The 55722-nt window shown below is 67.4% G+C and carries 51 protein-coding genes and 1 pseudogene (2 of these 52 cut by a window edge); 15 read left to right on the top strand and 37 right to left on the bottom strand.

What is annotated here, in order from left to right; genetic code table 11:
• The 7 genes from BO996_RS06700 to BO996_RS06670 all read right to left on the bottom strand — a co-directional run.
• Positions 1 to 605, bottom strand: partial view of a general secretion pathway protein GspJ gene (locus BO996_RS06700; RefSeq protein ID WP_232240473.1) — the 5' portion only. 31 nt of this gene lie to the left of the window's left edge; only the first 605 of its 636 coding nucleotides appear in the window; its start codon is at positions 603 to 605; its stop codon lies off the left edge, out of view.
• Between the two features lie 44 nt (positions 606 to 649).
• Positions 650 to 1015: a prepilin-type N-terminal cleavage/methylation domain-containing protein gene (locus BO996_RS06695; RefSeq protein ID WP_172642970.1), complete on the bottom strand. Its 366-nt coding sequence runs from the start codon at positions 1013 to 1015 to the stop codon at positions 650 to 652.
• Between the two features lie 38 nt (positions 1016 to 1053).
• Positions 1054 to 1500: a GspH/FimT family pseudopilin gene (locus tag BO996_RS06690; RefSeq protein ID WP_065345374.1), complete on the bottom strand. Its 447-nt coding sequence runs from the start codon at positions 1498 to 1500 to the stop codon at positions 1054 to 1056.
• A 58-nt stretch (positions 1501 to 1558) separates the two neighbouring features.
• The gene (gene gspG / locus BO996_RS06685; RefSeq protein ID WP_016446465.1) at positions 1559 to 1999 is read right to left on the bottom strand and encodes a type II secretion system major pseudopilin GspG; all 441 of its coding nucleotides are present in this window, start codon (positions 1997 to 1999) and stop codon (positions 1559 to 1561) included.
• A gap of 32 nt (positions 2000 to 2031) precedes the next feature.
• A complete protein-coding gene (locus tag BO996_RS06680) occupies positions 2032 to 3249 on the bottom strand; it encodes a type II secretion system F family protein (RefSeq protein ID WP_071954331.1) in 1218 nt (405 codons plus the stop codon).
• Entirely contained in the window at positions 3242 to 4948 is a 1707-nt protein-coding gene (gene gspE / locus BO996_RS06675; protein ID WP_071957044.1) for a type II secretion system ATPase GspE, read from the bottom strand. The genes BO996_RS06680 and gspE overlap by 8 nt, the downstream gene beginning before the upstream one ends.
• A gap of 171 nt (positions 4949 to 5119) precedes the next feature.
• A complete protein-coding gene (locus BO996_RS06670) occupies positions 5120 to 5932 on the bottom strand; it encodes a type III pantothenate kinase (RefSeq protein ID WP_034390266.1) in 813 nt (270 codons plus the stop codon).
• Between the two features lie 185 nt (positions 5933 to 6117).
• Between BO996_RS06670 and lysM the strand changes: the two genes are divergently transcribed.
• The gene (lysM, locus tag BO996_RS06665; RefSeq protein WP_012203227.1) at positions 6118 to 6588 is read left to right on the top strand and encodes a peptidoglycan-binding protein LysM; all 471 of its coding nucleotides are present in this window, start codon (positions 6118 to 6120) and stop codon (positions 6586 to 6588) included.
• A gap of 168 nt (positions 6589 to 6756) precedes the next feature.
• On the opposite strand, the gene BO996_RS06660 is transcribed toward lysM, so the two are convergent.
• Together BO996_RS06660 and BO996_RS06655 are read right to left on the bottom strand one after the other, a co-directional pair.
• Positions 6757 to 7515: a maleate cis-trans isomerase family protein gene (locus BO996_RS06660; RefSeq protein ID WP_071954330.1), complete on the bottom strand. Its 759-nt coding sequence runs from the start codon at positions 7513 to 7515 to the stop codon at positions 6757 to 6759.
• Position 7516: 1 nt separating this feature from the next.
• Positions 7517 to 8491, bottom strand: coding sequence for a Bug family tripartite tricarboxylate transporter substrate binding protein (locus BO996_RS06655; RefSeq protein WP_071954329.1), 975 nt, complete (start codon positions 8489 to 8491; stop codon positions 7517 to 7519).
• Positions 8492 to 8596: 105 nt separating this feature from the next.
• Between BO996_RS06655 and BO996_RS06650 the strand changes: the two genes are divergently transcribed.
• A complete protein-coding gene (locus BO996_RS06650; RefSeq protein WP_063327302.1) occupies positions 8597 to 9532 on the top strand; it encodes a LysR family transcriptional regulator in 936 nt (311 codons plus the stop codon).
• Between the two features lie 22 nt (positions 9533 to 9554).
• On the opposite strand, the gene BO996_RS06645 is transcribed toward BO996_RS06650, so the two are convergent.
• The 6 genes from BO996_RS06645 to glyQ form a co-directional block, all read right to left on the bottom strand.
• Positions 9555 to 9995, bottom strand: coding sequence for a rhodanese-like domain-containing protein (locus BO996_RS06645; protein ID WP_063327303.1), 441 nt, complete (start codon positions 9993 to 9995; stop codon positions 9555 to 9557).
• 90 nt (positions 9996 to 10085) lie between these two features.
• Positions 10086 to 11030, bottom strand: coding sequence for a M48 family metallopeptidase (locus BO996_RS06640; RefSeq protein ID WP_063327304.1), 945 nt, complete (start codon positions 11028 to 11030; stop codon positions 10086 to 10088).
• A gap of 16 nt (positions 11031 to 11046) precedes the next feature.
• Positions 11047 to 11787, bottom strand: coding sequence for a lysophospholipid acyltransferase family protein (locus BO996_RS06635; protein ID WP_013804242.1), 741 nt, complete (start codon positions 11785 to 11787; stop codon positions 11047 to 11049).
• A 150-nt stretch (positions 11788 to 11937) separates the two neighbouring features.
• A complete protein-coding gene (locus BO996_RS06630; protein ID WP_071954328.1) occupies positions 11938 to 12507 on the bottom strand; it encodes a D-glycero-alpha-D-manno-heptose-1,7-bisphosphate 7-phosphatase in 570 nt (189 codons plus the stop codon).
• Positions 12508 to 12658: 151 nt separating this feature from the next.
• Complete coding sequence (gene glyS / locus BO996_RS06625) at positions 12659 to 14770, bottom strand: glycine--tRNA ligase subunit beta (protein WP_065345368.1); 2112 nt, start codon at positions 14768 to 14770, stop codon at positions 12659 to 12661.
• A 34-nt stretch (positions 14771 to 14804) separates the two neighbouring features.
• Complete coding sequence (glyQ, locus tag BO996_RS06620) at positions 14805 to 15743, bottom strand: glycine--tRNA ligase subunit alpha (RefSeq protein WP_012203218.1); 939 nt, start codon at positions 15741 to 15743, stop codon at positions 14805 to 14807.
• Positions 15744 to 16101: 358 nt separating this feature from the next.
• Between glyQ and BO996_RS06615 the strand changes: the two genes are divergently transcribed.
• A complete protein-coding gene (locus BO996_RS06615) occupies positions 16102 to 17217 on the top strand; it encodes an SPFH and helix-turn-helix domain-containing protein (RefSeq protein ID WP_071957043.1) in 1116 nt (371 codons plus the stop codon).
• 73 nt (positions 17218 to 17290) lie between these two features.
• The gene (locus BO996_RS06610; RefSeq protein WP_071954327.1) at positions 17291 to 18466 is read left to right on the top strand and encodes a zinc ribbon domain-containing protein; all 1176 of its coding nucleotides are present in this window, start codon (positions 17291 to 17293) and stop codon (positions 18464 to 18466) included.
• 12 nt (positions 18467 to 18478) lie between these two features.
• Here BO996_RS06610 and BO996_RS06605 read toward each other — a convergent pair whose 3' ends face one another.
• The 6 genes from BO996_RS06605 to BO996_RS06580 form a co-directional block, all read right to left on the bottom strand.
• Entirely contained in the window at positions 18479 to 19594 is a 1116-nt protein-coding gene (locus BO996_RS06605; protein ID WP_071954326.1) for a TIGR03364 family FAD-dependent oxidoreductase, read from the bottom strand.
• Between the two features lie 32 nt (positions 19595 to 19626).
• Positions 19627 to 21399: a putative 2-aminoethylphosphonate ABC transporter permease subunit gene (locus BO996_RS06600; RefSeq protein ID WP_071954325.1), complete on the bottom strand. Its 1773-nt coding sequence runs from the start codon at positions 21397 to 21399 to the stop codon at positions 19627 to 19629.
• Positions 21396 to 22469 (bottom strand): ABC transporter ATP-binding protein, encoded by a 1074-nt coding sequence (locus BO996_RS06595; protein ID WP_071954324.1) that lies wholly within the window; start codon positions 22467 to 22469, stop codon positions 21396 to 21398. The genes BO996_RS06600 and BO996_RS06595 overlap by 4 nt, the downstream gene beginning before the upstream one ends.
• A 14-nt stretch (positions 22470 to 22483) precedes the next feature.
• On the bottom strand, positions 22484 to 23527 hold the full coding sequence (locus tag BO996_RS06590; RefSeq protein ID WP_071954323.1) for a putative 2-aminoethylphosphonate ABC transporter substrate-binding protein: 1044 nt from the start codon (positions 23525 to 23527) through the stop codon (positions 22484 to 22486).
• Positions 23528 to 23689: 162 nt separating this feature from the next.
• Complete coding sequence (locus BO996_RS06585; RefSeq protein ID WP_071954322.1) at positions 23690 to 24430, bottom strand: GntR family transcriptional regulator; 741 nt, start codon at positions 24428 to 24430, stop codon at positions 23690 to 23692.
• Between the two features lie 10 nt (positions 24431 to 24440).
• Complete coding sequence (locus BO996_RS06580; protein WP_071954321.1) at positions 24441 to 25892, bottom strand: NCS1 family nucleobase:cation symporter-1; 1452 nt, start codon at positions 25890 to 25892, stop codon at positions 24441 to 24443.
• A gap of 210 nt (positions 25893 to 26102) precedes the next feature.
• Between BO996_RS06580 and BO996_RS06575 the strand changes: the two genes are divergently transcribed.
• Positions 26103 to 26984 carry a LysR substrate-binding domain-containing protein gene (locus tag BO996_RS06575; protein ID WP_071954320.1) on the top strand — a complete coding sequence of 294 codons (882 nt, stop codon included), beginning with the start codon at positions 26103 to 26105 and terminating at the stop codon, positions 26982 to 26984.
• Positions 26985 to 26990: 6 nt separating this feature from the next.
• On the opposite strand, the gene rfbC is transcribed toward BO996_RS06575, so the two are convergent.
• From rfbC to BO996_RS06525, 10 genes are all read right to left on the bottom strand, one after another.
• The gene (rfbC, locus tag BO996_RS06570; RefSeq protein ID WP_065345362.1) at positions 26991 to 27539 is read right to left on the bottom strand and encodes a dTDP-4-dehydrorhamnose 3,5-epimerase; all 549 of its coding nucleotides are present in this window, start codon (positions 27537 to 27539) and stop codon (positions 26991 to 26993) included.
• A complete protein-coding gene (rfbA, locus tag BO996_RS06565; RefSeq protein ID WP_071954319.1) occupies positions 27536 to 28426 on the bottom strand; it encodes a glucose-1-phosphate thymidylyltransferase RfbA in 891 nt (296 codons plus the stop codon). Before rfbA ends, rfbC begins: the two co-directional genes overlap by 4 nt.
• A 41-nt stretch (positions 28427 to 28467) precedes the next feature.
• Entirely contained in the window at positions 28468 to 29370 is a 903-nt protein-coding gene (gene rfbD, locus BO996_RS06560; RefSeq protein WP_071954318.1) for a dTDP-4-dehydrorhamnose reductase, read from the bottom strand.
• Positions 29367 to 30437 (bottom strand): dTDP-glucose 4,6-dehydratase, encoded by a 1071-nt coding sequence (gene rfbB / locus BO996_RS06555; RefSeq protein ID WP_071954317.1) that lies wholly within the window; start codon positions 30435 to 30437, stop codon positions 29367 to 29369. The genes rfbD and rfbB overlap by 4 nt, the downstream gene beginning before the upstream one ends.
• Positions 30438 to 30601: 164 nt before the next feature.
• Positions 30602 to 31825, bottom strand: coding sequence for a beta-ketoacyl-ACP synthase I (fabB, locus tag BO996_RS06550; RefSeq protein ID WP_071954316.1), 1224 nt, complete (start codon positions 31823 to 31825; stop codon positions 30602 to 30604).
• Positions 31822 to 32346, bottom strand: a complete 525-nt coding sequence (gene fabA / locus BO996_RS06545; RefSeq protein WP_012203203.1) for a bifunctional 3-hydroxydecanoyl-ACP dehydratase/trans-2-decenoyl-ACP isomerase — start codon at positions 32344 to 32346, stop codon at positions 31822 to 31824. The genes fabB and fabA overlap by 4 nt, the downstream gene beginning before the upstream one ends.
• Before the next feature lie 178 nt (positions 32347 to 32524).
• Positions 32525 to 34165: an apolipoprotein N-acyltransferase gene (lnt, locus tag BO996_RS06540; RefSeq protein ID WP_083571123.1), complete on the bottom strand. Its 1641-nt coding sequence runs from the start codon at positions 34163 to 34165 to the stop codon at positions 32525 to 32527.
• 73 nt (positions 34166 to 34238) lie between these two features.
• Positions 34239 to 35120: an HlyC/CorC family transporter gene (locus BO996_RS06535; protein ID WP_013804259.1), complete on the bottom strand. Its 882-nt coding sequence runs from the start codon at positions 35118 to 35120 to the stop codon at positions 34239 to 34241.
• A gap of 105 nt (positions 35121 to 35225) precedes the next feature.
• On the bottom strand, positions 35226 to 35951 hold the full coding sequence (locus BO996_RS06530; protein ID WP_013804260.1) for a GNAT family N-acetyltransferase: 726 nt from the start codon (positions 35949 to 35951) through the stop codon (positions 35226 to 35228).
• 137 nt (positions 35952 to 36088) lie between these two features.
• Positions 36089 to 36571 (bottom strand): Lrp/AsnC family transcriptional regulator, encoded by a 483-nt coding sequence (locus BO996_RS06525; protein WP_012203199.1) that lies wholly within the window; start codon positions 36569 to 36571, stop codon positions 36089 to 36091.
• Between the two features lie 375 nt (positions 36572 to 36946).
• Between BO996_RS06525 and BO996_RS06520 the strand changes: the two genes are divergently transcribed.
• Both BO996_RS06520 and phhA read left to right on the top strand, forming a co-directional pair.
• Positions 36947 to 38029, top strand: a complete 1083-nt coding sequence (locus BO996_RS06520) for a Bug family tripartite tricarboxylate transporter substrate binding protein (RefSeq protein WP_083571122.1) — start codon at positions 36947 to 36949, stop codon at positions 38027 to 38029.
• A 64-nt stretch (positions 38030 to 38093) separates the two neighbouring features.
• Positions 38094 to 38990: a phenylalanine 4-monooxygenase gene (phhA, locus tag BO996_RS06515; protein WP_071957042.1), complete on the top strand. Its 897-nt coding sequence runs from the start codon at positions 38094 to 38096 to the stop codon at positions 38988 to 38990.
• On the opposite strand, the gene BO996_RS06510 is transcribed toward phhA, so the two are convergent.
• Positions 38939 to 39937 (bottom strand): esterase/lipase family protein, encoded by a 999-nt coding sequence (locus tag BO996_RS06510; protein ID WP_071954313.1) that lies wholly within the window; start codon positions 39935 to 39937, stop codon positions 38939 to 38941. The two genes, phhA and BO996_RS06510, sit on opposite strands and share 52 nt — an antisense overlap.
• A gap of 170 nt (positions 39938 to 40107) precedes the next feature.
• Here BO996_RS06510 and BO996_RS06505 point away from each other — a divergent pair, with 170 nt between their 5' ends.
• From BO996_RS06505 to BO996_RS06490, 5 genes are all read left to right on the top strand, one after another.
• Positions 40108 to 41808, top strand: a complete 1701-nt coding sequence (locus BO996_RS06505; protein ID WP_034390222.1) for an AMP-binding protein — start codon at positions 40108 to 40110, stop codon at positions 41806 to 41808.
• A gap of 85 nt (positions 41809 to 41893) precedes the next feature.
• Positions 41894 to 42865: an MBL fold metallo-hydrolase gene (locus tag BO996_RS06500; RefSeq protein WP_071954312.1), complete on the top strand. Its 972-nt coding sequence runs from the start codon at positions 41894 to 41896 to the stop codon at positions 42863 to 42865.
• Positions 42866 to 43178: 313 nt separating this feature from the next.
• Positions 43179 to 43310 carry a hypothetical protein gene (locus BO996_RS29930; protein ID WP_269112180.1) on the top strand — a complete coding sequence of 44 codons (132 nt, stop codon included), beginning with the start codon at positions 43179 to 43181 and terminating at the stop codon, positions 43308 to 43310.
• Between the two features lie 206 nt (positions 43311 to 43516).
• Positions 43517 to 45817 (top strand): catecholate siderophore receptor Fiu, encoded by a 2301-nt coding sequence (locus tag BO996_RS06495; RefSeq protein ID WP_071957041.1) that lies wholly within the window; start codon positions 43517 to 43519, stop codon positions 45815 to 45817.
• A gap of 110 nt (positions 45818 to 45927) precedes the next feature.
• Positions 45928 to 46608 (top strand): Fe2+-dependent dioxygenase, encoded by a 681-nt coding sequence (locus BO996_RS06490; protein ID WP_071954311.1) that lies wholly within the window; start codon positions 45928 to 45930, stop codon positions 46606 to 46608.
• A gap of 14 nt (positions 46609 to 46622) precedes the next feature.
• On the opposite strand, the gene BO996_RS06485 is transcribed toward BO996_RS06490, so the two are convergent.
• Together BO996_RS06485 and BO996_RS06480 are read right to left on the bottom strand one after the other, a co-directional pair.
• Positions 46623 to 47186, bottom strand: coding sequence for a DUF4124 domain-containing protein (locus tag BO996_RS06485; protein WP_065345354.1), 564 nt, complete (start codon positions 47184 to 47186; stop codon positions 46623 to 46625).
• 107 nt (positions 47187 to 47293) lie between these two features.
• Complete coding sequence (locus tag BO996_RS06480; protein ID WP_043825689.1) at positions 47294 to 49273, bottom strand: lytic transglycosylase domain-containing protein; 1980 nt, start codon at positions 49271 to 49273, stop codon at positions 47294 to 47296.
• A gap of 15 nt (positions 49274 to 49288) precedes the next feature.
• On the opposite strand from BO996_RS06480, the gene BO996_RS06475 reads away from it, so the two are divergent.
• Complete coding sequence (locus BO996_RS06475; RefSeq protein ID WP_012203191.1) at positions 49289 to 49861, top strand: 5-formyltetrahydrofolate cyclo-ligase; 573 nt, start codon at positions 49289 to 49291, stop codon at positions 49859 to 49861.
• Positions 49862 to 50002: 141 nt separating this feature from the next.
• On the opposite strand, the gene queC is transcribed toward BO996_RS06475, so the two are convergent.
• Positions 50003 to 50752, bottom strand: coding sequence for a 7-cyano-7-deazaguanine synthase QueC (queC, locus tag BO996_RS06470; protein ID WP_170962089.1), 750 nt, complete (start codon positions 50750 to 50752; stop codon positions 50003 to 50005).
• Positions 50753 to 50849: 97 nt separating this feature from the next.
• On the opposite strand from queC, the gene BO996_RS06465 reads away from it, so the two are divergent.
• Entirely contained in the window at positions 50850 to 51539 is a 690-nt protein-coding gene (locus tag BO996_RS06465) for a glutathione S-transferase family protein (protein ID WP_013804272.1), read from the top strand.
• Between the two features lie 33 nt (positions 51540 to 51572).
• On the opposite strand, the gene BO996_RS06460 is transcribed toward BO996_RS06465, so the two are convergent.
• Positions 51573 to 53114, bottom strand: a complete 1542-nt coding sequence (locus tag BO996_RS06460; RefSeq protein ID WP_071954310.1) for a M20/M25/M40 family metallo-hydrolase — start codon at positions 53112 to 53114, stop codon at positions 51573 to 51575.
• Positions 53115 to 53208: 94 nt separating this feature from the next.
• Between BO996_RS06460 and BO996_RS06455 the strand changes: the two are divergent.
• Positions 53209 to 54461, top strand: a pseudogene (locus tag BO996_RS06455) (multifunctional CCA addition/repair protein).
• A gap of 25 nt (positions 54462 to 54486) precedes the next feature.
• Here BO996_RS06455 and BO996_RS06450 read toward each other — a convergent pair.
• A protein-coding gene (locus BO996_RS06450; RefSeq protein ID WP_071954309.1) for a sensor histidine kinase crosses the window boundary here: on the bottom strand, positions 54487 to 55722 show its 3' portion. 717 nt of this gene lie beyond the right edge of the window; only the last 1236 of its 1953 coding nucleotides appear in the window; its start codon lies off the right edge, out of view; the stop codon is at positions 54487 to 54489.

Here is a 55722-nt window from a genome sequence, read left to right as displayed (position 1 = left end):
CGAACGGTGCTTGCGGGATTCGAACCTGCAGGCGTGTTCATCGCGATGATCATCAACGGCCACGCCCCAGAAGCCGACTGCAACTCGATCTGCACGGCAGACGGCAGTTCCTTTTCGTTGTCCTTTTCGGGTCCCCATTGCGGCTGCCAATGTGCCACGCCCAGCTTGGCATTCTGGTAACGCAAGGCAAAAGCCGTGACACCGCGATCAATTACGTAGGACTGGCTCTGTCCCCAGTCGGGCATGACATCGGGACCCTGCCAGGGCGCGAAGCGCAGCACCAGCGCATCGCCTTCGACGGAAAGCTGGAAGTGGGTACGGCCGCCCATGCCGAAGCGGGCAGGCATGATGCCCAGCCAGCGCATGCCTTGCGGGCCGCCTTCGAAGAACAATTCGCTCTCGCCCTGCTTGCGCAAACCGGCCTGGCGCCGCACGGCGGACACCTGTCCCAGGATAGAACGAAGAAAACCAATCGAGACACGCTGGTGGTCCATGCGGTCCAGCCGCGCATCCACACGCTCCTGCGTCTGCGAGACCGTGGACATGGCCGACGCCAGCCCCAGCATGAGCAGCGACAGAAGGGCCATGACCACCAGCAGCTCCACCAACGTGAAGCCCTTTTGCCTGCCAGAAGATGGAGCGCGCCCGGTCATCGCGTCACCTCGCCTTGCTGCAAAGGGCGCTGCGGGCGCAGGGTCTCGAAGACCCAACTGCGGTTTTCAACGGAGATCGTGATGCGCAAGGCATGCAGGGGAACCGCGGTTTCGGGCAGGCCGCCCACGGAGAAAGGCGCGGAAGCCACCTGCCAAGCGTAGACACCATCCTGCCCTGAGGCCTGGGTGCCTCCAGGATCGACCATGGGAAAGGCGTCCATCAGCGAATCGGCCAGCAGGGCAACGCCCTGGTTCTGCTCCAGTTTGGAAACACCGCGCGCGGAACCACCAACGGCCCGATAAATGAGCGCCAGCGAGATAGCCATGATGGACAGCGCCACCAACAGCTCCAGCAAGGTCATGCCCCGCACCCTGGGGCGGGAAGCGGCGCGCCGACGCATTACAGGGCCTCTTTGGTGACTTGGCCGGACAGCCAGTCCACACGCAGACGCACGCCACCGCCGCTTTGCGCGCGGGCGAGCGAAATGCTGCCCCCCGTGGCGCCGCCTTCGGGCAGAAAGACGATGGTCTGGCTGCCATCGGCAAGCGCCATGCCGGCTGCCGTGGTCAGTTGCACCGTCAGGCTGTCGGGCAGCTTGGCCGTGGCCTGTCCGGCGATGCCGTACTGCCGGCTATTCGTATTGACCGCGAATGCCACAGGCATGCCCTGCAGCGTGGCCTGCTGGCGCGCCTTGCGCAGCAGGGCCGTCACGTCCTGCACCGTCTGCCGATAGTCCACGGCATCGCGCAGCTTGCCCATGGCAGGCGGCACGATGCCGATGATGGCGCCAAGAATGGCGAACACCACCAGCAGCTCGATCAGCGTGAAACCCTGGGCGCGCTTCAAGACTCATCCTTGGCAAAACGGTGCGGCAACGGTGGCTACAGCAGTGTTCAAGAGCACCTTACTTGGTGTTGCGAACGTCGGCTGCTTCACCTTCGCCGCCCGGGGCACCGTCAGCACCCAGCGAGAGGATTTCGAGGTCGCCATTGGCAGCTGGGTAGGTGTAGCGGTAAGGGTTGTTCCAAGGATCATTGGGCACGCCGCCCTTGAGGTAGGGGCCTGCCCAGCCGGCAACGCCGGCAGGCTGCTTGACCAGCGCGTCCAGGCCCTGCTGCGAGGTGGGGTAGCGGCCCACGTCGAGCTTGTACAGCTCCAGCGCCTTTTCGATGTCGGCGATCTGCACGCCGGCCGTCTTGGTCTTTGCTCCACCCAACTGGTTCAGCACCTTGGGGCCGACCAGGCCGGCCAGCAGGGTCAGGATGGCCAGCACGACCAGCAGTTCGATCAGCGTGAAGCCACGCTTGCGGGCGCGGGAGGACAGTTGCTTTTGCATGCGCATCATCTTCTACATACCTTTCAGACAATTCAGATTCATCAGACGGCCAGATCGTTGACGGACAGGATTCCGAGCAGGATCGACACGATGATGGAGGCGATAAGGATACCGAGGACCAGGATCAGCGCCGGCTCCAGCATGGTCAGGAGGCGTTTGATCGCGTTTTCGACCTCGCGGTTCAATATGTTGGACAGCTCCAGCATCATGTCGCCCAGGCGGCCGGTTTCCTCGCCGACCCGCACCAGATTCAAGGCCAGGGGCTCGAATTCTCCGGTTTTCTGGGCGGCATGGGCCATGCGATGGCCTTCCTTGACCATGGGGCCCATTTTTTCCAGGCGCTCGCGGATGGCGACGTTGGAGACCGTGTCGCTGGCAATGCGCAGTGCGGTCAGCAGCGTGACGCCGTTGCCCAGCAGCGTGCCCAGCGAGCGGCTGAACAGGGTGAGCTGGTACTTGCGCACCACGCCACCCAGGCCCGGCAGGCCCAGCAGCCACGATTGCCAGGTCTGGCGGCCCTTGGGGCTCTTGGCCCAGCGGGCTAAGACCCAGCCCAGCGCGCCCATCACGATGAACACCGCCCAGCCGTAGCTGCGAAACGCATGGCCCAGTCCCATCACGAATTGCGTGGGAAGGGGCAGCGCGTCGCCCATGTCGTTGAAGAGCTGCTCGAACTGCGGGACCACGAAGCCCAGCATGGCCACCAGGGACAGCACGGCCACGCCCAGCAGGATGGCCGGATAGATGGTGGCCGAGACCACGCTGTCGCGCAGGGCACGCTGGCGCGCCATGTGTTCCACCAGCCGGTTGAGCACGCCCGACATCTGGCCGCTGGCTTCGCCCGAGCGCACCATGTTGATATAGAAGTCGCCGAACAGGTGGTGGTGCTTGCCCAGTGCCTGGCTCAGCGGCATGCCGGCCTTGACGCTGTCGAGCACGGACTGGAGCATGGCCTGCATCTGCACCTTGTGGCTCATCTCGACCAGGACCTTGAGCGCGTTGTCCAGCGACAGGCCGGCACGCATCATGATGGCCAGCTCGGTGGTCATGCCCTGGATGTCGTCGGCCTTGATGCGGCCCTTCTTGAGCGCACGCGCCGCCAGCGGCACATTGCCCAGGCTTGCGGCTTCCTCGACCTTGATGGGCGACAGCCGGCTCTTGCGCAGGTGCACCACCACCTCGGCCACGGCCGCAGCGGAAAAAGTGCCCTTGACCATCTGACCGCGGCTGTCCACGGCCTCCCAGCTGTAATCAGGCATCGCTTTGGTCCTGGGTCACGCGCAGCACTTCGTCGAGCGTGGTGGCGCCCGAGGCCACCTTGCGCAGGCCGTCGTCGTAGAGGCTCAGCATGCCGCTCTTGGCCGCCATGGCATGCAGGGCGTTGGCGTCCTGGCCTTCGATGATGGCGCGGCGCAGCGGCTCGTCGATGACCATGAGTTCATGAATGCCGGTACGGCCCTTGTAGCCCGTGCCCCGGCAATGCTCGCAGCCGACGGCGCGGTAGATGGGCGAGCCCTCGCGCAAAAAACGCTTGAGGCCGCTGCCCTCGACGGCGGCGGTCGGCAGCGTGTCGGGCTGCTTGCAGTGCGAGCACAGCGTGCGCACCAAGCGCTGGGCCAGCACGCCGTTGACCGAGGACGTGATCAGGTAGCTCTCCACCCCCATGTCGCGCATGCGGGTGACGGCGCCTGCGGCCGTGTTGGTGTGCAGCGTGGACAGCACCAGGTGACCTGTCAGCGCGGACTGCACGGCGATCTGCGCGGTTTCTCCGTCACGCATTTCGCCGATCATGATGATGTCCGGGTCCTGGCGCAGGATGGAGCGCAGGGCGTTGGCAAAGGTGAGGTCGATCTGCGGATGGACCTGGATCTGGTTGATGCCGTCGAGCTGGTACTCGACCGGGTCCTCGACGGTGATGATCTTGTTGGAAACCGCGTCGATCTTGGACAGGGCCGCGTACAGCGTGGTGGTCTTGCCCGAGCCCGTGGGCCCCGTGACCAGCACGATGCCGTGCGGCTTGGCCAGCAAGGTGTTGAAGCGCTCCAGCGTATCGACCTCGAAGCCCATGCTTTCCAGGCGCAGGCGCACGTTGGCGCGGTCCAGCACCCGCATGACGATGCTCTCGCCATGCACCGTGGGTGCGGTGGAGACACGCAGGTCCAGTTCGCGGCCCTTGGCGCGGGTCTTGATGCGGCCGTCCTGCGGCAGGCGCCGCTCGGCAATGTCCAGATGGGCCAGCAACTTGACGCGCGAGCCCACGGCGGCGCTCAGCCGGGGCGGCACGAGTTCGGCCGCATGGATCACGCCGTCCATGCGGTAGCGCACCTGCAGGCCGGCCTCGAAGGGCTCCAGGTGGATGTCGGAGGCGTGCAGCTCGATGGCGCGGGAAATGATGCCCGTGACCAGGCGGATGACCGGCGCCTCGCTGGCCAGGTCCTTCAGATGCTCGACGAAGTCGCCACCCGTGGCGTCCGACTCCCAGTCCTGGCCTTCTTCGCCTTCGGGTTCCTGGCCGGCTTCGGACAGGGCCTTGCGGATGTCGGCTTCCAGCGCCAGCACGGGCTTGATCTGCAACCCGGTGGCCAGGCGCAGCGCCTTGGTGATGAAGGGATCCTGCGGCACGGACATGGCCACTTCCAGCACGCCGTCCTGCAGCGAAATGGGGCAGACGCACTGCGCATCCAGAAAGCTGGCCAGCAGGCCCGGTACATCGGGCAGCAGGTCAGGAAACTCTTCCGCGCGCAGCCAGCGCATGTGCAGCTGCTCGGACAGCGCCTGGGCCACGTCGGTTTCCGCCACCACGCCCAGCTGGACCAGCACCTGGCCCAAATAGCCGCCCAATTCCTGCTGCGCCTGCAGGGCGTTTTGCAGATCGCGCTCGTTCAGCTTGCCGGCGGAAAGCAGGCGTTCGCCCAGCCGCCCCTTGATCGGGGCTTCGACACCGGCAATCGGTTCCATGACGTGATTGGTGGAAGACATTGCCGCGGATTATCCACTGTCGCCGCATCCCCCGCGAAAGGCTCCGGATGCGGGGTCCACGGCCGCCCCTGCACCCGGCACCAGCGCTGTCATCAACTGTTACGCAACGGATATAACGGCGCGATGCTGCGCCGCACGATCAAAGTGGCTTCAGGCCGCTTTGACCGCGTCGGCAGGCAGGCCGCTGGCATCGCCCCAGCGGCGCTGCGCCATGACCAGCAGGCCTTCGAAGATGAGGTTGTCCACCAGCTCGAAGGGCCGCGTCATGCTGGGCACCATCTTCCAGCCTGCACCGCCGGCCATGACGCAGGCGGGCTCCATGCTGCAGTGCATGTACAGATGCTGGTACATGCGCTCCACGGCCCCGGCGATGGCGTAGGTGCCGCCACTGGTCAGCGCGTCGCTGGTGTTGGTGGGGAATGGCGTGACTGCACCCGTGGGTACGTGCAGGCCGGCCGTGCCGCTTTCCAGGGCGCGCAGCATGATGCCGTGCCCCGGCAGGATCAGACCGCCCATGAAGTGGCCGTGCTGGTCCAGCGCATCCACGGTGACGGCGGTGCCGATCATGACCACGATCAGGGGCCGCTCTGGCCCACGCTGCAGGATGTGCTGGCGCGCGCCGATCATGGCCACCCAGCGGTCCGCCCCCAGGCGCGAGGGGAAGTCGTAGCCGTTGGTGACTCCGGCCTCGGCCGCGCCGGGCACGGCCCACTGCGGCTCGAAATCCCAGCCCAGCATCATGTCGATCTGGTCGTGCACGCGCCGGCGCGCCGTGTCGCCGGCGACCACGCAGCCCAGCATGCGCGTAGGCGTGGGCAGGTCGCTCCACGGCCCTTCGGCCAGGTGCTCGATGTGCTCCAGGAACTCCGCGCCGTGCGCCAGCAAAGCGGCGCCAGGCCGATGCGCGTCGTACATCGCCCATTTCAAGCGGGTGTTGCCGATGTCTATGGCCAAAAAAGTCATGGGCGCGATTATCGGAGTTTTCCGGAGGATAGCGTCAGCCATGGACGACAACTGAGTGAGGACGTGAACGCAAGAATGGCGCAAATGTCAAAAATCCGGGAGCGCTCCTGCCCGGCAGCGCGCGCTGCCACTGTTAGGCGTTACATTGGCCTTTCCGTTTTTCCACCCACCAACAGGAGTCACCCATGGGACTTTTCAGTTTCATCAAGGAAGCCGGCGAAAAGCTGTTCGGCGGCAGCGCCGCACAGGCAGCCGAGCCTGCGCAAGACCTGAATGCCAAGGCCGCCAAGGCCATCGAGACCTATATCGGCACGCAGAACCTGGGCGTCAGCGACGTGAAGGTGCAGTTCGATGGCTCGCAGGGCAAGGTCACGGTGCTGGGCACGGCCCCCACCCAGGCGGTCAAGGAAAAGGTGACGCTGTGCTGCGGCAACGTCTCCAGCGTGCAGTCGGTGGACAACCAGATGACGGTGACCAACCCCGAGCCCGAAGCCCAGTACCACGACGTGGTGCGCGGCGACACGCTGTCGGCCATTGCCAAGAAGTTCTATGGCGATGCCAACAAGTACCCCGTGATCTTCGAGGCCAACAAGCCCATGCTGAGCCACCCCGACAAGATCTACCCCGGCCAGAAGCTGCGCATTCCGGCAATCTAAGCCCCCCTGAGCGGCGTCGCCGCTTCCCCCCGAGGGGGACGACACCCTCGCGGCGGGGCGGCCCTTGCTCGGTGTCTCTGACCTGGCTCATGCCAATTCTGGATGCCGCGAATTAGACCTACCCCGCTCCGAGAAAGGCCGCAATAGCGGCCTTTCTCAAGGAAAGATTCAGTATTTACCGCTCAACAGCGCACCGAACCCCGGAACGGCTGTAGGCAAGCCCAGGCGCTTGAGCATCATGAACGTCGTGGCCACCGAGGAAGACAGTACCGGCAGGCCCACGCGGTCCTCGATGGGCTGCACCGAGGCCAGCGAGGGCATCTGCACGCAGGCCGAGGCGATGACCGCGTCGGCGTTGGCCGTGTTCAGGCGCCGCGTGATCTCGATGGGTGCGCGCGCATCCTGGGCACCCACCAGCAGGTTGTCGGCAATCTCCAGCGAGATGCTGTCCACCACTTCGATGCCCTCGTTCTCTATGTAGTCGATGACCAGCTGCGTCAGCGGCTTCATGTAGGGCGCCAGCAGCGCCACCTTCTTCGCGCCGATGGCGTGCAGGCCATCGACCAGGGCACCGGCGCTGGTAACCACGGGCGCGGGACCGCCGTTGTCCACGGTGCGCTGGTGCAGGCGCGCTTGCGAGACACGGTGGTAGCCGCGCCCCATGCTCATGATGGCCACCAGGCAGGCATAGCCGAGCACATCGACCCGCGCATCCGACAGTTCCAGCGCGCAGCGGTCGCTGTCGCCGTCCATGGCGGCCAGCTCCTCCTTGGTCACATGCTTCATGCGCATGCGGCTGGAGTGGAAGGTGAAACGCTCGGGCGCCAGGGCCTCGCGGGCGCGCAGGATGGCGGGGATCTCGGTCTCCATCGTGGTGTTGGAGCTGGGCACGATCTGCCCGATGCGGAAATGGGTTTTGGCTGTCATGTCAATCCATCGTGATGTGGTTGGCCTTGATGACCTTGCCCCAGTGGTCCGTCTCGCGCTGGACCAGGGCGCCCAGCGCCTGCGGGCCGAGGAATCGCGGCTCCACGCCCTGCAGGGCCGCACGCTTTTGCACGTCGGGCGACTCCAGGGAGGTCTTGAGCGCGTCCGACAGCCTGGCGATGGCCTCGGGCGGCGTTCCCGCAGGTGCGAACAGGCCGACCCAGGCTTCCAGCTCAAAGCCCGGCAGGCCCGCTTCGGCCGTGGTGGGCACATTGGGCAGCATGGGATGGCGCGTCTTGCTGGTCACGGCCAGGGCCCTGAGCTTGCCCGTCTGCACATGGCCCAGCACCGAAGGCGGCGTGGTGATGAACATCTGCACCTGGCCGCCCAGCACGTCCTGGATGGCCGGGCCGGACCCCTTGTAGGGCACATGCGTGATCTGGGTCTGGGTCACCTGGGCGAACACGGCCGTGCCCACATGGGACAGCGAGCCATTGCCCTGCGACGCGTAATTGACTTTGCCTGGGTTCTTGCGCAGATAGGCAATGAACTCCTGCAGATTGTTCGCCGGAACGGAAGGATGAACGGCGATCACATTGGTGGCGGCGACGATCAGCCCCACGGGTGCCAGCTCGGACTGCGCCCAGGGCAGCTTGGGGAACAGTGCCGGATTGCCCACGTGGTAGGCCGAATACGAGGCCAGCAGCGTGTAGCCGTCCTTGGGTGCCCTGGCCACCATCTGGTAGGCGATGTTGCCGCTGGCGCCGCCCCGGTTGTCCACCACCACCGACTGTCCCAGCAGGCGCGACAGCGGGTCGGACGCCAGACGTGCCGCCGTGTCCACCACGCCGCCGGGCGGATTGGGGACCACGAGGGTGATGGACTTGGTTGGAAAGGCCTGGGCCTGGACGGTTCCTGCGCCCAGCAGGGCGGCCGCTGCCAGGCCGGCGGCCTGCAGCACAATGCGTCGATTCATGCTTGTCTCCATGTTCTCTTTGTACCGGCGCATTCTTGCGGGCCTGCGCGCGGCCGAACAGCCGTATCTCGTTGATTCATCCTTCGTCTGCGGTGGAGGATGGGAATGATCAACCTGCACCGCTTCGATTTGCTGACGCTGCGCCTGTATGTGGCCGTGGTCGATGCCGGCAGCCTGACGGCCGGCTCGCGCACGCTGGGGCTGTCGTTGGCAGCCGCCAGCAAGCGCGTGGCCGAGCTGGAGCAGCACTGCGGCGTGACCCTGCTGGTGCGCAGCAAGCGCGGCGTCACGCCCACGCCCGCCGGTCAGAGCATGTACCACCATGCCGTGGACGTGGTGGCCCGGCTGGAACATCTGGCCCTGGCCATGGACGACTTTCGCAGCGGCGCCACGGGCCAGTTGCGCCTGTGGGCCAACAACTCCGCATTTGCAGGCTTTCTGCCCCGGCTGCTGGCCGACTTCATGGCCGCCCACCCGGGTGTCTCGGTGGACCTAGAAGACGCGCTCAGCGAGGAATCCGTGCGCGCCGTGCTCAGCGGCGTGGCCGAGCTGGCCATCATCGGGGAGAACACGCCCCTGGAAGGGCTGAGCACCCAGGTCTGCGATGTGGACGAGCTGGTGCTGGTCATGCCGCGCGGCCATGCGCTGGACACGGACGACGCCTCCCCCGTGCCCCTGGCCACCGTGCTGGACCACGACTTCGTGAGCCTAGCCCGCTCCACCTCGCTGATGCGGCGCATTGCGGCCGAGGCCGAATCCATCAACCGGCCCGTGCGGATCCGCATCCAGGTGCGCAGCTTCGACGCCATGTGCCACATGGTCTCGGTGGGTCTGGGGCTCGCCATCCTGCCGCGCGCGGCCACCGCGCCGCACCTGGCCGCGCGGGCACTGCGGCTGCGCCCGCTGGGGGCGCTCAACACCCGGCGCCGGCTGCTGCTGGCCATGCGCTCGCAGGCCACGCTGTCAGGACCGGCCCAGGCCCTGGTGGACATGGTGGCCGCCCGGGCGGTGGCGCTGGGATTCGCGGAGCCGCCGCTCTGAACGACGCCAGGTCCGCGCCGGCTTACTGGCGCCAGGGCAGGCCGCGCAGGCGCCAGCCGCCGACATGGCCGCGCTGGCCGTTGGCGTCCACATCGCCCTCGAAGCCTTCGAGGATGTTGTAGGCCTCGATGCCCAGTTGCGCCGCGCGCTGGGCAGCGGCCACCGAGCGCACGCCGCTGCGGCACAGCAGGACCACCTTGCCGCCTTCAGGCACGGCGGCGCGCAGCTGGCTGTCGAAATCGGGGTTCATCGCCATGGACGGCCACTGCTTCCAGGCCACGGCCACGGCACCCGGTACGCGGCCCACCCAGTCGCGCTCTGCATCGGTGCGCACATCGACGAGCACGGCTTCGCCGGATTGCAGCCATTGCCAGGCGAGTTCGGGAGGAATGTCGCCTGCATAGCCCGGTGCGGGCTGGACGGTCAGGGGAATGGCTGCGGGAACGGAAGCGCTTGCGGACATGGATGGGCTTTCTTGATAGGACGCGGTTGTGTGCCCGGCAAGAATAACCGTCCAGCCCGACTGGCGCCGGCTCGCCGGTGCCCGGATCGCCTATTCCCAGGGAGGCAGCAGCCTGTCACGCAGCACCTGACGCTGCGCCTCCCAGCCCGGCATCACGCTGGCCACCGTGGCCCAGAAGCGCGGACTGTGGTCCATGTACCGCAGGTGGGACAGCTCGTGCACGACCACGTAGTCGATGACCTCGGGCGCGTGCTGCATGAGCCGCCAGTTCAGCCGGATGGCGCCGGCCGTGTTGGCACTGCCCCAGCGCGTGCTTGCGCTGGTCAGTCTCAGGCTGGTCCACTGCACGCCCAGGAGCGGCGCGTGGCGCTGCAGGCTGGCCGTGAACCAGGAGCGCGCCTCGCGCAGCATCCAGGCCTGCACGCAGGCGCGCACCTCGGCGGCCGATGCCCCAGGCGCCAGCGGCAGGTGCAGGGACTGGCTGCCGTCGGCCGCCTGTTCACGGTGTACCTGGCGCGTGCGCAGCGGCTGGGTTTCACCGCCGGTCAGGCACAGCTGCAAGGGGCGGCCCAGATAGCCGATCTCTGCGCCGTGCTCCCAGCGGATGCGTGCCGCATGCTGGGCTTGCTGGCGCTGGCCGGCCTCGTGCAGCTTGCGCAGTATCCAGCCCGATTTCGCCTCCAGCGCCTGCGCGATGGCAGCCATGTTGACCCAGGCAGGCGCGCTGACCACCAGCCCCTGCGCGCCGATGGTGAAGCCTATGGTGCGCCGGCGCGAGCGCTGCAGCCGGTAATGCAGCACCTGCCCCTGGAGGACCGCCTGCTGGTTGGCCTCCGGGTGGACGCGGGGACTGGGCTCGGGGATGGCGGATGGAGATGGGAGAGATGTAGGAGAAGGAGGAGAAGGAGGAAGAGGCGCGGACGAAGGCTGGGCGGGGGCAGCAGCCCCGTCACGGCGCGGCTTCAGCCCGCCGTCCTGCGTTTGCACGGCAGGTGGCAGCAGCCAATCCCAACTGCGCTGTGCCGGGTCCGCCATGCCGCTCTCCGGCGCCTCAGGCGCGGTAGGCCTCGGGGTCGAGGCGCTGCATTTCGGCCTCGATCCAGTTTTCGACTTCCACCATCAGCTCCTCGTGCTTGCGGCCCACGGAAGGAATGGGCTTGCCGATGGAGACATCCACCACGCCCGGCGTCTTGATGAAGGCCTTGCGCGGCCAGCACTTGGCCGAGGTGACGGCCACGGGCACGACCGGCACGCCGGTCATGATGGCCAGGCGCGTGGCGCCGGTCTTGTACTCGCCCCTTTGGCCGCGCGGGATGCGCGTGCCTTCGGGAAACATGATCACCCAGGTGCCCTGGCCCAACAGGCGCTTGCCCTGCTCCACCACCTTGTGGAAGGCGCGCGAGCCGTGCTTGCGGTCGATGTGGATCATGTCCATGCTGCCGATGGACCAGCCGAAGAAGGGCACCATGAGCAGCTCCTTCTTGAACACATAGGCCAGCGGGCGCGGCATGATCGCCGGCATGAGGAAGGTCTCGTAGGTGGACTGGTGCTTGACCAGCAGCACCACGCCCTGCTTGGGGTCGGTGGGCAGGTTCTCCATGCCCTGCACGCGGTGGCGCACGCCCATGATGACGCGGGCGCTGTCCACCGACAGCTTGAGCCAGGCGCGCGCCACGGCATAGACGCGGCGCGGCCCGCCGCCCAGCCAGCGCGTGAGCAGCACGGCCAGGGTGTAGGGGATCACGGTGATGCCCATCCAGAGCATGTGGAGGGTGGAGCGGATCAGGGACATGGCGGCAGTGTGGTGCAGAAAGCGGCGCAGGGGCCGGGCGGCAGGCCCGGGCCTTGCGCCCTCAGGAATCGGAATTCACAAAGATAGCATTGTGCGCAGGACGGCAGGCCGGCGGCGCATGGGCAAAGCGCCATTCGGGCGTTCAGGCGTTCAGGGAGCGGGTGCGGCATCTGCCGGAACCAGCGCATCGGCCAGCGCGGCCAGGCTGGCATGGCGCTGGGTGCCGGGCGGCAGTCCGGGCGGCAGCGCCCCTTCCAGAGACACTCCGGCGCTGGCGCCCGTGCAGACCAGGTGCAGGCGCGCGCCCATGGCGGCACCGGCCTGCAGATGGGCCACGCAGGAGCCAATCACCCACAGCTGGTGCCCCTCGACGCCGAAGCGCTCGGCAATCTGCTCGAACAGCGCCGTGCCGGGCTTGCGGCAATGGCATTCCTCGTCCGGGGCATGGGGGCAGTAGAAAACCGCATCGACGCGCGCGCCTGCCGCCGCCATTTCGCGGTGCATGCGCGCGTGCACGGCATTGAGCTCGGTCACGTCGAACAGGCCCCGGCCCAGGCCCGGCTGATTGGTGGCGACCACCACATGCCAGCCCGCCCGGTTCAGGCGCGCCACGGCTTCCAGCGCCCCGCGCTGGGCCTTCCAGGCCTCGGCAGAGCCGATGAAGCCCTCCTCACCGATCTGGTTGAGGGTTCCGTCACGGTCCAGGATCGCAATTTTCATGGTCGGGTCCCAAGAATGTCAGAACTCAATTGCGCGCGTCCCAAGACGAGGGACACCGAGGAAGGGCCGCCCCGCACCGAAGGTGTCGTCCCCTCCCTTGCGAAGCAAGTAGAGAGGGGGAAGGCGCGAAGCGCCTCAGGGGGTGCTCCATTTACGCCAGTCGCGAAAGGTCCGCCACGCGGTTCATGGCTTCGTGCAACGTGGCCAGCAGGCCCAGGCGGTTGGCCTTGAGGGCCGGGTCCTCGGCGTTGACCATCACATGCTCGAAGAAGGCATCGACCGGGGCGCGCAGCGCGGCCAGGGTCTGCAGGCTGGCCGTGTAGTCGCCGGCAGCAAACTGCTGCTGCGCCTTGGGCGCCACCGATTGCAGGGCGGCGTACAGGTCCTTCTCGGCCACCTCGGCCAGCACGGCTGCGTCGACCTGGGCCTGCACGGCCTGGTCGGCCTTCTTGAGGATGTTGCCCACGCGCTTGTTGGCGGCGGCCAGGGCCGGTGCCTCGGGCAGCTCGCCGAAGGCGCGCACGGCTTCCAGGCGCTTTTGCACGTCGGACAGGCGCTGCGGGCGCAGGGCCAGCACGGAGTCCACTTCCTGGGCCGAGAAGCCCTGCTCGCGCAGGTTGCCGGCCAGGCGGTCGTAGATGAAGTCGGCCAGCTGGGGCGTGGCGTCCTCGATCTTGTCGCCGAAGGCAGGCAGCACGCTGACCAGCAGGGTTTCCAGATCCAGCGCCAGGTCCTTCTCGACCAGCATGCGGATCACGCCCAGCGCATGGCGGCGCAGCGCGAACGGGTCGCGGTCGCCCGTGGGCAGGTTGCCGATGCCGAACATGCCGACCAGGGTTTCCAGCTTGTCGGCCAGGGCCACGACCACGCCGGCGTTGCCGCGCGGCAGTTCGTCGCCCGCAAAGCGGGGCTTGTAGTGGTCCTCGATGGCATCGGCCACGGCCACGTCCAGTCCGTCGTTGAGCGCGTAGTAACGGCCCATGGTGCCCTGCAGCTCGGGGAACTCGCCCACCATGTCGGTCACGAGGTCGGTCTTGGCCAGTTGCGCGGCCAGGTCGGCCTGCTGGGCCAGGCCCGTGTCGCCCAGCTGGCGGGCAATGCTCTTGGCGATGGAGCGCACGCGCTCCACGCGCTCGCCCTGGGTGCCGAGCTTGTTGTGGTAGACCACCTTGCCCAGCCCGTCCACGCGCGAGGCCAGGGTCTTCTTGCGGTCCTGGTCGAAGAAGAACTTGGCGTCGGCCAGGCGCGGGCGGACCACGCGTTCGTTGCCGCCGATGACGGCGCTGGCATCCTGCGGGCTGATGTTGCTGACCACCAGGAACTGGTGGGTCAGCTTGCCGGCGGCGTCCAGCAGCGGGAAGTACTTCTGGTTGGCCTTCATGGTGAGGATCAGGCATTCCTGCGGCACGTCGAGGAATTCCTTCTCGAACTCGCAGACCAGCACATTGGGGCGCTCGACCAGGGCCGTGACCTCGTCCAGCAGGGCCTCGTCCTCGATGGGACGCACACCGCCGCCCACGCGCTCGGCAGCGGCCTGCAGCTGGCGCGCGATCTCGGCACGGCGCTCGGCGAAGCTGGCAATGACGGCGCCCTCCTCGCGCAGCTGCGCGGCGTAGTCATCGGCGGAGCGGATGACCACGGGATCGACCGCCGCCTCGAAGCGGTGGCCATGCGTGGCCGTGCCGGCCGTCAGGCCCAGTGCCTTGACGCCGATCAGCACCTCGGTGCCGTGCAGCACCACCAGGCCGTGGGCCGGGCGCACGAAATGGACACTGCTCCAGCCGTCGGCCAGCTGGTAGCGCATGACCTTGGGGATGGGCAGCTTGGCAATGGCTTCGTCCAGCGCCTTTTGCACGCCGTCGGCCAACATCACGCCGCGCACGGTGGAGGCGTGGAACAGGGCTTCGGCCTTGCCTTCGCCCTGGCGGGTCAGGCCGGCAACGGCTTCTTCGCCGGCACCCAGGGCGGCCAGCTTCTTGATCAGGGCGGGCGTGGGCTTGCCGTCGGCGTCCAGGCCCACGGAGACGGGCATGAGCTTTTGCGACACGGCCTTGTCCTCGGCCTGGGGCAGGACTTCGGTGATGTGGGCGGCCAGGCGGCGCGGCGAGGCATAGGCCGTCAGGCGCGCTTCGCTGGAGGCCAGCAGGCCCTGGGCCTTGAGCTGCTCGAACAGCACGCCGGCAAAGGCGTCGCCCAGCTTTTGCAGCGCCTTCGGGGGCAGCTCTTCGACAAACAGTTCAACAAGAAGATTCGATGCGTTCATGGTCTGGTGTTCTCTCGGTGCAGCGGTGTCCGCCTCAGGCGGCCTTCTTGCCCTGTTGTTCGGCGGCCTTGGCCAGCTCGGCCAGCACTTCGTCGGCATGGGCCTTGGGCGCCATGGGGAAGCCCAGGCGCGCACGGCTGTCCATATAGGCCTTGGCCACGGCGCGTGCCAGGTTGCGGATGCGGCCGATGTAGGCGGCACGCTCCGTCACGCTGATGGCGCCGCGCGCATCGAGCAGGTTGAAGGTGTGGGCGGCCTTGAGCACCTGCTCGTAGGCCGGCAGCGCCAGCTGTTCGCCGATCAGGTGGTTGGCCTGCTTTTCGTAGGCGCCGAAGGCGGTGAACAGGAAGTCGGCGTCCGAGTGCTCGAAGTTGTAGGTGGACTGCTCCACCTCGTTCTGGTGGTAGACGTCGCCGTAGCTCAGGCCGTCGGTCCAGGTCAGGTTGTAGACGTTGTCCACGCCCTGCAGGTACATGGCCAGGCGCTCCAGGCCGTACGTGATCTCGCCCGTGGCGGGCTTGCAGTCGATGCCGCCGACCTGCTGGAAGTAGGTGAACTGCGTCACCTCCATGCCGTTGAGCCAGACTTCCCAGCCCAGGCCCCAGGCGCCCAGCGTGGGGTTCTCCCAGTCGTCCTCGACGAAGCGGATGTCGTTCTTCTTCAGATCGAAGCCCAGGGCTTCGAGCGAGCCCAGGTACAGCTCCAGGATGTTGTCGGGCGCGGGCTTGAGCACCACCTGGAACTGGTAGTAATGCTGCAGGCGGTTGGGGTTGTCGCCATAGCGGCCGTCCTTGGGGCGGCGGCTGGGCTGCACGTAGGCGGCCTTCCAGGGCTCGGGGCCCAGGGCGCGCAGGAAGGTGGCGGTGTGCGAGGTGCCCGCGCCCACTTCCATGTCATAGGGCTGGAGCAGCGCGCAGCCCTGGTCGGCCCAGTAGGACTGCAGCTTGAGGATGATTTGTTGGAAAGTGAGCATGACTTGTTTCAGGCGTCGCACGCAGGCCGGGGCCGCGCCGGTGAATGAGAGGCGGCTCGCGCCGCGCAAACGACGATTTTAAGGCGCCGCCCGGCCCTGCGCCGTGGCGCGGGCCTGCGGCCCCACGGCAGACGCTCCACAGGGCGATCTGCATCAAAAAACGGAGCAGGCGACACATGCCGGCAAAGGCCGTGGCGCGCGAAGACCCGAAAACCCGCCTTGCACGACGCATCCGGATCATTTTTTGACAATTCACCGGGGCAGCGGCCGGTGGCCGTTCTCCCCGCCGCCATGCACGCCGCCTAGAATGGCCCATTGACCTTTTTTGTCGTGGACCAACACCGTTTCGGAGCCTGCCATGAACCTGATGAACATCATCACCAAGCAACTGATAGAGATCATCGAGTGGACCGATGACTCGCGCGACACGCTCTCCTACCGCTGGCCCGACGACGACAAGGAAATCAAGAACGGCGCCCAGCTCATCGTGCGCGAGTCGCAGCAGGTGCAGTTCGTCTCGGCCGGCCAGTACGCCGACCTGTTCAGCCCCGGCAAGCACACGCTGACCACGCAGAACATTCCCATCCTGTCCACCATCCAGGGCTGGAAGTACGGCTTCAACTCGCCGTTCAAGTGCGATGTCTACTTCATCAACACGCGCCTGTTCACGGGCAACAAGTGGGGCACCTCCAACCCCGTGATGGTGCGCGACAAGGACTTCGGCGCCGTGCGCCTGCGCGCCTTCGGCACCTATGACTTCCGCATCGTCGAGCCGGCCAAGTTCCTCAAGGAAGTGGCGGGCACGGACCAGAACTTCCGCATCGACGAGTTCGCCGACACCATGCGCTCGCGCATCATCAGCGTGTTCACCGAGTCGCTGGCCAAGGCCCAGGTGCCCGTGCTGGACGTGGCCCAGCGCTATGGCGAGCTGGGCGATGCGCTGCTGCCGCTGATCAACCCGGCCATGACGGACAAGTACGGCCTGGAGATCACCAGCTTCGTGCTGGAGAACGTGTCCGTGCCGCCCGAGGTGGAGCAGGCCATCGACAAGCGCTCCAGCATGACGGCCATCGGCAACCTCAACGACTACGTCAAATACCAGATGGGCCAGGCCATGACCACGGGCGGCGAAGGCGCTGCCGCAGCCACCCTGCCCGCCACCATGGCCATGGGTTTCGGCATGGCGCAGGAGATGATGAAGAGCATGCAAAACGGCGGTGGCAGTGGCGCACCGGCCGGCCAGGGCCAGGCGTCCGATCCGTTCTCGCCCGCTGCCGCACAGGCGGCCCAGGCCCCCGCAGCGCCTGCCGCCGGTGGACTGCAGGTGCTGACCCCGGCGCAGGCGGCCCAGGTGCTGGGTGTGAGCGAGGCCGATGTGCTGGCCGAGATCCAGGCCGGCAACCTCAAGGCACGCCAGATCGGCAGCCAGTGGCGCATTGCGCAAGCCGCACTCGATGACTTCCTGCGCGGCTGACATTTCCGTGGTTTGACCCTTTGCGGCGCCAGGCCCTGCCTGGCGCCGCGTCCCGTTTTCCAGGACCGATGCCGTGAGCGCGCCCTCCTCCAGTTCCTCCAGCACCTCGACTTCCCCCGCCTCCGGTTCCTGGGAGGCCGCAGCCGCCGCGCCCGCCATGGTGCGCAAGCACCCCTGCCCCGAATGCGGCGCCAACCTCGAATGGAATGCCCAGGCCCAGGCGCTCAAGTGCCCGTACTGCGGCACCACGGTGCCCTGGAGCGAGGAAACGCGCGAGGAACTGGGCTGCGATGTGGTCGAGCAGGACCTGGCCGAGGCGCTGCGCAACCCCAAGTCCGGCCGGGGCTGGGGCACGGAGGACCGCTACGAGGTCCAGTGCCAGAACTGCCGCGCGATCTCGGTCTTCGTGAACCGCACCGTGGCCCAGCGCTGCGACTTCTGCGGCTCGCCCTCCATCGTCGCCCATGAGGAGCAGGGCGATGCCATCACGCCGCAGAGCATCCTGCCCTTCAAGATCAGCGACGGCCAGATCCGCGACCGCATCCGCCAGTGGTATGGCAGCCGCTGGTTCGCGCCCAACCGCCTGAAGTCCGCGGCGCTGACCGACACGCTGCACGGTGTCTACCTGCCCTACTGGACCTTCGACGCCCACGCCAGCGCCGACTGGCAGGCCGAGGCGGGCTTCTACTACTACACCACCGAGTCCTACCGCGACAGCAACGGCAACGTGCAGACGCGCCAGGTGCGCCATGTGCGCTGGGAGCCGGCCTCGGGCAGCCTCACCCATTTCTTCGACGACGAGCTGGTGCCCGGCACCGTGGGCGTGCACGCCAACCTGCTGCGCCAGGTGGAGCCCTTTCCCACGACCACCGACCTCAAGCCCTACACGCCCGAGTTCGTGCGCGGATGGACCGTGGAGCGCTACCAGATCGACCTGGGCAAGGCCGCCCAGGTCAACGTGCAGGACATGGACGAGCAGCTGCGCGCCCTGTGCGCGCGCCAGGTGCCCGGCGACACCTACCGCAACCTGCAGATGCAGCGCGAGTACCAGGGCCGCACCTTCAAACACATCCTCGTGCCGGTCTGGCTGGTGGGCTACACCTACGGCAGCAAGACCTTCCAGATCATCGCCAACGGCTACACGGGCCAGATCGCGGGCGAGCGCCCCTACAGCGCCCTCAAGATCACGCTGGCCGTGCTGGCCACGATCATGGTGCTGGCGCTGCTGTGGGTGATGTTCGGCAAGTAGGCCGGCTGCCGCTCACCACGCGCTCCAGACCTCTTCGGCAAGCCCGAAGGCAGTGCTCGCGCCGGAACCTCCGGTGACCGCCACCACGCGCGTGGCCTCGTCGGGCGCATGCACCACGCAGGGCGCGTCCTGCGCACTCGGGTAGACGCCCACCCAGCGCTCCACCACCTGCGCATCGCGCAGGTTCAGGGCCTCGTTCATGTGGCGCAGCATCAGCCGGTCCACGGCTTCGCTGGCAAAGGGTTGGGGCGCTGCGCCGTAGTGGTGGGAATCGCCCACCACCAGGCTGCCATCAGCGCTTTGCACGGCGATCAGGTGGATGCCGTGGGCCAGGCTTTCGCCCTCCTCCCGCTCCAGCTCGGCGCGCAGCGCGGCGGCTTCGGGCAGGGCGCTGTAGCCCTCGTATCTGACCATGCTCAGGTCACCCATGACCGAGCCCTTGAGCCGAAAGCCCGGCTGCGGCCGCACGCGCAGCATCTGCAGCTGGCACAGCTGGATGCGGTGCGGCGCCCACAGGCCGGCGAACAGGCCGCCCGGGTCGGCGTTGTTGCAGACCACCACGCGCTCGCCGTGGTAGCTGGCGCGCGTGCTGCGCACCCGGGGCGCGGCCACGTCGAGCACGGCCTCGCCAAAGCGGAAATCCACTCCCATGGCCTGCTCCAGCCACTGCGCCAACCTGGGAATGGCTGTGCGCGACTCCACGCGCAGTTCATGCGGGCTGTAGAGCACGGCGGACAAATCCCCGGTACGCAGTGCAGGATGGCGTTCGGCGGCCTGGGCCGGCGTGAGCAGCTCGCAGCGCTCGCCCATGGAGGTGCTCAGGAAGGCATGGAGCACGGCCTCAGCGCTGGGGCGGCGCGCCGTCAGCCACAGGCCGCGGTGCACGACCTCGATGCCGGCCTGCGGCGCGATCTCGGCCCAGGTGTCGCGCGAGCGCATGGCACGCCGCCAGTGGGCCCCGGCCTGCTGCCCCGTGACGGTCACAAAGCCGAAGTTGCGGATGGAGGCGGAGATGCAGGCCGCGTCGCGCTCGATGACAAGCACGCTGCGGCCACGGCGCGCAGCCGCATAGGCGTGGGCCAGGCCGACAATGCCGGCCCCCACCACGATCAGGTCGTAGTTCTTCATGGGAAAAAACGGAGGAAGGAAGAGAGAAGGGATCAGCGCTGGCGCCAGCGCTGCGTGCGCCGCTGCACCCAGGCATCCAGCGCCGCGATCAGCAGCCGGCCCGTGGCGGCGGTGGCAAAGATCAGCGTGGCCATGGCGGCGGCGGGCGCGGTGTCGCCCGCGTCGTCCATGGCCAGCACGGCCACCGAGGCCAGCGTGGTCTCGGGCGAGTAGAGGAACACCACGGCCGACACCGTGGTCATGGCGTTGACGAAGAAGTAACCGGCCACCTGCATCACTACGGGCATGCACACCGGCAGGTGCACGCGCCACAGCAGCGTCCAGAAGGCCACGCCCAGGGAATCGGCCACGCGCTCGTATTCGGCATCGAGCTGCTGCAGCGCGGCCAGTTGCGTGATGTGCGCCACCGAGAAGAAATGCGCCACCGAACACAGCACCAGGATGGCCATGCTGCCGTACAGGAAGTGCAGCGGATTGCCCTGGGCATTGAAGAACAGGATGTAGCCCAGGCCCAGCGCCAGCCCCGGCACGGCCATGGGCAGCGTGGCCACGGCATGCAGCCACTGGCGCGTGCGTGCCCAGCGCTGGGGCTTGGCCACCAGGTAGGCGGTCACAAAACTCAGCACCGCCCCCACCACCGCCGTGGCCAGCGCCATGGACAGCGAGTTGCCATAGCTGGCCCAGCCGCCGCCGTCCATCATGTCGAAGCGGTAGTTCTTGAACGTCAGCGTGAGGTTGTAGGGCCAGTAGCTGACCAGGGAGGCCAGCACGGCCGTGCCCATGACGGCCAGCAGCGCCAGCGCCACCAGCGCGCAGTACGCAAGCAGCGCGCGGTCCAGCGGCGCATGGGGCTGGGGCACCAGCGGCACGGAGCGCACGCCCATGGTCGCCGCCTGACGCGCACGCAAATGGCGCTCTGCCGCAAAGGCCAGGCCCGCAGGCACCAGCAGCAGCATGGCCACCACGGCACCCATGGACAGCTTTTGCTGGCCTATGACCTGCTTGTAGATATCGGTGGCCAGCATGGCCGTGTTGCCGCCAATGACCTTGGGCACGCCGAAGTCGGTCACCACGAGCACGAAGACCACGATCCAGGAAATCATCAGCCCGTAGCGGCTGGCCGGCAGCGTGACCTGGCGGAAGCTGCGCCAGCGGCTGGCGCCCAGCGTGGCGGCCGCCTCGTACAGGCGCGCATCGCCCGAGGCCAGCGTGGTGCACAGGATCATCAGCGCATGCGGAAAGGTCCAGAGCACCGAGCCCACGATGATGCCGAAGGGCCCGTAGGCCGAGCCCCCCTGCAGCCAGCCCTTGAGCAGGCCCTGGCTGCCGAACAGGTAGATCAGGCTGATGGCCATGAGCAGCGAGGGCGCCAGCAGCGGCACCAGGGCCAGGCCCCGGAACCAGCGCGCCAGCGGCATGCAGCTGCGCACCACGCCATAGGCATAGACATAGGCCAGCAGCACGCAGACCGTGCTGCTCACGGCCGACAGCCACAGGCTGTTGAACAGCGATTGCACCACGCCCGGCATGCGCGCATAGGTGATGAACTGGGCCAGGCCCGTGAAGCGGCCCGCATCGTCCCAGAAACTTCTGCCCAGCAGGCTGGCGACCGGCAGGGCGATGGTGGCCAGCAGCCAGGCCAGTGCGCCCAGCACCAGGGCGCCCAGCCACCAGCGCTCCCAGCCTGCGCTGCGCCCCCGCGGACGCGCGGGCCCTGCAGGCGCGCTGCGGCGGGCGGGAACGGAGCGGTCCACCGGCACGGGCACGGGCACGGAAATGGCCGTGTCCATGGGATGCGCGCTCATGCGGCCTTCCTCGCATCGGGCGCCGCCAGCGGCTGCAGCGCAGCGGCGGGCAGCTCCATCAGCACCTCGCCCTGCAGCCATTCGGGCAGGCCCACGTCGTGACGCAGGGGCCACTGGGCGTCAACCTGGCATTGCAGCGTGGGGCTGAACAGGCGCACCAGGGCCATCGATCCCAGGAAGGAGGTCTCCACCACGCGGGCGCGGAACAGGTTGGCCAATGCCGTGGGCTGGGCCGGGTGCAGCACCACGCTCTCGGGCCGCACGCCCACCAGCAGGGCAGCGCCAGGCTCGAAACCGGCCAGCGCGCAGCGCAGGCTGGCTTCGCCGATGCGCACCTGGTCCGCCGATTCGGCCGTGGCCGGCAGCAGGTTCATGCGGCCCACGAAGCCGGCCGCGAACTGGCTCACGGGCCGGGCATAGAGCTGCTCGGGCGAGCCCTGCTGCTCGATGCGGCCCTGGTGCATGAGCACCACGCGGTCGGCCATGGACAAGGCCTCTTCCTGGTCGTGCGTGACCATGATGGAGGCGATGCCCAGCTGGCGCTGCAGCTGGCGGATCTCGCTGCGCAGCTCGGTGCGCACCTGGGCATCGAGCGCGGACAGCGGCTCGTCGAGCAGCAGCAGGCGCGGCCGGGGCGCCAGCGCGCGGGCCAGGGCCACGCGCTGCTGCTGGCCGCCCGACAGCTGGGCCGGGTAGCGCTGGGCCTGCGCGCCCAGGCCCACCAGGGACAGCATCTCGGCCACACGCTCGCGCGCCTGCGCCGCAGGCTGCCCGTTCAGCCCGAAGGCCACGTTCTGCGCGGCCGTGAGATTGGGAAACAGCGCATAGCTCTGGAACACCACGCCAAAGCCACGGCGTGCGGCCGGCCAGCGCGTGATGTCATCGCCCTGGAACAGCACCCTGCCCTCGTCAGGCATGTCGATGCCGCAGACGATGCGCAGCAGCGTGGTCTTGCCGCAGCCCGAAGGGCCGAGCAGGCTGACGAACTCGCCCGCCTCCACGTTCAGGTCAATGCCGCGCAGCACCTGCTGCTCGCGGTAGCGCTTGGCGATATGGTCTATGCGCAGCATGGCGTGGCTCCGGCTTACTTTTTCTCTGCCTTGGCTTCGTAGCGGCGGCTCCACTCGGCCAGGATGCGGTCGCGGTTATCGGCGGCCCAGTTGAAATCGTTCTTCGCCAACCGCTTTTCCAGATCGGCAGGAATGAACTCCAGCTTCTCCTGCGCCTCGGGCAAGGCCAGCACGGCGAAGTTGGCGGCGTACAGCTTGTTGGCCTCTGGCGTGACGGCCCAGTCGGCCAGCGCCTTGGCGGCTTCCTGCTTCTTGCTGGTCTTGAGGATGGCCGTGGCCTCCACGTCCCAGCCCAGGCCTTCCTGCGGGAAGACGATGTCGATGGGCGCGCCGTCCTTCCTGGTCTTGCTGGCGCGGTACTCGAAGCTCAGGCCCACGGGAAACTCGCCGGCCCCCGCCTGGCGGCAGGGCTTGGAGCCGCTGTGCGTGTACACGCCCATGTTCTGGTGCAGGCCGTCCATGTAGGCCCAGCCCTTTTCCTCGCCCATGATCTGCAGCCAGGCCGCGACCATCAGGTAGCCCGTGCCGCTGGAGGCCGGGTGGGGCATGGTGATCGTGCCCTTGAACTCGGGCCTGACCAGGTCGGCCCAGCTGGCGGGCACCGGCAGCTTGCGCTTGCCGGCCTCCACGGTATTGAAGCAGATGGCCGAGGACCACAGGTCCATGCCCACCCAGGTCGGCTGGGCACGCGGATCGCGCATGTTGGCGCGCACCTTGTCCAGGCCCTTGGGTGCATAGGGCTGGAGCATGCCCTGCTTGTCCAGCAGCATCAGCGAGGTGGCGGCCACGCCCCAGATCACGTCGGCCTGGGGGTTGGCCTTCTCGGCCAGCAGGCGGGCCGTGATGATGCCCGTGCTGTCACGCACGAACTTGAGCTCGATCTCGGGATGGGCCTTCTCGAAGCCGCTCTTGTAGGCTTTGATCTGGTCGGCTTCCAGCGCGCTGTAGACCAGCAGCTCGGTCTTGGCCGCGTGGGCCAGGGTGGCGAAGGAGGCGACGGTCAGCGCCGCAGAGGCAATGGCGAGGCGGCGGCCCAGGGAGGCAAGGGTGTGGCGCATGGCGTGGCAGTTCCGTTGTGGGTTCGTGGACAGGTGGCAGGTTCACCACCTCTGACACCCACTTTAGGAAGCGCAGGTGAAACGCCCGTGTCACACAACGGAAATTTGGCGAAGCGGGTATTGGCGGATTTGGGTGCCCCACCCATCGCCCACCCCGTCTCTTCAGCCGCGCGGCTTGCCCCTGCCTGTGCGCGTTGCCTGGGCCGCCTGGGGCTGCAGCGCATCCAGTAGCCGGTCCTGCAGGCGCGCGCGGTGGGCGAGGTTCTCATCCAGCCGCGCGGCCAGCGCGTCGATGTGCTCGCGCATCAGTTGCTCGGCGCGCGCCATATCGCCGGCCGCCAGCGCATCGACGATGGCCTCGTGGTCGGCATTCGAGTGCTGGGCCTCGGTCTGCGACTGGTACAGCGCAGACACCAGGGTGGTGCGCGCCGAGAGGTCGGCCATCATGGCCGTGAGAAAGCGGTTGCCCATCTGCTCGGCCAGGCAGACGTGGAAGTCGGCCAGCAGCACGCTGCGCTGGCCGGCGTTGTCGGCCTCTGCGATGGCGCCGCGCTCCTGTGCCACATGCTCGCGCAGCGTGCGTATGGCCGCCTGCAGCGGCCGGCCCGCGTCGCGCAGCATGCCGGACTCCAGCACGCGGCGCGCGGCATAGGTTTCCTGGGCTTCCTCGAACGAGGGCTCGACCACGTACCAGCCCTGGCGCGAGCGCACCTCGACGAAGCCGCGCGCCTGCAGCTGCATCAGCGCCTCGCGCACCATGGTGCGGCTCACGCCGAAGACCTCGGCCAGTTCCTTTTCGCCCAGGCGTTCGCCAGGGCGCAGCTTGCGCTCGACGATGGAGCGCATGACGCGCTCGGCAATCAAGGCCGGCCCGGTGGCCGGCGCATCCTGCGGCTCGGACATGGCGGCTTCCTCAGGCCGCGGCCGGAATGCGGCGCGGGCGCAGCGTGGCCATCACCCAGTACACGCTGCCGCCGATCAGCACGCCGAAGAACCAGCCGTAGGTGCCCCACCAGACCGGCAGCAGGCTGGTGAAGTTGGGCAGGATGGTGGAGAACACGCTGCCGATGCCGGTGGCGATGAGCGCGTTGACGTTCCAGCCGCCCTCGTAGCGGTATTCGCCATGTTCGTCATACAGCGCGGCCACGTTGATGTTGCCCTTGGCCACCAGGTAGTAGTCCACCAGGATGATGCCCAGCAGCGGCCCCATGGTGGCGCCGATGGCGTTCACGAAGTGGGCAGCGCCGCCCTCCCATGGTGCAAAGGGGTAGAGAGCCAGGGCGATCAGTGCGGCGATGTATCCGCCGCGCTTGAAGTCGATGCGCTTGGGAAACACGTTGGAAATATCGAAGGCCGCCGAGACGAAGTTGGCCACCACGTTGATGCCCAGCGTGGCCACGGCAAAGGTGACGGCGGCCAGCAGGGCCAGCACCCAGCTGTCGAACTTGGCCGAGATCTGCTCGGGATGCAGCAGCACCTCGCCATAGACCTTGAAGGCCGCAATCGTGGTGATGCCGGCCACCAGCGAGAAAGCGATCAGATTCACGGGCAGGCCCCAGAGGTTGCCCTTGGCGACCGCTTCCTTGTTCTTCGCATAGCGCGAGAAGTCGCAGAAGTTCAGGTACAGCGCCGCAAAGTAGGTGATCCAGGTCGCGCCCACGGCCATCAGCGCCCAGAAGCTGCCCGGCGCGCCGCTCACCCCCGCATCCTTGGTCTTGTCCAGCAGCACGTCCATGGGAATGCCGTGGTCGAAGCTGAAGCCGCCGGCCTTCACGCACAGGCCGATGGCCAGCACCAGCATGGCGATCCACACGGCAGGCCCGGCCCAGTCCTGGAATCGCCGCACGGTCTCCATGCCCCTTTGGATGATCAGCAGCTGCAAGGCCCAGATGACCACGTAGCAGATCACCTCCAGCCCCGAATGGCCCAGCCAGTGCGTGGTCTGGTGGAAGGACAGCAGGGCGTCATTGCGCACCATCAGCGCCACCATGGCGCCCGAGGCGGCCGCCGTCTGCGCGCCATACCAGAAGCAGGCCACGACGGCGCGCACCAGCGCCGCCAGATTCGCACCCCAAACCCCGAACGAGGCACGCGCCAGCACCGGATAGGGCACGCCGGTCTTCTCGCCCGCATAGCCCACCAGGTTCATCAGAAAAAAGATGACCAGGGAACTGATGCCGATGGCGATCAGAAAATTGACGAAGCTGCCGCACAGCAGAAACAGGCTGGCCGCCAGGTAGTAGCCCCAGAGGCTGTGCACGTCCGAAGTCCAGACGTTGAAGATGCTGAAGGCGCCCCAGCGGCGGTCCCTGGTGGGCGCCAAGTCTTCGTTGTAGAGACCTGGCGAGGGGTTGCGGATGTCCATTGATGCGCTCCTTGACCACGAGTAATCACTGACACAAGACCAGCCGAAACCCATGATCAGCTGGCACACAAACTGGCACGCAAACTGGTATGCAAGAAGTGTGCCTTTGAGCGCAGGAGTTTTTTCCCGGGACATACCCGGCCACCGCAGGCCTTCAGGCTGCGGCGACATGGTGAAATATGGAGCCGCCCCCCTGCCTCCAACCCCGCCATGTTCGTCACGCAGCTCAAGTCCTTTTTCTGGGTCGCCCGCCTTGGCAGCATCACGCAAGCCGCGCGCCAGCTCGCACTGAGCCAGCCCACCGTGACCACCCAGATCCGCGCGCTGGAAGAGCACTACGGCGTGGAGCTGTTCCATCGCCAGGGCGGACGGCTGTCCATCACCGATGCCGGCTTGCGCCTGCTGCCCCAGGTCGAGCAATTGCTGCTGCAGACCATCCAGCTGGAGTCGGCGCTGCGCCATTCGGGCGATGCCAGCCAGGGCCAGCTGCGGATAGGCGCGACGGCGCCCTACTACGTGCTGGACATCGTCAAGCGCTACCAGCGGCGCTTCGAGCGGGTGGAAGTGGCCATCGTGGGCGGCAACTCGCGCCAGATGGTGCAGGCGCTGGTGGACTACCAGGTGGACCTGGCGACCTCATCGCACCTGGAGAGCGATCCGCGCCTGCTGCGCGTGGAGCTGGGCCAGGACCCGTTGGCCCTGCTGGTGCACTGCAGCCACCGGCTGGCGCAGCGCACCATGGTGCAGGCGTCCGATCTGGTGCACGACACGCTGATCCTGCGCGAGCGCGGCTCCATGACGCGCCAGCTCACCGAACAAATGCTGGCCGCCGCCGGCCTGGCACCGCGCCACATCATGGAAATCGCCAGCCGCGAAGCCATCCGCGAGGCCGTGATCCGCGACATGGGCATCAGCGTCTTCGCCCGGCATGAAGCCTCGGCCCACCCCGACATCGTCGTCCTGCCCTTCGCAGGCCCCGTGCCGCGCCTGCCCGAATACCTGTACTGCCTGCGCGAACGCCGCCAGGCCCGGCTGATCGCCGGCTTTCTGCAAGAGGCCGTGCCGGGCGGGGTGCTGCCGGACCAGATGTGAACCGGCTCAGGCCAGCTCGGCATCCGCCAGCAGCGGCTGCTTGAGATCCTTGTCCGACAGCGACATCTCCACATCGAGCTGCGGCCACTGCACACCGATGGCCGGATCGTCCCAGGCAATGCCGCGATCGGCCTGGGGCGCGTAGAAGGCCGTGGCCTTGTAGAGGAAGTCGGCGCTGTCGCTGAGCACCACGAAGCCGTGGGCAAAGCCTGGGGGCACCCACAGCTGGCGGTGGTTGTCTTCCGTCAGCTCGGCGCCCACCCACTGGCCGAAGGTCGGCGAGCCCTTGCGGATGTCCACGGCCACGTCGAACACGGCGCCGCGCACCACGCGCACGAGCTTGCCCTGGGCATGGGGCGGCAGCTGGTAGTGCAGGCCGCGCAACACGCCTTTCTTGCTGCGGCTGTGGTTGTCCTGCACGAACTGGTGGTCCGTTCCCGTGGCCTGGTTGAAGGCCTGCTGGTTGAAGCTTTCGAGGAAGAAGCCGCGATCGTCGCCAAACACCTTGGGCTCGATCAGCATCACCTCGGGGATGGCCAGGGGTGTTGCCTTCATGCGTGCACCTTTTCCTTGAGGATCTGCAGCAGGTACTGGCCGTAGCCATTCTTGGCCAAGGCCTGGCCCAGCGTCTCGAGCTGGGCGCGATCTATCCAGCCCTGGCGGAAGGCGATCTCCTCGGGGCATGACACCTTCAGGCCCTGGCGCTGCTGCAGCGTGGCGATGAACTGGCCTGCCTCCAGCAGGCTGTCGTGCGTGCCCGTGTCCAGCCAGGCATAGCCACGGCCCATGAGCTCCACATTGAGCTGGCCCTTGTCCAGGTACAGGCGGTTGAGGTCGGTGATTTCCAGCTCGCCGCGCGCCGAGGGCTTGATGGACTTGGCCAGCTCAACGACCTGGTTGTCGTAGAAATACAGGCCCGTGACCGCGTAGTTGCTCCTGGGCTGCTTGGGCTTTTCCTCCAGGGAAAGGACCCGGCCGTGGGCATCGAACTCGGCCACGCCATAGCGTTCCGGGTCCTGCACATGGTAGGCAAACACCGTGGCGCCTTCGCTGCGCGCGTCAGCGCGTTCGAGCAGGCGGGGGAAATCGTGTCCGTAGTAGATGTTGTCACCCAGCACCAGGGCGCTGGGGGCGCCGGCCAGGAAGTCTTCGGCGATCAAAAAGGCCTGGGCCAGGCCATCCGGGCTGGGCTGGACGGCGTACTCCAGCTTCAGGCCCCACTGCGAGCCGTCGCCCAGCAACTGCTCGAAGCGCGGCGTGTCCTGCGGGGTGCTGATCACGAGGATTTCGCGGATGCCCGCGAGCATGAGGGCGCTCAGCGGGTAGTAGATCATCGGCTTGTCGTAGACCGGCAGCAGTTGCTTGCTGATGGCCAGCGTGGCCGGGTGCAGGCGGGTGCCGGAGCCGCCAGCGAGGATGATGCCTTTGCGTTGCGCGTTCATGGGGTGGGTCCTGTCGTTCGTGCTGAGTCGCGAGACCGCGCTCAGATGATTTCCTGCAGCATGCGGTCCACGCCGGCCTGCCAGTGGGGCAGGCGCAGGCCGAAGGTCTGCTGCAGCCGCTCGGTGTTCAGCCGGGAATTGTGCGGACGCTGCGCCGGGGTGGGAAAGGCGCTGGTGGGCACGGCAGCTATGCGCTGCACCTTCCAGGGCCGGTCGGGCGCGAGTTCGCGGGTGCGGGCGATCACGTGGCTGGCATAGGCGTGCCAGGTGGTCTCGCCACCGGCCACCAGGTGATACAGGCCCTGGTCGCCGGGTTGGCGCTGCAGCTGGCGAATGGCATGGGCCGTGACGTCGGCGATGAGGTCCGCGCCCGTCGGTGCGCCCCATTGGTCGTCGATCACGCTCAGCGCCTCGCGCTCCTGGGCCAGGCGCAGCATGGTCTTGGCGAAGTTGCCGCCGCGCGCCGCATAGACCCAGCTGGTGCGAAAGATCAGGTGGCGGCAGCCCGAAGCCTGGATCAGCTGCTCGCCTTCGAGCTTGCTGCTGCCATAGACGGACAGCGGCGCCGTGGCCTCGGTCTCCGTGCGCGCGGCGCTGCCGCTGCCGTCGAAGACGTAGTCCGTGCTGTAGTGCACCAGCAGCGCACCGGTCTGCGCCGCCTCGCGGGCCAGCACCTGGGGTGCCAGCGCGTTGAGCAGCCGCGCCTGGTCAGGCTCGCTTTCGGCCTTGTCCACGGCCGTGTGGGCCGCGGCATTGACGATGACATCGGGACGCAGAGCGCGCACGGTGCGTGCAAGCTCATCGAGGCGCGAGAGATCGCCGCACAGGCCCTGGCCACCGGCGTCGCCCTGGCGGTCCAGCGCAATCAGTTCGCCCAGTGGAGCCAGGCTGCGCTGCAGCTCCCAGCCCACCTGGCCATTGCGGCCCAGCAGCAGCAGCTTCATGCGCCGTCTCCGTCGGTGTACTGGCGGCTGACCCATTCGCGGTAGGCGCCGGACTGCACATCAGCCACCCATTCGGGGTTGTCCAGGTACCACTGCACGGTCTTGCGGATGCCGGTCTCGAAGGTCTCGGCAGGTTTCCAGCCCAGTTCGCGCTCGAGCTTGCGCGCGTCGATGGCATAGCGCCGATCATGGCCGGGCCGGTCCTTCACATAGGTGATCTGTGCGCTGTAGCTGGTGCCATCGGCCTTGGGGCGCAGCTCGTCGAGCAGCGCGCAGACCGTGTTCACGATCTCGACGTTGGGCTTCTCGTTCCAGCCGCCCACGTTGTAGGTGTCGCCCAGCCTGCCGGCCTCCAGCACGCGGCGGATGGCGCTGCAGTGGTCGCGCACATAGAGCCAGTCGCGCACCTGCATGCCGTCGCCATAGATGGGCAGCGGCTTGCCGGCCAGGGCGTTGACGATCATCAGCGGGATCAGCTTCTCGGGGAAGTGCAGCGGGCCGTAGTTGTTGCTGCAGTTGGTCGTCAGCACGGGCAGGCCGTAGGTGTGATGCCAGGCGCGCACCAGGTGGTCGCTGGCGGCCTTGCTGGCCGAGTACGGGCTGTTGGGCTCGTAGAGGTGGTCTTCGGTGAAGGCCGGTGCCGCAGGCGCCAGGCTGCCATAGACCTCGTCCGTGGAGACATGCAGGAAGCGGAAAGCCGCCTTGGCCTCGGCATCCAGCGCGCTCCAGTAGCCACGCACGGCTTCGAGCAGGCGGAAGGTGCCGACCACGTTGGTCTGGATGAAGTCCTCGGGGCCATGGATGGAGCGGTCCACATGGCTCTCGGCCGCGAAGTTGACCACGGCGCGCGGCCTGTGCTCGGCCAGCAGTCGGGCCAGGGTCTGGCCGTCGCCGATGTCGGCCTGCACGAAGACATGGCGCGCATCGCCTTGCAGGCTCTCCAGGCTTTTGAGGTTGCCGGCGTAGGTGAGCTTGTCCACGTTGAGCACCGGCTCATCGCCGGCAGCCAGCCAGTCCAGCACGAAATTGGCGCCGATGAAGCCAGCGCCGCCTGTGACAAGAATCATGGTTCAACCTTGCAAAATTTCATTGTTCTTGGGGCGGGGATCCGGCAGCAGCATGGGGTGCAGCCTCCCGCGCGACCTGGGCATTGTCGGCGCTCACCAGTAAAAAAGCCCGCAGGAGGCGGGCTTTTTCCTTCAGGACACGCCTTTTACACACCAGGGCGTGTTCACTGGCCCTGCCAGCGGCGCAGCACCAGCGAGGCGTTCGTGCCGCCAAAGCCGAAGCTGTTGGACAGCACGGTGTTCAACTGGGCATCGCGCGTGCGGGTGACCAGGGGCATGTCGCCCAGTGCCGGATCGGGCGTGTCCACGTTGACCGAGCCTGCGATGAAGCCCTTGTTCATCATGATCATGCAGTAGATGGCTTCCTGCACGCCGGTCGCGCCCAGCGAGTGGCCGGTCAGCGACTTGGTGGAGGAGAACGGCGGCACCTGGTCGCCGAACAGCGCGCGCATGGCGCGCACTTCCTGCATGTCGCCCACAGGCGTGGAGGTGCCGTGGGTGTTGATGTAGTCCACACCGCCGTCGATGCCTTCAAGGGCCTGCTGCATGCAGGCGATGGCGCCGTCGCCCGAGGGCGCGACCATGTCCTCGCCATCGCTGGTGGCGCCAAAACCCACGACTTCGGCCAGGATGTTCGCACCCCGGGCCTGGGCGTGCTCCAGGCTTTCCAGCACCACGGCACCGCCGCCGCCTGCGATCACGAAACCGTCGCGGTTGGCGTCATAGGCGCGCGAAGCCTTTTCGGGCTGGTCGTTGTGCTTGCTGGACATGGCACCCATGCCGTCGAACAGCAGGGCCATGCCCCAGGACAGCTCTTCGCCGCCACCGGCAAACATCACGTCCTGCATGCCCCAGGCAATCTGCTGTGCCGCAGCACCGATGCAGTGCGCCGAGGTGGAGCAGGCCGAGGTGATGGAGTAGTTGATGCCCTTGACCTTGAAATTGGTCGCCAGGCAGGCAGACACCGTGGAGCTCATGCAGCGCGTGACCTGGTAGGGACCGACGCGGCGAATGCCCTTCTCGCGCAATGTGTCAGCCGCCTCGATCTGGTTGGCCGGCGAGCCGCCGCCCGAGCCCATGATCAGGCCCGTGCGCGGATGGCTGACTTGCTCGGGAGCCAGGCCGGCCTGGGCGATGGCATCTTCCAGCGCGATCTGCGCATAGGCAGCGGCATCGCCCATGAAGCGCAGCTGCTTGCGATCGATCCGTGCCTCGACGTCGATCTCCGGCACACCGGCCACCTGGCTGCGCATGCCCAGTTCGGTGAACTTCGGCATGGCCTTGATGCCCGTGCGGCCCTCGCGCAGCGAGGTCTCCACGGTATCGAGGTCGTTGCCGATGCACGAGACAATGCCCGCGCCGGTGATGACTACGCGACGTTTGGTCATGCTGCCGTTCCCTGGCCTTCACCCTCGCGCAGGAACAGACCCACGCGCAGGTCATTGGCCACGTAGATTTCCTTGCCATCGGCCAGCAGGCGTGCATCGCCGATGGCCATGTTGAGCTTGCGCTTGATCACGCGCTTGATGTTGATTTCGTAGGTCACCAGCTTGACGTCAGGACCCACTTCGCCCGTGAACTTGACCTCGCCGGCGCCCAGGGCGCGGCCACGGCCAGGAAGGCGCAGCCAGGTCAGGTAAAAGCCGATCAACTGCCACATGGCGTCCAGGCCCAGGCAGCCGGGCATGACGGGATCGCCCCGAAAATGGCAGTCGAAGAACCAGAGATCAGGCTTGATGTCGAGTTCGGCGACGATCTTGCCCAGGCCGTGGGCGCCACCATCGGTGTCGATGTGCGTGATGCGGTCGAACATCAACATGGGAGGCAGGGGAAGACGTCCGCTGTCTGCGGAAAACAGCTTGCCTTCGCCCGAAGCGATCAGTTGCTCATACGAAAAAGAATCGGCCATTGTCTAACTTGCTCCACGGCGGCACTGACGCCACCTCTATCTCTGAATGGGTGCGGCCCGCAGCGGACCATGCAGCCGCGCATTATCGGGGTTGAACGTTGCCAGACTGCAACAAAACCCCGAGGCCGCATCAAAACTCTGCCACAAAAGCCACGCCGACCCAGGTCGCGGGCCTTGGCTACAGCCCCTGGACCGGCCGCTTGCGGCGCCTGATCCACGCCACCGCCAGCACCGCCAAGGCAGCCAGGCACAGCGGCACCAGACCTGCCGCGTGCACCCAGCGCGCGAATGGCGTCAAGGCCTCACGCCCCTGCACGCTCGCCTGCAGCACGGCGCGCTCGTAAGGCACCAGCGCCTGCGTGACCACACCCCGGTGGTCGATGGCAACCGTGGCGCCGGTGTTGGTGGCGCGCAGCATGGGGCGCTCGAATTCCAGCGCGCGCATGCGGCTGATGGCCAGATGCTGGTCGATGGCCACGCTGTCGCCAAACCATCCGATGTTGCTGAAATTCACCAGCACCGTCGGCGCCGTCGCCGCGTTGCCGAAATGCGCACCCAGCTCCTCGCCAAACAAATCCTCGTAACAGATGTTGGGCGACAGACGCTCGCCGGCCCAGGCCATGGAGGGCTGGCCCAGCGCGCCGCGGTTGAAGTCGCCCAGCGGTATGTTCATCATTTGCGTGAACCAGCGGAACAGCGGCGGGATGAACTCGCCAAAGGGCACCAGATGGTGCTTGTCGTATTGGTAGTCCTGGATCTGGCCGGGCTGCCAGCCCACGACCGAGTTCGTGTAGCCGGCCTCTTCCGACCCCAGGGGAATGCCCAGCAGCGCTGCCTGCCGGCCGTCCTTCTTCAGATACGGTTCGCGCAGCAGGTCCAGGTATTCCTCGGGCAGTTGCTGGGGCAGCAGGGGTACGGCCGTCTCAGGCGCCACGACCAGTTGCGCGGTGGCCGAGCGCAGCTCGCGCCCGTACCAGCCCAGCGCCAGCGGAATGCCGCTGCCGGCCTCGAATTTCTCATCCTGCGGGATATTGCCCTGCAGCAAGGCCACGCTCAGCGCCGGCCGTTCGGCCGACGGTGCATTGATGGCGGCATCGCGAAGCCACCACAGCCCGCCCCAGGCCAGGACCAGTGCCGCTGCAGTGACCACCAGGCGGACGGGCCGGAGACGCTGTCTGTCCAGCAAGGCAGCCAGCCCATATGCCAGCCAGGCCGCCACGGCGCCCGTGCCATAGATGCCAATCCAGCGCGGCAGCACGGACAAGGGGCCTTCCACATGGGCATAACCGCCCGCGCCCCAGGGAAAGCCGGTCCACAGCCAGCCACGCGCCAGCTCGGCCAGCAGCCAGACGGCGGAAAACAGCAGCGCGCCACCCGCCGCACCAGCAGGGCGCAGCCTTTGCCAACCCCAGGCGGCCACCGCGTAGTAGCTGCCCAGAAACGCCGCAAGCGCCAGCACGGCGGCAACGGCCAGCGGCGCAGGCAGGCCGCCATAGACATGCATGGAGATGAACAGCCACCAGAAGGTGGCCACCAGCCAGGCCGTGGCGAACAGCATGGCACGCCCTGCCGCCTGGACCGGACGCTGCGCCGTCTGCAGGGCGCGCGCCAGCACGGCCAGCGACAGAATCTGCAGCCACCACAGCGGGCGGCCATAGCCGCCGATGAGGCTCAGCGGCCCGTCGCCTTGCCCGCGCGCCCAGGGCCAGGCCAGCGACAGGGCCTGCGCTGCACCGGCCACAAGCAGCAGCACGCCATGGGCGAACCGGCCCATGCGCCGGCCGTCTTGCGAGAAAGCGGAAGAACTGGACAGGGGCATCGGCCGGTTGTGCGCAAAAAGAGGTAGGTCTCGGGTGAGAGAGGTCCAGCCAAGGGCAGGTTCAGGCGCAGCCTCAGCTGCGCAGCAGGCTGTCGGCGGCGGGATCGCGCACCACCTTGAACCAGCGCACGGCGCCGCCCTTGGTGTGCAGCACGGTGAATTCCAGGCCCGCCAGATGGATCTGCTCGCCGCGCTTGGGCACATGGCCCATTTCGTGGGCGATCAGGCCGCCGATGGTGTCGAACTCATCGTCGGGATCGCGGGCATGCAGGGCGACCTCGAAGGTCTCGTTCACATGCTCGATGGTGGTGTCGCCCGCCACGCGGTAACTGTTGTCGGCCAGGGCGAAGATGTCGCCCTCGTCCTCGGGAATGTCGAACTCGTCCTCGATCTCGCCGACGATTTCCTCCAGCACGTCCTCGATGGTCACAAGACCCGCTACGCGGCCGAACTCGTCGATGACCACGGCAAGGTGGTTGCGGTTGCCCCGGAATTCACGCAGCAGATCGTTCAGGCCCTTGCTCTCCGGCACGAAGGCGGCGGGGCGCAGCAGGGCGCGGATGTTCAGGTCCGGCGAACGCTGCAGCTTGAGCAGGTCCTTGGCCAGCAGGATGCCGATGATGTTCTCGCGCTCGCCCTGGTAGACCGGGAAGCGCGAATGGGCCGTGGTGATGACCTGGTGCAGCAATTCATCGAACGGCGCGTCGATGTTGACCAGGTCCATGCGAGGGGCTGCAACCATGACGTCGCCGGCCGTCATGTCGGCCATGCGGATCACGCGTTCGAGCATGACGCGCGACTCGGGGCCGATGACCTGATTGTCCTCGGCGTCGGCCAGGGTCTCGATCAGCTCGTCGGGAGAGTCGGGGGCCGGGTGAATGAACTCGGCCACCTTTTGCAGGAAGCTTCGCTTGCTTTCCTTCTCGGAAGAGCGCGCAGGATGGGGGTCGGACACTGTCTTGGAGTGCAGGACGTGCGGTAGTGAAACAAGCTGCAAGGATAGCGGATTGCTCCGTCACCCCTGCATGCGCTGCGCCAATTCCCTTGCGGCGTTTTGCGCTTATTCGCCGGCCTGGTGGCGGCCATCCTGCACGCCACGGCGGATTTCCTGCACGTCGGCCAGGAAATCCCAGAACTGCTTGGCCTGCTTCTTGAACTGGTAGTCCACCTCGCCGATGTGCTCGGTCATCAGAGACGCCATGTGCGTGTCGATGCCGGCGGGCGGCAGTTGCAGGTAGGCCTCGGATTCGGAGCCATCGCGCTTGATGGTGGCGCCGGCCTTGCGCGCAATCCTGAGCATGGCCGTGTTCTCCGACAGCGCGTGGATGAACATCATGGACACGCCCTTGGTGCGTGCATGGATCACGGCGCGGTTGAACAGGCGCCCGCCATAGCCACGGCCACGTGCCTGCTTGAGCACGGAGACGCCGAATTCGGCGCAGCTCTTGTGCTCGGGATGCGAGGCAAAGGCCAGGTGCGCCATGGCGATCAGTTCGAGACGGCGGTTGTAGATGCCGAAGATGTCATCGCGCTCGAAGTCGAGCTGCATGGCATAGCGGCGGACCTGCTCGTCGCTGGCGGCATAGCCGAAGCGCAGGTAGCGGTCGCCTTCATCGAGCTTGAGCAAATGCGCCACCACGCGCTCGCGGTGGGACGGGCCCAGCGAACGAATGGGCACCATGGACGCGGAGCGCCCATCGGGACGGTGCGGCTGGCCTGCGCTCGCACGCAACATGTCCCGGCCGGCCTGCCAGGACGCCTTCAACCAGTCTTTGGATGCATTCATGGCTCAAATATAGGTAAAAACCCGATGTCGAGCAACGGAGATATTGCAATGCAACAAAACCGTAAGGTTTTGGCATGCAAACCAATTTTCCCTCCCTGCACCTCTCGACGGCCAGGCCCCTGTCCGAGCCTTCGTGGCTACAGAGGCACCGCCGTGGTCACCTTCACCCGGTCCATCACGAAGCTGGTCTTGCAGTCCTGCACGCTGGGGTGCTTGAGCAAGGTGTCCATGACGAAGCGCGTGTAGTGCTGCATATCGGCCACGACCACGCGCATCAGGTAGTCCATTTCGCCGGTCAGTGACACGCACTCCACCACCTCGGGCCAAGTCTGCACGCTGGCGCGGAACACGTCCATGGGGTTGCGCTTGCTGGTCTCGGTGTACTTTTCCAGGCGCACGTTGAGATAGGCGGTCAGCCCCAGGCCCACCGTCTCGGGCTGGACCAGGGCCACGTAGCGATCGATCACACCGCCGTCTTCCAGGCGCTTGACCCGGCGCAGCACGGCGCTGGGAGACAGGCCGACCTGCTCCCCGATGACGTCATAGGTTTCCCGGCCGTTGGCCTGCAGGCGGCGCAAAATGGCCCGATCCAGTTTGTCGATGTTGTGCGTGGCGCTCATGGCGGTGGACTCGTGAATAAGTACGGATTTCTTCAGGGTTAACCCGAATTAACCAGTTAAATTGCGATAAACGAAAGAATTCCGCAATTTTCATGCATTTCGCATTTTCCCTCCACGGGCAAACGGCAAAAAGCTGAAGCCCCTCCCGCCTACAGTGACAGCACCGATCGAGAAGACGCAGGCGCCGGCCATGGCGCCCGTCCGACTGTCCTGCACTGAACTGGCCGGAGATCCCCATGAATGCCCCGCTGAACCAGGCTGCCGCCCAGGCCTGCGCGCAAACAGTCAAGCGCCAACGGGACATGCATCGTCCACGCCTTCCGGCCTGCCCACGCTGCCTATACTGCGGGGATCGCCTCCATTTCGCTTCACGCCATGACGCCCCGCCACGACGCCAACCGCGCCATGTCACGCCATGCCCGAGCGCCTGCGCCAGCCGGCCCGCAGCCGTCGGCCCGGTTGGCGCGGCGCAGCCTGCTGGCAGCACTGGCCGCCCTGCCCTGGCTGCCTGCGGCGGCGCAGGCCCAGCAGCCCTCCGCCGCCCAGACGCGCGATGCGAAGTCCGACTCCCTGACCCTGATCGTTCCCTATGCGGCCGGCGGCCCGCTGGACCGCACGGCACGGCCGCTGGTCGAGGCCAGCACCGCGAAGCTGGGAGCCATCCAGATCCTCTATGTGCCGGGCGACGGCGGCGCCAAGGGCTCCAACATGGTCGCCCAGGCCACCTCCCAGGACCGCTTGCTGCTGATGGGCGCGGCCGCCACCCATGCCGTGCTGCCCTGGCTGCAGCCCCAGCTGGGCTACGACCCGCTGCGCGACTTCCAGCCGCTGGTGCTGGTGGCGCGCATGCCCAATGTGCTGGTCATGCGCAGCGATCTGGCACGCCAGTGGCGCATACGCACGCCGCTGGACCTGCAGCGCTTTCTTGCCAAGCACCGCCAGCCGCTGCGCTATGCCTCGGGCGGGCCGGGCAGCAGCGGCCACCTGTCGGGCGAGATGTACCAGATGCTCACGCGGCTGCCGCTGCTGCACCTGCCCTTCGGCGGCACGCAGCCGGCACTGTCGGCCCTGCTCGACGGCTCGGCCGACCTGCTGTTCGACAGCCTGGCGTCTTCGCTGCCGCATATCCGCGCAGGGCGGCTGCAGGCCCTGGCCGTGACCACGCTGGAGCGCGCGCCCCTGCTGCCCGAGGTGCCCAGCCTCAACGACACGGTGCAGGGCTTCAACATGGCCAACTGGTTCGGCCTGTTTGCGCCGGCCAGCTGGCCCGCGGAACAGGCGCAGCGCCATGCCGCCGCGTTCTCGCAGGCCATGCGCAGCCGCCCGGTGCAGGACACCCTGTCCGCCATGGGCGTGCTGCCCGAAGAGCTGCAACTGCAGGAGTTCGCGCGCTTTGTGCGCTCCGAGCACAGCAAATACGGCCTGCTGGTACAGGCCGCCCGAATCCGCCAGCTCTGAGCCGCGCAGGTGCCTTGCCTGCCCCCGGCCCGGGGCGGCAATGACAAGATCCTTGGAGAGCACCATGATGAGCACCGCAGCGACCCCCACCTCGTCCCACGCCCCCGCCCACGCCCCCGGTGTGGCACCCGTGGTCTACGGCCAGGCCGACCGCCCCCCGCGCGGCGACTACAGCCGCGCCAGCGACGACTACACCTGCGCGCAGGACTACGACGCCTACACCGAGGCCGACCACGACACCTACCGGCGCCTGTACGAGCGCCAGTCCGCCCTGCTGCCGGGCCTGGCAAGCCAGCACTTCATCGACGCCCTGCCCTCGCTGGGCGCCAAGGACCGCATTCCGCGCTTCGAGGAAGTCAACGAGCGCCTGCGCCGTGCCACGGGCTGGGAGATCGTCGGCGTGCCCGGGCTGATTCCCGAGGTGCCCTTCTTCTCGCTGCTGGCCAACCGCAAATTCCCGGTCACGGACTGGATCCGCAAGCCCGAGGAGTTCGAGTACATCGTCGAGCCCGATGTCTTCCACGACCTCTTCGGCCATGTGCCGCTGCTGTTCAACCCCGTCATCGCGGACTACATCCAGGCCTACGGCCAGGGCGGGCTCAAGGCGGCCGAGCTGGGCGCCTGCGAGATGCTGTCGCGCCTGTACTGGTACACCATCGAGTTCGGCCTGATCCGCGAGCAGGGCGGCCTGCGTGCCTATGGCGCGGGCATTCTCAGTTCATCGGGCGAACTCAACTACTCGGTGCGCAGCCCCGAGCCACAGCGCCTGCCGCTATCGCTGGAGCGCGCCATGCGCACGCTCTACAAGATCGACAGCTACCAGCACACCTACTTCGTGATCGACGACCTGCAGCAGCTGTTCGACCTCACGGCCGCCGATTTCGGGCCGCTGTACCGCCAGCTGCGCGATCAGCCCACCATCGCGGCAGATGCGCTGCTGCCGGGCGAGGTCGCTCTGTAGGAATCGGCGCTGCAGGAATCTGCAGCCTGAAGCCGCTCGCGCAGCGCCAGGCAAAAGCGCCAGACGCGCTCGTCGAACACCAGCTGCACGTGGGCCACATCGTCCAGGCGGTGCGCATCCTGCCCTGGCAGCGTGGCCACGGGGAATGGAAAGACGATGTTGTCGCAGCAGCTCCACCAGCAGCTGAAGGGCACGTCCGAGGGCGGCGGCCCCAGGCGCTGCAGCCAGGCGCTGTCCGTGCGCATCTGCAGCGCCGGCAGGCCATGGGCGAAGCGCGCCATCCAGGTGCCACGGTGCGGGGTAGCCAGCGTCACCACATGGGCCGCCAGTTGCGGGCGCTCCTGCGCCGACAGTTGCCCCAGCCAGGCCCGCACCACCAGGCCACCCATGCTGTGCGCCACGATCAGCGGAGCGCGCCCCGTGGCCTGGGCCATGCGGCGCGCACAGGCATCAAGGTCGGCCACCATGGCGTCGATGGATGCGCCATGCGCCGGCTCCAGCGTCATGGCAGCGCAGGCAATGCCGCCGTCCTTGAGCCGCCGCAGCCAGGGCGCCCAGACCGCGCGGTTGCAGAAGAACCCGTGGACCAGCACCACGCCCACCTGGCCCATCGCACCCACTTGGCCGGTGGTGCCGCCGTCAGGCCAGCCATCGGCCTGGGCACGGGCGCGAAACGGCAGCCGCCAGCCAAACACCTGCACGGCCAACCGCCACTCGGCCAGCCAGGCCGCCGCCACCGTGCGCCATGACGGCACGGGCGCGCCCGCCTTGCGCACCACGCGGCGCATCAGCAGCATCTGCAGGCCCAAGTGCAGGCCCGGCCAGCACAGGCCCAGCAGCGCCCCCGCCAGCGCCAGCCCGGGTGAACGCGGCCACCACCATGCCAGCCAGACCGCGGCGCCCGCCAGCGTGCCCAGCGCCACCATTTGCAGAATGCGTGCGTTCACGGCAGCCCGTCCCCAATGAAAAAAGAAGCCAACGTAGCACAGGCCCTAGGACAACCCCGTGTAGACCGCAAAGCACCCGCCTGACCAGAATCGGCCGCAGCGGTGGCCGGCCGACCGGCGCCTGCAACTTCGCTGTCCCCCTGTCTTCCCAGCAACCCAAGGTACCCTGCATGGACGCTGCGCCCTGGCTCAAGAACTATCCCGCCGATGTGCCTCACGAGGTGCATCCCGAGCAATACCGCTCGCTCACACACCTGCTGGAGGAGGCCTTCACCCAGCATGCGGACCTGCCCTTTTCGGTCTGCATGGACCGCTGGATGAGCTACCGCGAGCTGGACCAGCTGTCCACCCGCCTGGGCGCCTGGCTGCAGGGGCTGGGCCTGGAGCCCGATGCGCGCGTGGCCATCATGCTGCCCAATGTGCCGCAGTTCGCCGTGAGCATGGCGGCCGTGCTGCGCGCCGGCTACACCTGCGTCAACGTCAATCCGCTGTACACCCCGCGCGAGCTGGAGCACCAGCTCAAGGACTCGGGCGCCACGGCCATCATCATCCTGGAGAACTTCGCCCACACCCTGGCCGACGTGATCGAGCGCAGCGCCATACGCCATGTCTGCGTCACGGCCATGGGCGATCTGCTGGGCGGCATGTACGGCAGCTGGATCACCTTCGCCGTGCGCCACCTGGCCAAGATGGTGCCGGCCTACAGCCTGCCGCTGGACGGCGCGGGCGGCACGGTGCGCGAGGTCACGACCTTTTCCCAGGCGCTGGCGCGCGGCGCCCAGAAAGAGCTGCGGCCCAGCCAGGCGGGGCTGGATTCGGTGGCCTTTCTCCAGTACACGGGCGGCACCACGGGCCTGTCCAAGGGCGCCGTGCTCACCCACCGCTGCATCGTGGCCGCCACGCTGCAGGCCCATGCCTGGTTCACGCCCGCGCTGCATGGCCGCGTGAAGGCCCAGGACACGCACATCATCGCGGCGCTGCCGCTGTACCACATCTTCGCGCTCACGGTGAGCCTGTTTGCCATGCGCATGGGCGCCAGCCTGAGCCTGATCCCCAATCCGCGCGACATCCCCAAGTTCGTCAAGGTGCTGCAAAAACGGCCCTTCCACATCCTGCCGGCCGTCAACACCCTGTTCAACGCCCTGCTCAACAACGCCCAGTTCCGCGAGCTGGACTTCTCGCAACTGCGCGTGTCGCAGGCCGGGGGCATGGCCGCCAGCGAGGGCACGGCGCGCCAGTGGCAGCAGGTCACGGGCAGCGTGATGATCGAAGGCTGGGGCATGAGCGAGACCTGCGCCATCGGCACCAACAACCCCGTCATCACCACCTCCTTCAGCGGCACCATCGGCCTGCCGCTGCCGGGCATCTCCATCGCCATCAAGGACGACGAAGGCCGCGACCTGCCCATGGGAGAGGCCGGCGAGCTGTGCATCAAGGGCCCCAACGTCATGCGCGGCTACTACAACCAGCCGGACGAAACCGCCAAGGCCTTCACGGCCGACGGCTACATGCGCACCGGCGACATCGGCGTGATGGACCAGGAGGGCTTCACCCGCATCATCGACCGCAAGAAGGACATGATGGTGGTCAGCGGCTTCAACGTCTATCCGAACGAGCTGGAGAACGTGATCTCCATGTGCCCCGGCGTGCTCGAATGCGCAGCCGTGGGCGTGGCCGACGAGCGCCAGGGCGAGGCCATCAAGGTCTACGTGGTGCGCAGCGACCCGGCACTGACCGAGGACCAGGTGATGCGCTTTTGCCATGACCAGCTCACCGGCTACAAGCGCCCGCGCACGGTGGAGTTCCGCGACGAACTGCCCAAGACCAACGTCGGCAAGATCCTCAGGCGCGCCCTGCGCGATCCCGCCTGAAACCCGCACGGCCGCAGCTGTAGCCCACGCGTCAGCCGTGGCTGCCTGCGGCTGTTAGCCTCGGGCAAAAGCCGCCCACCTCCTCATGACAACCTCCGCCCCAACCAGCGACAGCGCCGCGCTGCCCCCCGGCATGACCGTGCTGGAGCGCGGCTGGCTGTCGGCCAACAACATCGTCTTCGCCGCCGATACCGATGTCCCTGTGGACGACCCGCAGGACGACGGCGCTGCCGTGGTCGATACCGGCTACGTCAGCCATGCCGGGCAGACCGTGCTGCTGGTCGAGCAGACGCTGGCCGGCCAACCGCTGGCACGCATCCTCAACACCCATCTGCACAGCGATCACTGCGGCGGCAATGCTGCCTTGCAGGCGCACTGGCCGCAGGCCCGGACCTATGCCGCACCGGGCCAGGCCGCCTTCGTGCGCGACTGGAATCCTGCTGCACTGAGCTACACGCCCACCGGCCAGGAATGCCCGCAATTTGCGCTGACCGGCGTGCTGCAGCCCGGCACCAGCGTGCGGCTGTCGGGGCGCGACTGGCAGATCCATGCCGCGCCCGGGCACGATCCGCACTCCATCATCCTGTTCGAGCCGGCCAGCCGCACCCTGATCTCGGCCGACGCGCTCTGGGAAAACGGCTTCGGCGTGGTCTTCCCCGAGATCGAGGGCCTGAGCGCCTTCGACGAGGTGGCCGCCACGCTCGACGTGATCGAAGGCCTGGCACCGCTCACCATCGTCCCCGGCCACGGCGGCGTTTTCACGGGCGTGGCTGCCGCGCTGGACACGGCGCGCCGCCGCCTGGACGGCTTTGTGCGCGCACCCGAACGCCACGCGCTCTACGCGGCCAAGGTGCTGCTCAAGTACCGGCTGCTGGACTGGCAGCGCATACGCACCACCGATCTGCTGGCCTGGCTGGCCGCCACGCCCTACTTCGGCATGCTGCATGCAGGCTATTTCAGCCACGAGACCGCCGAGCACTGGAGCCGCACGCTGGTGGATGCGCTGGTGCAATCGGGCGCGGCGCAGCGCGAGGGCGAATGGGTTTACAACGCCTGAACGAAACCGATCTGCGATAGACGCAAACCACGCCAATCACATCACCGGCCGCAAGCACTGCGCGGCTGCGGCACCACGGACAGCATCTTCATCGACGGCGTGCGCAACCTGGGCAGCCCGGTGCGCAACACCTTCAACATCGAGGACATCGAGATCGTCAAGGGCGCCTCGGGTTCCGAGTACGGGCGCAGGCGCCCTGGCGCCCGCCAATCTCTACGATCCCGGCGTCAGCGACGCGATCACGGGCCAGGACATCCGCTATACCGGCCAGATCAACGAAGGCCACACCAAGACCCTTGCGCTGTAGGCCTTCATGGCCTGGGAGCTCAGCAAGAACCTGAGCCTGCAGCTGAACGTCTACAACGCCAGCCTGAACAACAACGGCGCGCGCTACATCCCGGGCGCGGCACGCTCGGCCAGGCTGGTCGCCACGCTGAAGTTCTGATACAGGGCTGTTGCCAGGTGGCAACGGCCATCCATCCGGCTATCAGATTATTCTTATATTTTTATTAAGAATCATTACCATTCCCACTCCAGGCAAAACAGCCTGATCCAGCCAGCACCGGAACGCCGAGACAGCTCTCCAGCCGCCCGCGCAACGCCGGCCAGCAAGCCAGCATGTTCACTGCCCATTCCGATTTCCGTTCAACCATGGCGAACTCCAACTCGTATATCAAAAGCCGCAAACACGACAGCGCTGGCTGCTCGCCGTCGGCCGGCATCATCGCGGCAGCCGCCGCCCTGGCCACGCTGGGCATGCCAGCCCTGGCCCAGACGCAGCCGCCCAGTGCCAAGACCGCGCCCAGCCTCAAGGAAGTGACCGTAGAAGGCGCACGCAGCACCGGCTATGAGCCCGCGCAGGTCTCCTCTCCCAAGTTCACCCAGCCGCTGGTGGACACCACGCAGACCATCTCCGTCATCAAGGAGCAGGTGCTGCAGGAACAAGGCGCCACCACGCTGACCGAGGCGCTGCGCAACGTGCCCGGCGCAGGCACCTTCTACGCGGGCGAGAACGGCAACACCAGCACGGGCGATGCCATCTACATGCGCGGCTTCGACACCTCCAACAGCATCTATGTGGATGGCGTGCGCGACGTGGGCTCCATCTCGCGCGACGTGTTCAACACCGAGCAGGTGGAAGTCACCAAGGGCCCGGCCAGCACCGACTACGGCCGCAGTGCCCCCACCGGTGCCATCAACATGGTCACCAAGCAGCCCAGCCTGACCGACAGCTTCGGCGCCTCGCTGGGTGCGGGCTCGGGCAGCTACAAGCGCTCCACCGTGGACTGGAACAAGAGCCTGACCGGCATGGGCGGCGCGGCCTTCCGGCTCAACGCCATGGTGCAGGACGCCGGCGTCGCCGGCCGCGACCGCGTGGCCAACGACCGCTGGGGCATCGCGCCGTCGTTCGCCTTCGGACTGAACACCGACACGCGCACCTACCTGAACGTGCTGCACGTCAAGCAAAGCAATGTGCCGGACGGCGGCGTGCCCACCATCGGCCTGCCCGGCTACAGCAACACCGACGCGCGCCTGAACGCGGGCCGCCCCGTGGACCCCAGCCGCTTCTACGGCACCAGCGCCGACCACGACGATGTGACGGCCGACATGGTCACGCTGCGCGTGGAACACGACTTCACGCCCGACACCACGCTGCGCAACACCACGCGCTGGGGTCGCACCAAGCAGGACTACCTGCTCACGGCCTTCATGACGCTGTCCGCCAACAACAGCAGCAACCCCGCCAACTGGACCGTGGCGCGCAGCCTGCCGACCTTCAAGAACCAGGTCAACGACATCGTCACCAACCAGACCAACCTGACGACCAAGCTGGCGACAGGCAGCGTGCGGCACGAGCTGAGCACCGGGGTGGAGATCACGCGCGAGAAGCAGAGCAACTACGGCACGGGCACCACAGGCGCCTGGCCCGATGCCAATCTCTATGACCCGCAGGTGCCCAGCTCCGGCCTGAACTGGTCGCGCAACGGCGCCGACAGCAAAGGCTCGACCGACACCTTCGCGCTGTACGCCTTCGACACGCTCAAGTTCAATGAGCAATGGCAGGCCAACGCCGGCCTGCGCCTGGACCGCTACAAGACGCAGTACGACGCACGCGCCGTCTGCGGCGGCCGCAGCGGCCCGGCCTGCGGCAGCAATCCTGCAGGCACCGTGCTGCCCAGCGCCGTGGGCCTGGAGGCCTCCGACACCCTGCTGAGCTGGAAGATCGGCGGCCTCTACAAGCCCGCGCCCAATGGCAGCGTGTACGTGAACTACGCCCTGTCGCAGCAGCCACCGGGCGGTGCCAACTTCACGCTGTCCACGGCCGCCAACAACGCCAACAATCCCAACATGGACCCGCAAAAGGCCAAGACCGCCGAGCTGGGAACCAAGTGGGAGCTGATGGACAAGCGCCTGCTGCTGACAGGCGCGCTGTTCCGCACCGAGATCACCAACGAGATCGTCACCAACCCTGACGGCACCGTGGGACAGACCGGCAAGAAGATCGTGCAGGGTCTGGAGCTGGGCGCCACGGGCCAGATCAGCCCGGCCTGGGGCGTTACGGCGGGCTACACCATCCAGAACACCAAGGTGGACACGGGTGCCACCGTGGCGCAGGACGGCTCCAGCGGCCTGACCTACACGCCCAAGAACGCCTTCTCGCTGTGGACCAGCTACCAGTTCCCGTTCGGCCTGACGCTGGCTGGCGGGGCGCGCTACTCGGGCGGACTCAAGCGTGGCACCGACGGCGCCGTGGGCACGCCCAACTTCACCGATGCCTACTGGGTCTTCGATGCCATGGCCAGCTACCGCATCAACAAGAACGCCGACATCCAGCTGAACTTCTACAACCTGTTCGACAAGGAATACGTGGGCGCCATCAACAAGAGCGGCTACCGCTATTTCCCGGGCACGCCGCGCTCCGTGCGCGTGTCCGCGAACTTCCGCTTCTGAGTGGATGCAAGACGGGCCGCTGCGCCGGCCTTGCCGCGCGCAGAGCGCCGACAATCTCTGTACCGCCCCGGCCCCGCCGGGGCTTTTTCCATGCGAGGAGGACCCGCACCATGATGCTGCACATTCCCGACGTGCTCACGCGCCAGCAGGTCACTGCCATCCGCACAGCCATCGACGCCGCCGACTGGGTGGATGGCCGTGCCACGGCAGGCAGCCAGGGCGCCCGGGTCAAGCGCAACCGCCAGTTGCCCGAAGACTCGCCCGTGGCACTGGAGCAGGGCCGCATCATCGAGCAGGCGCTGGCGGCCAATGCGCTGTACTTCAGTGCCGCCCTGCCCGCACGCACCATGTCGCCGCTGTTCAACCGCTATGCGGACAGTGAAACCTATGGCCTGCACGTGGACGGTGCGGCGCGGCGCCTGTCAGGCGCGCAGCAGTGGATGCGCACCGATGTGTCCTGCACCCTCTTCCTCTGCGATCCCGAGGACTACGACGGCGGCGAGCTGGTCGTGGTGGACACCTACGGCACGCACGAGGTCAAGCTGCCGGCCGGCGATCTCATCCTCTACCCCTCCACCAGCCTGCACCGCGTGGAACCGGTCACCCGGGGTGAGCGCGTGTGCTCCTTCTTCTGGGCGCAGAGCATGGTGCGCGACGACACACGCCGGGCCATGCTGTTCGAGATGGACCAGACCATCCAGCGCCTGCGCGAGAAACTGGGCGAGACCGACGAAACCCTCAGCCTCGCGGGCCAATATCACAACCTGCTGCGCATGTGGGCGGAGACCTGAGGAATCGGATCGCTTCAGGGCTTGTGCTTTTCGGCACAGCCGATCAGGTGGTTGTAGCTGTTGGACATGCACTGGTACATGGCCTTGGAGCGGCCCGTGGCGGCCTGGCAGTCGGCCACCGTGGCATGGGTGCGCGCCTCGCGAAACTTGCCGGCGGTTGCATCGAACTGCGCCTGGGTGATGTAGCCGCCCTTGACGTTCTTCTGCCCGTTCTCGACCATGGTGTCCACCTGGCTGCGGATGTTGTCCACGGCGGCGGCGCAGTTCAGCGGCACCTCCTTGGAATCGACCTTGCTCAGGCCCTTGGCCACGCCGTCCGCCATCTCGCGCACCTGCTTGGGCAGCTTCTTCGTGCCGTCGGGGTTGCGCTCCTCGCCAAACCGGCCCGAGCCTGCGCCCGAGCTGCCATTGGGCGATACCTTGATCTGGCCGGCATCGGCCTGGTCGGTGGGCAGCTGCGATCCGTAATGCGTGCGCCCTTCCGCGTCCACCCATTTGTAGACCGGCTGCGCTGCCGCCGTGCACGCCCATGCAAGACCCAGCGCGGCCCAGGCCGCGCGGCTCCATGTTGTTGTCATTGTTGAAACCCCTGCGGTATCCGGGCCGCGGCATGCGGCCCGCCTGTCGGTAACCAAGTGTAGCAACGCTAGATGACGTTGCACCCCGCAGGAATGTCAAGTGCGGCTCAGGGCAGGTCCTTGCTGGGGTCGGGCGTGGCTGCATCGCGGGGGCCAATGGTGCCCAGGCGGCTCTTGAGCGACTGGGGCTGGCCCGTGATGAGCGCCGCGTAGTTGGTGGTGTTGGACAGCACCTTCTTCACGTAGTCGCGCGTCTCGGTGAAGGGCACGTTCTCGGCCCAGATGGCGGCGTCGAGCACCGGGCCGTTGCGCCAGTTGCGCGGGCGGCCGGGACCGGCGTTGTAGCCGGCCGCAGCCAGCGCCATGGAACCGTCGAAATCGTCCAGCGCCAGCTTCAGATAGGCGGTGCCGATGGTGATGTTCACCTCGCGGTCATTGATCATGGACGGAGAAAAGTCCGTCATGCCGATCTTGCGCGCCGTCCAGCGGGCCGTGGCCGGCATGACCTGCATCAGGCCCGAGGCGCCCACGCCCGAGCGGGCATCCATGATGAAGCGGCTTTCCTGGCGGATCAGGCCATAGACGTAGGCCGGGTCCAGGCCGATGGAGCGCGAGCGCGCCAGCACCGTGTCGTGGAAGGGCATGGGAAAGCGCTGGCTCCAGTCGGCAAAGCTGCGGGTGCGCTCGCTGGTGTTGATGCAGCGGTCCCAGACCTGCTGCTGGCAGGCCAGGTCGGCGGCGGCCAGCAGTTCGCGGTCGCTCATGCCGCCGGCCTGGTGCAGGTTGGTGGCGTAGTTCCATTCGCGCACGCCTTCGCTGCGCAGGCCGTTCTGGATGGCGTAGAGGCCGCGCACCAGGCTGGGGTTGGCGCGGGCGGCGGCCTTTTCGGGCGCCGTGGGCGGCGCCGGCTGGGGGGGCGCCGTCACGCGCTGGCCGATGTCCTCCAGCGCCAATTGCTCGTAGAAGCTGCCGGGGCCGGCCATGTCCTCCAGCAACTGGCGCGCCTCGGAGCGTTCCTGCTCGCTCGGTCGGCCGGACAGCAGGGCGCGCGCCTTCCAGTAGGTCCATGTGTGTTCAGTGCGCTCGGGCCCCATGGCATCGATGGCGCGACGCACCGTGCGCCAGTCGCCGGCGCGCAGCGCGGCGCGCACCTTCCAGCCCAGCAGTTCATCGCTGAGGTCGCCGTCCTTGCGCACCTTGCCGAAATAGGTCGCCGCCTCGGGCTGCAGCTTGAGCGCGGCCTGCTTGCCGATCACGCCCCAGGCCCAGTTGTTCTCCTCGGCCGTCAGCCGGGCACCCCAGCCGCCTTCCAGCTGGGTGGCCGCCGCCGCCGGGTCGCTGGAGGCCATGCGGACCAACGCCAGCAGCGCCAGTTCCTTGGGCACAGCACCACGCACGCGCGTCTGCCCGGCCAGGTACTTGGCGGGCGAGGCAAAGACCTGTGCCACCTGGGGCAAGGCCTCGGGAGCGACGATGGCCACCGCATCGCGCGTGGCCTTCTGACGATTGGCCTCGGCCGCCTGGCGCGCCTTGCGCCAGACTTCGGGCTCGCTGATCTGCTTGGCCGCGTACAGCTCGCCGGCGGCGTAGGTGCAGCCGTCGTCGGCGTCGCGCTGGGCCCACCACAGGTCGCGCACCTGCTGGCCCAGGTTGGCAGCAGGCTGGCCCTTGATGCTGTCGATCAGCAGGGCGTAGCAGCTGACGGAGCGGTCATCGCGCATGCGAAATGCACCATGCACCTGGTCGAACATGCCCCAGTCGCGGCGCTGCCCCAGCAGCAGCAGCCAGTCATTGCGCAGCCGGTCTTCCTGGTAGGTGCCGGGCCAGCGCTTGAAAAACCCCAGAATCTCATCGGCACTGGCTTCATCCAGCCGGGCCTTGAGTTCCCAGTACGCGGCCCAAGGTTCGAGCACATGGCCACGCGCAGAAGGCAGCAGCTGCGTGAGCTTGGCCTTGTCGCCTTTGCGGAAGGCCTGCTGCATTTCCAGCAAGACATCGTCGCCACGGTTTTGCGCCAGCGCAGGCGTGGCTGCGGTGGTCCAGAGGGAAGCCGCCAAAAGCGGTGTCAAAATCTTCAGCCAGTGCATGGAGGAAATTATCTGATGGACAAAGCAGCCCTGCGCCGCAGCTTGATAGACCAGCGCCTCAATCTTCCTGACCGACTGCAGCGCGCCGACGCGCTGCAACAGGTCATGCGCTTTTGGCTGATACAGCGGCCCGACACCGTGATCGGCGCCTATTGGCCGATCAAGGGAGAGTTCGATCCGCTGCCCGCGCTTCACCGCTGGAAGGAAGATGGCGAGCTACAGGGTACCCCACAAAGGCGCCGAATCGGACTGCCGGTGATTGACAAGCAGCGTAAGACACTCAGCTTTCACGCCTGGTACCCGGGCTGTCCCATGGAAGAGGATGCCTACGGCATTCCCAAGCCCAAGGACACCGAAACCCTGACCCCCACCCTGCTGTTCGTGCCCTGCGTGGGCTACGCGGCCGGCGGCTACCGCCTGGGCTATGGCGGGGGGTTCTACGACCGCACCCTGGCTGAACTGCAGCCCAAGCCCTTCACCGTGGGCCTGGGCTACGGCTGCGGCTATGTGGACGAGTTCGAGCCCGAGCCGCACGACCTGCCCCTGGACGCCATCTTGAACGACCACGGAGTCGTCTGGCCGGTGTAGAACAGGCACCCCCTGAGGCGCTGCGCGCCTTCCCCCTCTCTGCCCGCTTCGCGGGGGAGGGGGACGACACCCTCACTGCGGGGCGGCCCTTGCTCGGTGTCCCTCGCTTTTGGCCGCGCCGGTTTTTAGCGCTGTGCTTCTTTAGTTTGCTGTCTCGCGCTGCGCCTGCCATTGATGCCAGCCGCGGGCTCGCAGGTCGCAGGCGGGGCAGGTGCCGCAGCCGTAGCCCCAGTCGTGCAGCGTCTCGCGCGTGCCCTGGTAGCAGGTGTGGGTGTCGCGCTGGATGAGGTCCACCAGGGTGTCGCCACCCAGGTCGTGGGCCATTTGCCAGGTTTGGGCCTTGTCTATCCACATCAGGGGCGTTTCGATGCGCAGGCGCCGCTCCAGGCCCAGGTTCAGGGCGAGCTGCATGGCCTTCATGGTGTCGTCTCGGCAGTCGGGGTAGCCGGAGTAGTCGGTCTCGCAGACGCCGGTGACGATCACCGACAGACCGCGCCGGTAGGCCAGCGCGCCCGCCAGGGTCAGGAACAGCAGGTTGCGGCCGGGCACGAAGGTGTTGGGCAGGCCGTCGGCCTGCATGGCGAAGGCTACGTCCTCGGTCAGGGAGGAGCCGCCGATCTGTTGCAGCACGTCCAGCGAGAGGACATGGTCATCGCCCAGGCGGGGTGCCCATTGGGGAAAGTCCCTGGCCAGCCGCTCGCGCACCTGCTGGCGCACCTGCATTTCCACGCTGTGGCGCTGGCCGTAGTCAAAACCCAGGGTCTCGACGCGCTCGTACAGCGACAGTGCCTGCGCCAGGCAGGTGGTCGAATCCTGGCCGCCGGAAAACAGGACCAGCGCAGCCGTGTGGCGCGCCGCTGGCGCCTGGGGAGAAGAGCTATCGTTTTGCATGGCACGCATTAGAGCGCGCCCAGGCAGCGCCCGGCTCCTACATGGGTTTTCCTGCCATGCTTGCTAAGCTGTAGGGCCTATCGCGGAGGTTGCGGCCATGCTCACGCTCTATATCGGCAACAAGAATTATTCGTCCTGGTCCATGCGCCCCTGGGTGCTGATGCGCCAGGCCGGCATCGCTTTCGAAGAGGTCATGCTGCGCTTTGACAGCTTCGACGAGCAGTCCGCCTTCAAGCAGCGCGCCCGCGCGCTATCGCCCTCGGGCCGCGTGCCTGTGCTCATGGATGAAGGCATGGCCATCTGGGACAGCCTGGCCATCTGCGAGTACCTGGCCGAGAAATTCCCCGAAAAGCACCTGTGGCCCACGCTGGCGCTGAACCGCGCCCGCGCGCGCAGCCTCTGCGCCGAGATGCACAGCGGCTTCGGCGCCCTGCGCTCGCTGTGCCCGATGAACATCGAGGCCCAGCTGCCTGAGGTCGGCGCGCGGCTATGGGCAGAGAACGTCGCACTGCGCGACGATGTGCAGCATCTGTCAGAGCTGTGGCAACCGCTGCTGTCCACGGCCAGCGGCCCCATGCTGTACGACCAGTTCAGCATCGTCGATGCCTTCTTCGCCCCCGTGTGCATGCGCCTGGCGACCTATGAGCTGCCCGTGGCACCGGCCATTGACGCCTATGTGCGCCGCGTGCGCGCCCTGCCGGGCGTGCAGGACTGGGTGCAGGGCGCACTGGCCGAGCATGATTTCCGGCCGTTCGAGGAGCCGTACCGCACGGCTGCAGCGGGCTGAGTGCCTCCTGTCTGCTGGCCAGTCTGCCGCCTGTCAGAACGGCTCGGCCAGCAGATGCACCAGGCTGTGCACGCCATCGAAGTAGTTGCCCAGGCGCATGTTCTCGTCAAAGCTGTGCTGGTTGTTGTCGGCATTGACCAGGGGCACGATGACGAAGGGAATCTTCAGCGCCTGCACGGCCGCGCCCGTGGGCACGGTGCCGCCCATCATGCGGATCTGCACCGGGTCGCTGTCCCAGGCCTTGTTCATTCCCTTGCGCAGCCACTGGCCGACAGGGGCGTCCAGCGGTGTGCGAACGGCAGAGCCGGAGGCTGATACACCGCCCAGCTTGAGGGTGGCGAGCCTGGGGTGGCTGGCACGCTGCTCGGCCGTGGGCGGGCCATCGACCAGATGGAAGCCCTGGGCCTCGATATGGGTGCGCAACAGCTTCTCCAGCCGCTCGGGAGGCGTCTCGGGCACGGTGCGCATGTCGATCTCGGCCACGGCCACGGAGGGCACGACGGTACGCGCCTTGCTGCCCACTTCGGCGCTTTGCAGGCCGCGCACGTTCAGCGAGGGGTATTGCATGGACTCCTGGTAGTTGCGACCCACGGTCTCGGCCTTCGCAATGCCCAGGCGCTTGCGCAGGGCCGCCTCGTCGTCGGGCACGGCCTGCATCACCTCGCGTGCCTGCGCATCGAACTCGATGCCGTCGTAGTAGCCCTGGATCAGCACCTTGCCGTCATCGCCCTTCATGCTGGCCAGCAGGCGCGCCAGGGTCTGGGCCGGATTGGCCGCGTAGTTGCCGTAGTGGCCGCTGTGCAGTTCCTGGCTGGCGCCATAGACAGTGAGCGTGGCCTGGGCAATCCCCCGGTTGCCGAACACCAGGGTGGGCCGGTTGCTGGCGTGCATGGGACCGTCGAGCACCACCATGGCATCGGACTTCAGCGCAGCCAGGTTCTCGCCGATCACGCGGCCCAGCGTGGGAGAGCCCTTTTCCTCTTCGGAATCCAGCAGCACCTTGATGTCCACGCCCGGCTGCTTGCCCTGGGCCTTGAGCGCATCCAGCGCCGCCAGCAGCATGACGATGGGCGCCTTGTCGTCCGACGACGAGCGCGCAAACACGCGCCACTGCGGATCGGGCTGCTCGCCGTACAGCTGTTCCAGCGGCAGCGCGGCCCAGCGGCCGTCCGGCTGGCGCTGCTTGAGCGTGGCCTGCCAGGGGCTGGCCTGCTGCCACTCCTCGGGCTTGACGGCCTGGCCGTCAAGGTGGGCGTAGAACAGCACGGTCTTGCGCCCGGGCCCAGCCGACGGCAGCGTGGCCATGAGCATGGGCTTGTCGCCATTGGCCAGTTGCCTTACCTCGAAGCCCCGCCGCTCGAAGGCCTTGGCAAACCAGGCCACGTTCTTCTGGATGTCGGCCGGCACATTGGCGTCGTTGGGCAGGGCCAGCACCTCTACCCATTCATGCAGGCTGGCACGGGCCGCCTGCCGGGTGGTGTCGGCCAGCGGTGCGGCGCCGGCTGCGGACAGCAGGCCGGCAGCCGCCAGGCCCAGGATCAGGGCGGGAACACGCGGTCGAAAGGACCAAGCCATGGTTTTGTCTCCAAATGGAAAATGGGCATGCGGCGCCCCTGGGCGCCCGGTGCAGCCCGCCATCATGTCACCGCGCAGGCCGTACCATTGCGGGATGAGCGAATTTCAGGTGTACATGGTGGGCGGCGCGGTGCGCGACCGCCTTCTGGGGCGGGCCGTGCATGACCGCGACTGGGTCGTGGTCGGCGCCACGCCCGAGCAGATGGCCGAGCGCGGCTTCATGCCCGTGGGGCGGGACTTCCCCGTCTTCCTGCACCCCGAAACCCACGAGGAGTACGCCCTGGCGCGCACCGAGCGCAAGAGCGGGCCGGGCTACCGCGGCTTCGTCGTCCAGGCGGCGCCCGACGTCACGCTGGAGCAGGACCTGGCCCGGCGCGACCTGACCATCAACGCCATGGCCGCCCCCCGGACTGGGATGGCAAAGGCACCATCGACGATCCCTACGGCGGCCAAGCCGACCTGCAGGCCCGGGTGCTGCGCCATGTGACCGATGCCTTTCGCGAAGACCCCGTGCGCATCCTGCGCGTGGCGCGCTTTGCGGCACGGTTCCACGAATTCACGGTGGCACCGGAAACCATGGCCCTGATGCAAGAGATGGTGGCCGCCGGCGAGGTGGATGCCCTGGTGCCCGAACGCGTCTGGCAGGAGATCAGCCGGGGCCTGATGGAGCGCCAGCCCTCGCGCATGTTCGAGCTGCTGCGCGAATGCGGTGCGCTGGCCGTGCTGCTGCCCGAGCTGGAGCGCCTGTGGGGCGTGCCCCAGCGCGCCGAGTACCACCCCGAGGTCGATACCGGCGTGCACGCCATGATGGTGCTGGACATGGCCGCGCAGCTGGACACCCCGCTGCCCGTGCGCTACGCCTGCCTGGTGCACGACCTGGGCAAGGGCACGACACCGGCCGATGTGCTGCCGCGCCACATAGGCCATGAGCACCGCAGCGCCCGCCTGGCAGAAAAGGTGGGCGAGCGGCTGCGCGTGCCCACCGACTGCCGCGAACTGGGCGACGTGGTGGCGCGCGAGCACGGCAACATCCACCGCAGCGGCGAGCTCAACGGCGCCGCCATCGTGCGCCTGCTGGAGCGCTGCGACGCCATCCGCAAGCCCGCGCGCTTCGAACAGGCCCTTGCGGCCTGTGAATGCGACGCGCGGGGGCGCCTGGGTTTCGAGGACCGGCCCTACCCCCAGCGCGCCCGCCTGCGCGATGCGCTGGCTGCCGCGCTGTCCATCTCCACCTCGGACATCGCGGCCCAGGCCGCCGCGCGCGGCAAACAGGGCAAGGCCATAGGCGAGGCCGTGCAGGCGGCACGCGCGCAGGCCGTGGCCGATTGGCTGGCGCAGGCGGCCTGAGCGCAAAGGCCGCCACACACGGGAATCAGGCTCGCGCCACGGGCAGGACCAGTCGCAGGCACACGGGCTGCTCGCCTCCTGCCGTCAACAAGGCCACGTTGCCACCCAGTCGCTCGGCGATGCGTCGCACCAGGTACAGCCCCAGCCCGGCGCCGGGCCGGTGCTGGGCGTTGCGGCCACGGTAATACCTTTCGAACAACTGGTCCTGGTCCGCCTGGGCAATGGGCTCTGCCGGGTTCGAGACCTGGATCTCCAGACCCTCACCCTGCCTGGTCACGTCCAGGCGGACCGATTCGCCTTCGGGCGTGTGGCGGTCTGCATTGGCCAGCAGATTGCGCAGCGCGATGCGCAGAAGGCCGGCATCGGTGATCAGTTGCTGCGTGCCACCGCCCAGGTGGCAGACGATGCGGCCGGGCGCAAAGTCCAGGCACAAGCCATCCACCAGCGCATGCAGGTTGCAGGGCTGCAGGCGTGGCTCGGCATGGGGCTGGGGGTCGGCCATGCGGTCATCGGCCAGGCAGTCGTCCACCAGGGCCAGTAGGCGCTGGGCGGCTTCGCGGATGTTGCGGCTGCGTGCCAGCGTCTTGTCGGGCGGTGCCGCCAGATTGCGCGCCAGTTGCTGCGCGCTGGTCAGGATGATGGCCAGCGGTGTGCGCAGTTCGTGCGAGACCATGGCGACAAAGTCGCGCTGCTCCTGGCGGACCCTGCGCTCCAGCACCAGCGCCTCGCTGAGTTCACTCTCGCGCAACTGGCGCTGCACAAGCTCGGCCTCCAGCAGCACCTGCTCCCGCTCTCGAACGCGGCGCCTGTGCTCGTATCCGCCGATGATCCAGCCGCTGAGCAGCAGCATGTGCGCCATGGTGCCCAGCGCGGACGCATGCGTGGACACCAGCGCGGTCAGCGCATTCATGGGCAGCCAGCCCAGGTTGCGCAGAAAAGAGATCAGCACGCCGGCATAGAAGATGCCGAACGCCAGCATGAAGAACCGTGCCGGGGCATGGCCGCGCCGCCATAGCCAAAGGGCGAATGCAAGAAAGCCCAGGGTCAGCGGCAGGGTCATGGCCTGCACCGGGACCATGCCCGCCGCGTAGTGCCCCGACACCACCAGCAGCATGCAGCACAGGCTGAACAGCCACAGCAGCGGCACGATCTGGCGCACCAGCCGCGGATACAGCGACGCCAGGTCCAGCTGCCTGCAGGCCAGTTGTATGGAGATCGCAAGGGCGGCGGCAATGCCGCATCCCAGCAGGCGGTCGCTCCA

Origin of the sequence: Delftia sp. HK171, assembly GCF_001886655.1 — a bacterium.
GTDB classification, from domain to species: Bacteria; Pseudomonadota; Gammaproteobacteria; order Burkholderiales; family Burkholderiaceae_C; genus Comamonas; species Comamonas acidovorans.
The sequence above is the reverse complement of the archived record's forward strand: the minus strand, read 5'-3'. Positions and strand labels throughout refer to the sequence as shown.

What these genes read in the sequence shown, in the direction of transcription:
- BO996_RS06695 (WP_172642970.1), bottom strand. Translation starts at nt 1,015, where the DNA reads ATGACCTTGCTGGAGCTGTTGGTGGCGCTGTCCATCATGGCTATCTCG.
- gspG (WP_016446465.1), bottom strand. Translation starts at nt 1,999, where the DNA reads ATGATGCGCATGCAAAAGCAACTGTCCTCCCGCGCCCGCAAGCGTGGC.
- BO996_RS06680 (WP_071954331.1), bottom strand. Translation starts at nt 3,249, where the DNA reads ATGCCTGATTACAGCTGGGAGGCCGTGGACAGCCGCGGTCAGATGGTC.
- gspE (WP_071957044.1), bottom strand. Translation starts at nt 4,948, where the DNA reads ATGGAACCGATTGCCGGTGTCGAAGCCCCGATCAAGGGGCGGCTGGGC.
- BO996_RS06670 (WP_034390266.1), bottom strand. Translation starts at nt 5,932, where the DNA reads ATGACTTTTTTGGCCATAGACATCGGCAACACCCGCTTGAAATGGGCG.
- lysM (WP_012203227.1), top strand. Translation starts at nt 6,118, where the DNA reads ATGGGACTTTTCAGTTTCATCAAGGAAGCCGGCGAAAAGCTGTTCGGC.
- BO996_RS06660 (WP_071954330.1), bottom strand. Translation starts at nt 7,515, where the DNA reads ATGACAGCCAAAACCCATTTCCGCATCGGGCAGATCGTGCCCAGCTCC.
- BO996_RS06655 (WP_071954329.1), bottom strand. Translation starts at nt 8,491, where the DNA reads ATGAATCGACGCATTGTGCTGCAGGCCGCCGGCCTGGCAGCGGCCGCC.
- BO996_RS06650 (WP_063327302.1), top strand. Translation starts at nt 8,597, where the DNA reads ATGATCAACCTGCACCGCTTCGATTTGCTGACGCTGCGCCTGTATGTG.
- BO996_RS06645 (WP_063327303.1), bottom strand. Translation starts at nt 9,995, where the DNA reads ATGTCCGCAAGCGCTTCCGTTCCCGCAGCCATTCCCCTGACCGTCCAG.
- BO996_RS06640 (WP_063327304.1), bottom strand. Translation starts at nt 11,030, where the DNA reads ATGGCGGACCCGGCACAGCGCAGTTGGGATTGGCTGCTGCCACCTGCC.
- BO996_RS06635 (WP_013804242.1), bottom strand. Translation starts at nt 11,787, where the DNA reads ATGTCCCTGATCCGCTCCACCCTCCACATGCTCTGGATGGGCATCACC.
- BO996_RS06630 (WP_071954328.1), bottom strand. Translation starts at nt 12,507, where the DNA reads ATGAAAATTGCGATCCTGGACCGTGACGGAACCCTCAACCAGATCGGT.
- glyS (WP_065345368.1), bottom strand. Translation starts at nt 14,770, where the DNA reads ATGAACGCATCGAATCTTCTTGTTGAACTGTTTGTCGAAGAGCTGCCC.
- glyQ (WP_012203218.1), bottom strand. Translation starts at nt 15,743, where the DNA reads ATGCTCACTTTCCAACAAATCATCCTCAAGCTGCAGTCCTACTGGGCC.
- BO996_RS06615 (WP_071957043.1), top strand. Translation starts at nt 16,102, where the DNA reads ATGAACCTGATGAACATCATCACCAAGCAACTGATAGAGATCATCGAG.
- BO996_RS06605 (WP_071954326.1), bottom strand. Translation starts at nt 19,594, where the DNA reads ATGAAGAACTACGACCTGATCGTGGTGGGGGCCGGCATTGTCGGCCTG.
- BO996_RS06600 (WP_071954325.1), bottom strand. Translation starts at nt 21,399, where the DNA reads ATGAGCGCGCATCCCATGGACACGGCCATTTCCGTGCCCGTGCCCGTG.
- BO996_RS06595 (WP_071954324.1), bottom strand. Translation starts at nt 22,469, where the DNA reads ATGCTGCGCATAGACCATATCGCCAAGCGCTACCGCGAGCAGCAGGTG.
- BO996_RS06590 (WP_071954323.1), bottom strand. Translation starts at nt 23,527, where the DNA reads ATGCGCCACACCCTTGCCTCCCTGGGCCGCCGCCTCGCCATTGCCTCT.
- BO996_RS06585 (WP_071954322.1), bottom strand. Translation starts at nt 24,430, where the DNA reads ATGTCCGAGCCGCAGGATGCGCCGGCCACCGGGCCGGCCTTGATTGCC.
- BO996_RS06580 (WP_071954321.1), bottom strand. Translation starts at nt 25,892, where the DNA reads ATGGACATCCGCAACCCCTCGCCAGGTCTCTACAACGAAGACTTGGCG.
- BO996_RS06575 (WP_071954320.1), top strand. Translation starts at nt 26,103, where the DNA reads ATGTTCGTCACGCAGCTCAAGTCCTTTTTCTGGGTCGCCCGCCTTGGC.
- rfbC (WP_065345362.1), bottom strand. Translation starts at nt 27,539, where the DNA reads ATGAAGGCAACACCCCTGGCCATCCCCGAGGTGATGCTGATCGAGCCC.
- rfbA (WP_071954319.1), bottom strand. Translation starts at nt 28,426, where the DNA reads ATGAACGCGCAACGCAAAGGCATCATCCTCGCTGGCGGCTCCGGCACC.
- rfbD (WP_071954318.1), bottom strand. Translation starts at nt 29,370, where the DNA reads ATGAAGCTGCTGCTGCTGGGCCGCAATGGCCAGGTGGGCTGGGAGCTG.
- rfbB (WP_071954317.1), bottom strand. Translation starts at nt 30,437, where the DNA reads ATGATTCTTGTCACAGGCGGCGCTGGCTTCATCGGCGCCAATTTCGTG.
- fabB (WP_071954316.1), bottom strand. Translation starts at nt 31,825, where the DNA reads ATGACCAAACGTCGCGTAGTCATCACCGGCGCGGGCATTGTCTCGTGC.
- fabA (WP_012203203.1), bottom strand. Translation starts at nt 32,346, where the DNA reads ATGGCCGATTCTTTTTCGTATGAGCAACTGATCGCTTCGGGCGAAGGC.
- lnt (WP_083571123.1), bottom strand. Translation starts at nt 34,165, where the DNA reads ATGCCCCTGTCCAGTTCTTCCGCTTTCTCGCAAGACGGCCGGCGCATG.
- BO996_RS06530 (WP_013804260.1), bottom strand. Translation starts at nt 35,951, where the DNA reads ATGAATGCATCCAAAGACTGGTTGAAGGCGTCCTGGCAGGCCGGCCGG.
- BO996_RS06525 (WP_012203199.1), bottom strand. Translation starts at nt 36,571, where the DNA reads ATGAGCGCCACGCACAACATCGACAAACTGGATCGGGCCATTTTGCGC.
- BO996_RS06520 (WP_083571122.1), top strand. Translation starts at nt 36,947, where the DNA reads ATGACGCCCCGCCACGACGCCAACCGCGCCATGTCACGCCATGCCCGA.
- phhA (WP_071957042.1), top strand. Translation starts at nt 38,094, where the DNA reads ATGATGAGCACCGCAGCGACCCCCACCTCGTCCCACGCCCCCGCCCAC.
- BO996_RS06505 (WP_034390222.1), top strand. Translation starts at nt 40,108, where the DNA reads ATGGACGCTGCGCCCTGGCTCAAGAACTATCCCGCCGATGTGCCTCAC.
- BO996_RS06500 (WP_071954312.1), top strand. Translation starts at nt 41,894, where the DNA reads ATGACAACCTCCGCCCCAACCAGCGACAGCGCCGCGCTGCCCCCCGGC.
- BO996_RS29930 (WP_269112180.1), top strand. Translation starts at nt 43,179, where the DNA reads ATGGCCTGGGAGCTCAGCAAGAACCTGAGCCTGCAGCTGAACGTCTAC.
- BO996_RS06495 (WP_071957041.1), top strand. Translation starts at nt 43,517, where the DNA reads ATGGCGAACTCCAACTCGTATATCAAAAGCCGCAAACACGACAGCGCT.
- BO996_RS06490 (WP_071954311.1), top strand. Translation starts at nt 45,928, where the DNA reads ATGATGCTGCACATTCCCGACGTGCTCACGCGCCAGCAGGTCACTGCC.
- BO996_RS06485 (WP_065345354.1), bottom strand. Translation starts at nt 47,186, where the DNA reads ATGACAACAACATGGAGCCGCGCGGCCTGGGCCGCGCTGGGTCTTGCA.
- BO996_RS06480 (WP_043825689.1), bottom strand. Translation starts at nt 49,273, where the DNA reads ATGCACTGGCTGAAGATTTTGACACCGCTTTTGGCGGCTTCCCTCTGG.
- BO996_RS06475 (WP_012203191.1), top strand. Translation starts at nt 49,289, where the DNA reads ATGGACAAAGCAGCCCTGCGCCGCAGCTTGATAGACCAGCGCCTCAAT.
- queC (WP_170962089.1), bottom strand. Translation starts at nt 50,752, where the DNA reads ATGCAAAACGATAGCTCTTCTCCCCAGGCGCCAGCGGCGCGCCACACG.
- BO996_RS06465 (WP_013804272.1), top strand. Translation starts at nt 50,850, where the DNA reads ATGCTCACGCTCTATATCGGCAACAAGAATTATTCGTCCTGGTCCATG.
- BO996_RS06460 (WP_071954310.1), bottom strand. Translation starts at nt 53,114, where the DNA reads ATGGCTTGGTCCTTTCGACCGCGTGTTCCCGCCCTGATCCTGGGCCTG.